The 57671-nt window shown below is 61.8% G+C and carries 38 protein-coding genes (2 of these 38 running past the window's edge); 26 read left to right on the top strand and 12 right to left on the bottom strand.

What is annotated here, in order from left to right; genetic code table 11:
* The 6 genes from dibA to J3P89_RS27420 all read left to right on the top strand — a co-directional run.
* Positions 1-674, top strand: partial view of a phosphodiesterase DibA gene (gene dibA / locus J3P89_RS27445; RefSeq protein WP_434696245.1) — the final stretch only. The gene continues 1234 nt to the left of window position 1, outside the view; 674 of the gene's 1908 nt are visible here — the last part of the coding sequence; the start codon falls outside the window, past its left edge; it ends in the stop codon at positions 672-674.
* 133 nt (positions 675-807) lie between these two features.
* Positions 808-990, top strand: a complete 183-nt coding sequence (oscA, locus tag J3P89_RS27440) for a sulfur starvation response protein OscA (protein WP_003186967.1) — start codon at positions 808-810, stop codon at positions 988-990.
* A gap of 126 nt (positions 991-1116) precedes the next feature.
* Complete coding sequence (locus tag J3P89_RS27435; RefSeq protein ID WP_434602450.1) at positions 1117-2130, top strand: sulfate ABC transporter substrate-binding protein; 1014 nt, start codon at positions 1117-1119, stop codon at positions 2128-2130.
* 131 nt (positions 2131-2261) lie between these two features.
* Positions 2262-3080 carry a sulfate ABC transporter permease subunit CysT gene (gene cysT / locus J3P89_RS27430; protein WP_434696244.1) on the top strand — a complete coding sequence of 273 codons (819 nt, stop codon included), beginning with the start codon at positions 2262-2264 and terminating at the stop codon, positions 3078-3080.
* Positions 3081-3093: 13 nt separating this feature from the next.
* Positions 3094-3963 (top strand): sulfate ABC transporter permease subunit CysW, encoded by an 870-nt coding sequence (gene cysW, locus J3P89_RS27425; RefSeq protein WP_434602451.1) that lies wholly within the window; start codon positions 3094-3096, stop codon positions 3961-3963.
* A 3-nt stretch (positions 3964-3966) separates the two neighbouring features.
* Complete coding sequence (locus J3P89_RS27420) at positions 3967-4956, top strand: sulfate/molybdate ABC transporter ATP-binding protein (protein WP_434696243.1); 990 nt, start codon at positions 3967-3969, stop codon at positions 4954-4956.
* Positions 4957-5043: 87 nt separating this feature from the next.
* On the opposite strand, the gene J3P89_RS27415 is transcribed toward J3P89_RS27420, so the two are convergent.
* Complete coding sequence (locus tag J3P89_RS27415) at positions 5044-5568, bottom strand: DUF962 domain-containing protein (protein WP_434696242.1); 525 nt, start codon at positions 5566-5568, stop codon at positions 5044-5046.
* A gap of 87 nt (positions 5569-5655) precedes the next feature.
* On the opposite strand from J3P89_RS27415, the gene J3P89_RS27410 reads away from it, so the two are divergent.
* Positions 5656-6342 (top strand): Crp/Fnr family transcriptional regulator, encoded by a 687-nt coding sequence (locus J3P89_RS27410; protein ID WP_434696240.1) that lies wholly within the window; start codon positions 5656-5658, stop codon positions 6340-6342.
* Between the two features lie 272 nt (positions 6343-6614).
* Here the strand turns inward: J3P89_RS27410 and J3P89_RS27405 are convergent, their stop codons facing one another.
* Complete coding sequence (locus J3P89_RS27405) at positions 6615-7619, bottom strand: AraC family transcriptional regulator (protein ID WP_434696239.1); 1005 nt, start codon at positions 7617-7619, stop codon at positions 6615-6617.
* Between the two features lie 99 nt (positions 7620-7718).
* On the opposite strand from J3P89_RS27405, the gene J3P89_RS27400 reads away from it, so the two are divergent.
* The gene (locus J3P89_RS27400; protein WP_434696238.1) at positions 7719-8792 is read left to right on the top strand and encodes a fatty acid desaturase; all 1074 of its coding nucleotides are present in this window, start codon (positions 7719-7721) and stop codon (positions 8790-8792) included.
* Between the two features lie 152 nt (positions 8793-8944).
* On the opposite strand, the gene J3P89_RS27395 is transcribed toward J3P89_RS27400, so the two are convergent.
* The 3 genes from J3P89_RS27395 to J3P89_RS27385 form a co-directional block, all read right to left on the bottom strand.
* Positions 8945-11449 carry a TonB-dependent siderophore receptor gene (locus J3P89_RS27395; protein WP_434696237.1) on the bottom strand — a complete coding sequence of 835 codons (2505 nt, stop codon included), beginning with the start codon at positions 11447-11449 and terminating at the stop codon, positions 8945-8947.
* A gap of 86 nt (positions 11450-11535) precedes the next feature.
* A complete protein-coding gene (locus J3P89_RS27390) occupies positions 11536-12516 on the bottom strand; it encodes a FecR domain-containing protein (RefSeq protein ID WP_434698064.1) in 981 nt (326 codons plus the stop codon).
* Between the two features lie 4 nt (positions 12517-12520).
* Positions 12521-13021, bottom strand: a complete 501-nt coding sequence (locus tag J3P89_RS27385; protein ID WP_434626625.1) for a sigma-70 family RNA polymerase sigma factor — start codon at positions 13019-13021, stop codon at positions 12521-12523.
* A 261-nt stretch (positions 13022-13282) separates the two neighbouring features.
* Between J3P89_RS27385 and J3P89_RS27380 the strand changes: the two genes are divergently transcribed.
* Complete coding sequence (locus J3P89_RS27380) at positions 13283-15163, top strand: methyl-accepting chemotaxis protein (RefSeq protein ID WP_434570461.1); 1881 nt, start codon at positions 13283-13285, stop codon at positions 15161-15163.
* Positions 15164-15914: 751 nt separating this feature from the next.
* Here the strand turns inward: J3P89_RS27380 and J3P89_RS27375 are convergent.
* From J3P89_RS27375 to J3P89_RS27355, 5 genes are all read right to left on the bottom strand, one after another.
* Complete coding sequence (locus J3P89_RS27375) at positions 15915-16379, bottom strand: SRPBCC family protein (RefSeq protein ID WP_434696236.1); 465 nt, start codon at positions 16377-16379, stop codon at positions 15915-15917.
* 31 nt (positions 16380-16410) lie between these two features.
* The gene (locus J3P89_RS27370; protein WP_434696234.1) at positions 16411-19836 is read right to left on the bottom strand and encodes an amino acid adenylation domain-containing protein; all 3426 of its coding nucleotides are present in this window, start codon (positions 19834-19836) and stop codon (positions 16411-16413) included.
* Positions 19837-19846: 10 nt separating this feature from the next.
* Positions 19847-20779 (bottom strand): diiron oxygenase, encoded by a 933-nt coding sequence (locus tag J3P89_RS27365; RefSeq protein WP_434696233.1) that lies wholly within the window; start codon positions 20777-20779, stop codon positions 19847-19849.
* On the bottom strand, positions 20776-21552 hold the full coding sequence (locus tag J3P89_RS27360; RefSeq protein WP_434602463.1) for a DUF3050 domain-containing protein: 777 nt from the start codon (positions 21550-21552) through the stop codon (positions 20776-20778). The genes J3P89_RS27365 and J3P89_RS27360 overlap by 4 nt, the downstream gene beginning before the upstream one ends.
* Positions 21553-22241: 689 nt before the next feature.
* Complete coding sequence (locus tag J3P89_RS27355; protein ID WP_434626617.1) at positions 22242-22922, bottom strand: GntR family transcriptional regulator; 681 nt, start codon at positions 22920-22922, stop codon at positions 22242-22244.
* Positions 22923-23154: 232 nt separating this feature from the next.
* On the opposite strand from J3P89_RS27355, the gene lapG reads away from it, so the two are divergent.
* Positions 23155-23817, top strand: coding sequence for a cysteine protease LapG (lapG, locus tag J3P89_RS27350; protein WP_434570450.1), 663 nt, complete (start codon positions 23155-23157; stop codon positions 23815-23817).
* 14 nt (positions 23818-23831) lie between these two features.
* On the top strand, positions 23832-25778 hold the full coding sequence (gene lapD, locus J3P89_RS27345; RefSeq protein WP_434570448.1) for a cyclic di-GMP receptor LapD: 1947 nt from the start codon (positions 23832-23834) through the stop codon (positions 25776-25778).
* A 186-nt stretch (positions 25779-25964) separates the two neighbouring features.
* On the opposite strand, the gene J3P89_RS27340 is transcribed toward lapD, so the two are convergent.
* Both J3P89_RS27340 and J3P89_RS27335 read right to left on the bottom strand, forming a co-directional pair.
* A complete protein-coding gene (locus tag J3P89_RS27340; RefSeq protein ID WP_305497599.1) occupies positions 25965-26303 on the bottom strand; it encodes a tryptophan synthase subunit beta in 339 nt (112 codons plus the stop codon).
* 120 nt (positions 26304-26423) lie between these two features.
* On the bottom strand, positions 26424-39050 hold the full coding sequence (locus tag J3P89_RS27335; RefSeq protein WP_434696232.1) for a retention module-containing protein: 12627 nt from the start codon (positions 39048-39050) through the stop codon (positions 26424-26426).
* A 360-nt stretch (positions 39051-39410) separates the two neighbouring features.
* On the opposite strand from J3P89_RS27335, the gene J3P89_RS27330 reads away from it, so the two are divergent.
* From J3P89_RS27330 to J3P89_RS27260, 15 genes are all read left to right on the top strand, one after another.
* Complete coding sequence (locus J3P89_RS27330; RefSeq protein ID WP_434654233.1) at positions 39411-40760, top strand: TolC family outer membrane protein; 1350 nt, start codon at positions 39411-39413, stop codon at positions 40758-40760.
* Positions 40761-40796: 36 nt separating this feature from the next.
* Entirely contained in the window at positions 40797-42953 is a 2157-nt protein-coding gene (locus J3P89_RS27325) for a type I secretion system permease/ATPase (RefSeq protein WP_434696231.1), read from the top strand.
* Positions 42943-44310 (top strand): HlyD family type I secretion periplasmic adaptor subunit, encoded by a 1368-nt coding sequence (locus tag J3P89_RS27320; RefSeq protein WP_434602468.1) that lies wholly within the window; start codon positions 42943-42945, stop codon positions 44308-44310. The genes J3P89_RS27325 and J3P89_RS27320 overlap by 11 nt, the downstream gene beginning before the upstream one ends.
* Positions 44311-44658: 348 nt before the next feature.
* Positions 44659-45561 (top strand): TauD/TfdA dioxygenase family protein, encoded by a 903-nt coding sequence (locus tag J3P89_RS27315; protein ID WP_434696230.1) that lies wholly within the window; start codon positions 44659-44661, stop codon positions 45559-45561.
* Between the two features lie 37 nt (positions 45562-45598).
* Positions 45599-46624 (top strand): ABC transporter substrate-binding protein, encoded by a 1026-nt coding sequence (locus tag J3P89_RS27310; RefSeq protein WP_434696229.1) that lies wholly within the window; start codon positions 45599-45601, stop codon positions 46622-46624.
* Positions 46625-46629: 5 nt separating this feature from the next.
* On the top strand, positions 46630-47490 hold the full coding sequence (locus J3P89_RS27305; protein ID WP_434696228.1) for an ABC transporter ATP-binding protein: 861 nt from the start codon (positions 46630-46632) through the stop codon (positions 47488-47490).
* Positions 47491-47502: 12 nt separating this feature from the next.
* A complete protein-coding gene (locus J3P89_RS27300) occupies positions 47503-48369 on the top strand; it encodes an ABC transporter permease (protein WP_434570435.1) in 867 nt (288 codons plus the stop codon).
* A gap of 657 nt (positions 48370-49026) precedes the next feature.
* Entirely contained in the window at positions 49027-49515 is a 489-nt protein-coding gene (locus J3P89_RS27295; protein ID WP_434673267.1) for a cell division protein, read from the top strand.
* Positions 49508-50950, top strand: coding sequence for a TIGR01777 family oxidoreductase (locus J3P89_RS27290; protein WP_434696227.1), 1443 nt, complete (start codon positions 49508-49510; stop codon positions 50948-50950). The genes J3P89_RS27295 and J3P89_RS27290 overlap by 8 nt, the downstream gene beginning before the upstream one ends.
* 9 nt (positions 50951-50959) lie before the next feature.
* Entirely contained in the window at positions 50960-53395 is a 2436-nt protein-coding gene (locus J3P89_RS27285) for an alpha/beta hydrolase (protein ID WP_434696226.1), read from the top strand.
* 271 nt (positions 53396-53666) lie between these two features.
* The gene (locus tag J3P89_RS27280) at positions 53667-54248 is read left to right on the top strand and encodes an alpha/beta hydrolase (RefSeq protein WP_434570425.1); all 582 of its coding nucleotides are present in this window, start codon (positions 53667-53669) and stop codon (positions 54246-54248) included.
* A gap of 47 nt (positions 54249-54295) precedes the next feature.
* Positions 54296-55231, top strand: coding sequence for a sigma 54-interacting transcriptional regulator (locus tag J3P89_RS27275; RefSeq protein WP_434696225.1), 936 nt, complete (start codon positions 54296-54298; stop codon positions 55229-55231).
* A 277-nt stretch (positions 55232-55508) separates the two neighbouring features.
* Positions 55509-56291: a MetQ/NlpA family ABC transporter substrate-binding protein gene (locus tag J3P89_RS27270; RefSeq protein ID WP_434696224.1), complete on the top strand. Its 783-nt coding sequence runs from the start codon at positions 55509-55511 to the stop codon at positions 56289-56291.
* Positions 56292-56690: 399 nt separating this feature from the next.
* Positions 56691-57356 (top strand): amino acid ABC transporter permease, encoded by a 666-nt coding sequence (locus J3P89_RS27265; RefSeq protein ID WP_434696223.1) that lies wholly within the window; start codon positions 56691-56693, stop codon positions 57354-57356.
* On the top strand, positions 57337-57671 hold the 5' portion of the coding sequence (locus J3P89_RS27260; RefSeq protein ID WP_434696222.1) for an amino acid ABC transporter permease. It continues 325 nt past the right edge of the window; 335 of the gene's 660 nt are visible here — the first part of the coding sequence; the start codon lies at positions 57337-57339; its stop codon lies beyond the right edge, outside the window. Before J3P89_RS27265 ends, J3P89_RS27260 begins: the two co-directional genes overlap by 20 nt.

Genomic DNA, 57671 nt, shown 5'->3' with positions numbered 1-57671 from the left:
TCGGCATCGAGGCGCTGGTGCGCTGGGAACATCCCGTGCGTGGTCTGGTTTCGCCGGCCGAGTTCATTCCTATCGCCGAGCGCACGGGGTTGATCGCCCAGATCGATGCCTGGGTCATGGACCAGGCGTGTCGGCAAATGTGTCTTTGGCAGCAGGCCGGTGTGGTTTTGTCATTCGTTGCGGTCAACGTCTCCAGCCGTTTGTTTGCTCGCCGCGAATTGTATGAGCAGGTCGCCCGCGTACTTCACGACACGGGCCTCGATCCGGCCTTCCTGGAGCTTGAGGTGACCGAAAGTGCGGTCATGGATGATCCGGAGGTGGCGCTGGAACAAATGCACCGTCTGCGGGAGTTGGGCGTGCGGTTGGCCATTGATGATTTCGGCACAGGTTATTCGTCGCTGCTGCGGCTTAAACGTCTACCGGTGCAGAAACTCAAGATCGACCAGGGTTTTGTCGCCGGGCTGCCCTGGGATGAAGACGACGCGGCGATCGTCCGGGTAATCATCGCCCTGGCCCGCAGCATGGGCATGCAGGTGCACGCAGAAGGTATCGAGCAGCGAGAGCAAGCGGCATTTCTGCTTGAACAGGCGTGTGAGCTCGGGCAGGGCTACTGGTTTGGTCGACCGGTTGTGGCGCAACAGTTGGATTGGAATCGTGCACCGGTGATTGGCTGAAAGCGGAATTGCAATTTGGTTATATAAAAATTCTTAAATAGTCTTTTTAAGAATATCTGCACTTATCTAATATTGCTCCTACGCCGCAAGCAGTGCCGCCCACTGCCAGGCATTCAATCAAAGGAGCAGCAGCATGAGCGCATCCCTACGTAGCGTTGACGGCCAGGACGAAGCAACCATCTTGCGCGAGATCCAGAGTGCATTGCGTGACCTGCGCTTTGGCGCGGTGGAGATTACCGTGCACAACGCCCAGGTGGTCCAGATCGAGCGCAAGGAAAAATTCCGCTTGCAGCAACCGAGTCATAAACCGAGCTGAAGGATCACAGCCTGCGCCAGCCCCTGCCGGGGGGCTTGATGCAGGAGCTGCCGCAGGCTGCGATTCCGGTTACCGGACAAACGATTTCCAGAAGCCATAAAAACCAGAATTCCAGGAGCTTTCACCATGTCGTCGATTCGCCGTTATGCCTTGGCCGCCCTGGCCAGCGCTGTTTTTGCAGGTTCCGCGGTTGCCAAGGACTACGAGTTGCTCAACGTGTCCTACGACCCGACCCGCGAGCTGTATCAGGATTACAACGCCGAATTCGCCAGCTTCTGGAAAAAAGCCCATCCGGACGACACCGTGAAAATCCAGCAGTCCCATGGTGGTTCGGGCAAGCAAGGCCGAGCAGTAATTGACGGCCTGCGTGCCGATGTCGTGACCCTGGCGCTGGCCGGCGACATCGACGAAATCGCCAAATTGGGCAAGTCGCTGCCGGCGGACTGGCAAAAACGCCTGCCGGATGCCAGCACGCCTTACACCTCGACCATTGTGTTCCTAGTGCGCAAGGGCAACCCGAAGGGCATCAAGGACTGGGGCGACCTGATCAAGGATGACGTCTCGGTCATCACGCCAAACCCGAAGACCTCCGGCGGTGCCCGCTGGAATTTCCTCGCCGCCTGGGCCTACGGCCTGAAAGCCAACGGTGGCGACGAAGCCAAGGCCAAGGAATACGTGCAGGCGCTGTTCAAGCACGTGCCGATTCTCGACACTGGTGCCCGTGGCTCGACCATCACGTTCGTCAACAACGGTCAGGGAGACGTGTTGCTGGCCTGGGAAAACGAAGCGTTCCTGGCGCTGAAAGAGGACGGTGGTGCAGACAAGTTCGACATCGTCGTGCCGTCGCTGTCGATCCTCGCCGAACCGCCGGTGGCGGTGGTGGACAAGAATGCCGAGAAAAAGGGTAATGCCGAGATCGCCGAAGCGTACCTCAAGCACCTGTACAGCCCGGCCGGCCAGGAAATCGCGGCGAAAAACTTCTATCGTCCGCGTGACAAGGACGTGGCCGCCAAATACGCCCGGCAGTTCCCGAAACTTGAGCTGGTGACCATCGACAAGGACTTCGGCGGCTGGAAAACGGCACAGCCTAAATTCTTCAATGATGGCGGTGTGTTCGACCAGATCTATCAGGCGCAGTAAGCTGAATAGACCCCGGATTCATTGTGGCGAGGGAGCTTGCTCCCGCTTGAGTGCGAAGCGCTCATAAAAAAAGGGGGCTGCTGCGCACCCCAGCGGGAGCAAGCTCCCTCGCCACACAACCAAGGACCTTTATGTCGCGTCGCATATCCCCCGTCATACCCGGCTTCGGGCTGACGCTGGGCTACACCCTGGTGTACCTCAGTCTGATTGTGCTCATACCCCTGGCGGCGATGTTCGTGCATGCCGCCCAGCTCACCTGGGAACAGTTCTGGACGATCATTTCGGCGCCGCGGGTGCTGGCAGCCTTGAAGCTCAGCTTCGGCACCGCGCTGTACGCTGCGATCATCAATGGCGTGATTGGCACGCTGCTGGCCTGGGTGCTGGTGCGCTACACCTTCCCGGGGCGCAAGATCATCGACGCGATGATCGATTTGCCGTTCGCCTTGCCCACCGCCGTGGCCGGTATCGCCCTGACCGCGTTGTACGCGCCGACCGGTCTGGTCGGCCAGTTCGCCACCGACCTGGGTTTCAAGATTGCCTACACCCCGCTGGGCATCACCCTCGCGCTGACCTTCGTGACGCTGCCGTTCGTGGTGCGCACGGTGCAGCCGGTGCTCGCCGACATTCCCCGTGAAGTCGAAGAAGCCGCCGCGTGCCTCGGTGCCAAGCCATGGCAGGTGTTCCGCCACATCCTCGTGCCGGCGTTGTTGCCGGCCTGGTTGACCGGCTTCGCCCTGGCGTTTGCCCGGGGCGTGGGCGAGTACGGTTCGGTGATTTTCATCGCCGGCAACATGCCGATGAAAACCGAGATACTGCCGCTGCTGATCATGGTCAAGCTCGACCAATACGACTACACCGGCGCCACCTCCATCGGGGTGCTGATGCTGGTGGTTTCCTTCGTCCTGCTGCTGCTGATCAACTTGTTGCAGCGGCGCATCGAAACCCCATAAGGAGGCGCGAACCATGTCCCAATCGTCTATTTCCGCCGCCTCCACCAACGCTGCCCGCCGCGGCAGCGCGGTTTCGCGGCGCATCCTGATCGGTCTCGGCTGGCTGGTTTTTGCACTGTTTCTGCTGTTGCCGCTGTTCATCGTGGTGTCCCAGGGCCTGAAGTCGGGCCTGGGTACTTTCTTCGCGGCGATCTTCGAGCCCGATGCGTTGTCGGCGCTCAAGCTCACGGTGATTGCGGTACTGATTTCGGTACCGTTGAACCTGGTGTTCGGCGTCAGCGCCGCATGGTGCGTGAGCAAGTATTCATTCCGTGGCAAAAGCATGCTGGTGACGCTGATCGACCTGCCGTTCTCGGTGTCGCCGGTAATCGCTGGCCTGGTCTACGTGTTGATGTTTGGCGCCCAGGGCCTGTTCGGGCCGTGGCTGTCGGATCACGACATCCAGATCGTGTTCGCGCTGCCGGGCATCGTCCTGGCGACGATCTTTGTCACCGTGCCGTTCGTGGCCCGTGAATTGATCCCGCTGATGCAGGAGCAGGGCACCCAGGAAGAAGAAGCCGCGCGCCTGCTGGGCGCCAACGGCTGGCAGATGTTCTGGCATGTGACTGTGCCGAACATCAAGTGGGGTCTGATCTATGGCGTGGTGCTGTGTACCGCCCGGGCCATGGGCGAGTTCGGCGCGGTGTCGGTGGTATCCGGGCACATTCGCGGGGTGACCAACACCCTGCCGCTGCACGTCGAGATCCTCTACAACGAATACAACCATGTGGCCGCGTTCGCCGTGGCGAGCCTGTTGCTGATCCTGGCGCTCTTCATCCTGCTGCTCAAGCAGTGGAGCGAAAACCGAATCAACCGCCTGCGCGCCAGCGCCGCGGAGGAATAAGTCATGTCGATCGAAGTCCGTAACGTCAGCAAGAATTTCAACGCCTTCAAGGCCCTCGACGATATCAGCCTGGACATCCAGAGCGGCGAGCTGGTGGCGCTGCTCGGCCCGTCGGGCTGTGGCAAGACGACCCTGCTGCGGATCATCGCCGGCCTCGAGACGCCGGACCAGGGCAACATCGTGTTCCATGGTGAAGACGTATCCGGCCACGACGTGCGTGATCGCAACGTCGGTTTTGTGTTCCAGCACTACGCCCTGTTCCGCCACATGACAGTGTTCGACAACGTCGCTTTCGGCTTGCGCATGAAGCCCAAGAACCAGCGCCCGAACGAAAGCCAGATCGCGACCAAGGTTCATGAGCTGCTGAACATGGTGCAGCTGGACTGGCTCGCCGACCGTTATCCGGAGCAGTTGTCCGGCGGCCAGCGCCAGCGTATTGCCCTGGCCCGCGCCTTGGCGGTGGAACCCAAGGTGTTGCTGCTGGACGAACCGTTCGGCGCCCTCGACGCCAAGGTCCGCAAGGAATTGCGCCGCTGGCTGGCGCGGCTGCACGAGGACATCAACCTGACCTCGGTATTCGTGACCCACGACCAGGAAGAGGCCATGGAAGTCGCCGACCGGATCGTGGTGATGAACAAGGGCGTTATCGAGCAGATCGGCTCACCGGGCGATGTGTACGAGAACCCGGCCAGCGATTTTGTCTATCACTTCCTGGGCGACTCGAACCGTCTGCATCTCGGGGAGGACCGGCATGTGCTGTTCCGTCCGCATGAAGTGTCGCTGTCGCGCTCGGAACTGGAAGACCACCACCCCGCCGAAGTGCGCGACATTCGCCCGCTTGGCGCGACCACGCGGGTGACGTTGAAGGTCGAAGGCCAGAGCGAACTGATCGAGGCCGAAGTGGTGAAGGACCATGACAGCCTGGTTGGGTTGGCGAAGGGCGAGACGCTGTTCTTCAAGCCGAAGGTCTGGCAGAAGGTTTCAAACCTTTAAAAGCTTCGCGAGCAGGGCTCGCTCCCACAAGGGATTTGTGTACGACGCCAATCCAATGTGGGAGCGAGTCTGCTCGCGAAGGCGGCCTCAGGCTGCGGCCCGCTTCTGATTGACCCTTACCGGCCCGGCCTGCGCCTCGATCTGTTGTTTGAGGTCATGGCGCATACCCAGCAGGAATCCCGCCTCGACCACGACGAACAACGGCCCGACAATCAACCCGGTCAGATCATCGACGAACGCCGGTTTGCGCCCTTCGTAATAGTGGCCGACGAACTGGATCACCCAGCCCACCACAAACATGCCCAGGCCGCTGGCCAGCCATGTCGCGGTGCTTTGCGCGGCGAGCACCTGGCCCAGCCAGACGGCAAGCCCCAGCAGCACGGTCATCAGCACACCCAGGCGTAATTCCAGGCGCAGGTAGAACCAGGCACTGGCCACTGCCACCAGCAGCGCGGGCGAAATCAAAATCGCGCCAACCGGCCATCCCGGCCGTGACAAGAGCACGGCGACGGCAACGAAAATCAGCGGAATACCGATGAAGTGGCTGGCGATGTTGCGTGGGTCGCGGTGATAGGCCGCGTATTGACTGAGATGATCGACGAGGCTTTTCATTGTTGTTCCTCCTGAGGTGATGCCCGCATGATGCCCAGGTTCCACCAGGCGCTCTGTCAGCTAGCCGACACTTGTCCCGGAGTTTCCATGATTACTCATCCCTGGCATGCGCACTTGATGACCGGCCACTGGTACAGCCATCTGCCCGCCGAGTTACAGAATAGTCTGCTGGAGATGTCGCGGCTGCGTCGCCTGTCGCCCGGTCAGCGGTTGTTCAAGCGCGGCGATCCGCCGTGTGGCGTGTACGCTGTGCTCGAAGGGGCGGTGCGGATCGGCGCCGTCAGTGAGCAGGGCAAGGAAGCGCTGCTGAGCGTCGTGGAGCCGCCCTATTGGTTCGGCGAAATCAGCCTGTTCGATGGCCAGCCACGTACCCATGACGCACAGGGGGTCGGGCAATGCACGTTATTGCATGTACCTCAGGCCAGGCTGTTGGCTTTTCTCGAAGAACAACCGGGTTATTGGCGGCAGCTGGCCTTGTTGATGAGCCACAAGTTGCGCCTGACCTTCGTCAACCTCGAACACCTGAGCCTGATGCCTGCTCCGGCCCGCGTGGTCCATCGCTTGCTGATGATTGCCGAAGGCTACGGTGAAATCGAACCGGCACGCCGGGTTCTGCAACTGCCCCAGGACCAACTGGCATTGATGCTTTCCCTGTCGCGCCAAACCACCAACCAGATTCTCAAGGATCTGCAGGGACAGGGCATTCTTCAGCTTGGTTATGGCGAGATCGAAATCCTTGATATCGAAGGGTTGCGGGCATTGGCCACGAGCTGAGCAGGGGTGGAGTCGAATATAAAACCCGTGGCGAGGGAGCTTGCTCCCGCTGGCGTGTGCAGCAGGCCCCAGCCTATCTAGCGGCGGATCGCATTGGCCGGTTTACGACTGCTGCGCAGTCGAGCGGGAGCAAGCTCCCTCGCCACGGGGGCTTGGGCTGTCTGGGCGAAGCCATCGCGAGCAGGCTCGCTCCCGCAGGTTCCATGGACGCCGCAGATCAAATGTGGGAGCGAGCTTGCTCGCGATGAGGCCAGCCCAGGTACTGTAGATCCCTAACGCAAGCCATCCCGAAACTGCCCCGGCGTCATCCCGGTCCAGCGCTTGAACGCGCGGCTGAAGCTGCTGGTATCAGCAAAGCCCAGCAGATAACTGACCTCGCTCAATGAGCATTGCGGATCGCGAAGGTGTAGCAGCGCCAGGTTTTCCCGGCATTCATTGAGCAGCGCGTCGAAGCGGCAACCTTCGTCGGCCAGATGCCGCTGCAGACTGCGCAGACTCAGGTGCATGGTCTGGGCGATGCGTTCGGCGCTGGGTTCGCCTTCGGGCAGTTGTGCTTCGATGGCGGTGCGGACCTTGCGCTCCCAGGTCAACGGCTGGAGCTGGGCGAGGGTGCGCTTGAGCACGGTTTCGTTGTGTTCGGCCAGCTCCGGGTTGGCGTCGTCCAGGTGACTGTCGAAATCGGCGAGGCTGAACTCCAGGCAATCATGTCCGGCATCGAAGTGCACCGGTGAACGGAACACTTTGTGCCAAGGGGCGGGGTCTGCCGGCTCCGGTCGCCGCAGATAAACCGCCAGCGGGGCGTAATCGCGGCCGAGGCGGTTACGGCAGGTGCGCACGTAAATCGCGGCGAACGCGTCGATGGCTTCCAGGGCCGGCGCCGGACGTCCCGCCGGTACGTCGAGACTGAAGCGGTAGCGATCCTCGCCGCGGCTCAGTTGCAGCGTCAGCGCATCGCTGACCACCGGGTGATAGCGCACGATCCGCTCGAAAACTTCCCGCAGGCTGCCGCTGGCTACCAGGGCATAACCCAGCGCATGAAAGGTGGTGGGGCTGACAAAGCGCGACACCCGCAGGCCGATCGCCGGATCACCGCTGGCCTGCACCGCGAGCGCCCACAGGCGCGTGGTGGCCGAGAGCGGATAACGGGCGTTCGGGTCGTCCATCCATTGTGGGTCCAGGCCCGCCTCCAGGCACAAGGCATAGCTGTCCAGGCCCAGTGCATCGAGCTGTTTGCGCAGGGCGCGGGTCCAGCTGGCGAGGGAGGTTGGTTCCGTCATGGCAATTGGCGCTTGCGGTCAACAGGTTGGCGTCTGCGGCTATCACCCCGTGAGGCAAGGCCCGGCAGGATTAGCTCATCGATAACAGAGGATTAAGCCATGCACGGCACTTGCGCAAGCCCCGAGCGATTGAATGCACAGCAGCGCTCCGCCCATATTCGCCAGGTGGTCCTGGCCCGGGGCGAAGAATTGCGCGAGCGCTATCCGATCCTGCGGCATCAGGATGCGCTGGGCGCGGGCATCCTGGCGTTCGCCCTGGCGGGGATGACCGGCTCGGCGCTGCTCTACATCAACGGCTATCTGGCCGGCTGGGCGTGCCTGCTGCTCAACGCCTTTTTTGCGTCCCTGACCCACGAGCTGGAACACGACCTGATCCACAGCATGTATTTTCGCAAGCAGCGCGTGCCGCACAACCTGATGATGGGCCTGGTCTGGCTGGCGCGGCCGAGCACCATCAATCCGTGGATTCGCCGCCACCTGCACCTCAATCATCACAAGGTTTCCGGCAGCGAGGCGGACCTGGAGGAGCGCGCGATTACCAGCGGCGAGCCGTGGGGATTGGCGCGCTTGCTGATGGTTGGCGACAACGTGATGTCGGCGTTCATTCGCCTGCTGCGAGCCAGGACCTGGGCGCACAAGCGCAGCATCCTCAAGCGCACGCTGAAGGTGTATTTCCCGTTGGCGCTGTTGCATTGGGGCGCGTGGTACGTGTTCCTCGGTTTCCATGGCGCCAACGCGGTTGCCGGGCTGCTCGGCACTTCGATCGACTGGTCGACCAGCACTCTGGCGACCCTGCACGTCATCGACATCGCGGCGGTGGTGATCATCGGCCCGAATGTGCTGCGCACCTTTTGCCTGCACTTCATCAGCTCGAACATGCATTACTACGGCGACATCGAGCCAGGCAACGTCATCCAGCAGACCCAGGTGTTGAACCCTTGGTGGCTGTGGCCGTTGCAGGCGTTCTGCTTCAATTTCGGCAGCAGCCACGGCATCCATCATTTCGTGGTGAAGGAGCCGTTCTACATTCGCCAGATGACGGTGCCGGTGGCGCACAAGGTGATGCGGGAGATGGGCGTGCGCTTCAATGATTTCGGCACGTTTGGGCGGGCGAATCGGTTTGCAGCCGAGGAAGAGGTAGCTAGGGAAGAAGCGAAGGCGATCCAGGCTTAAGAACAAGAACATGCCTTTGTGGCGAGGGAGCTTGCTCCCGCTGGGCTGCGCAGCAGCCCCAAGATCTTGCGGTCGCTACGCACTGGAGCGCCAGCCCGGCCGAGCGGGAGCAAGCTCACTCGCCACAGAAGTGAATCAAAGCAGAAAACGGATCAGAACTGATAACTCACCGTAGCCGCCACGTTGCGCTCCTCGCCCATGTAGCAATAGCTCAGGCTGGCGCATGACGCGATGTAGGTCTCGTTGGTCAGGTTGTTCGCGTTCAGGCGCACATCCACGCCCTTCAAGCCGACCTTGCCCAGGTCATACCCCACCGAGGCATCGAACAGCGTGTACGACGGCACCTTCATGGTGTTTTCCGCGTCGGCCCAGCTGTAGCCGACATACCGCACGCCGCCGCCCAGCCGCAGGCCATCGAGCGTGCCGCTGTCGAATTTATAGTCAGCCCACACCGATGCCATGTGGCGCGGGGCCTGGGTCGGAGAGTTGCCTTTGTTTTCGATGATGTCGGTGGGCGTGCTCAGGGTGCTGACCATCGATTTCGAGTATTCGATGTCGGTGAAGGTGTAGCTGCCCAGCACCTTGAACTGCTCGGTCAACTGCATGTGCGCTTCCAGCTCCAGGCCCTGGGAACCAACAGCGCCAACGGCGCGGTAGAAGTTTTCCTGGGGCAGCTTGGTCGCCAGGTTCTCCTGGTCGATGCGGAACAGCGAGGCAGTGTACAAGTCGTCGGTGCCCGGCGGCTGGTACTTCAGGCCCAGTTCCCATTGCTTGCCGTCGGTGGGCGGCAGCGGGTTGCCGGCGCTGTCGGCGTAGGAGTTGGGGTTGAACGACTCGGAGTAGCTGATGTACGGCGCCAGGCCGTTGTCGAACAGGTACAGCGCCCCGACGCGACCGGTGAGTTTGGTGCGCTTGTCGTTGATCTCGATGCCTTCCGGGCGCCCGAATTCGGCGATGCGGTTCTCGTCCGAGGTCTCGACCCAATCCTGGCGCAGGCCCAGAGAGAAGCGCCACTTGTCCATTTCGATCAGGTCTTGCAGATAGACGCCGGTCTGCTCCAGGCGCCGCAGGTAGCTGGTGGGGCTGAAGTAGCTGATCGCCGAGTTGCCGTAGACCGGGTCGAAGGCGTTGATCGGCGCGAGGCTGCCGCTGGTCCAATCGACCACGGTCTTGCGCCGCTGGTAGTCGGCGCCCATCAGCACGGTGTGTTTCGTGGCGCCAGTGAAGAATTCCGCCTGGAGCATGTTATCGACGATGAAGGCGTGGAGCTTTTCTTCAGCACCGGTGTAATAGCGGTTCAGCTCGTTGCTGGTCGGCGTGGTCCAGTCATAGGCATAGACCTGGTCATTGCTGACGTCCGAATCCAGGTAGCGGAAGTTCTGTCGGGCGGTGAAGACGTCGTTGAAGCGGTGTTCGAACTGATAGCCGAACGACTGCTGGTCACGTTCGTAGCCGTCGACGCCAGGCTCGCCTTCGAAGAAGTTCTCCGAAATCCTCCGGCCGTTGCGCTTGTGCAAGGTGCCGTTCGCCGGCATGCCGCCGTGGTAACCGCCGTCGGGGTCATGCTGCAGGTAGGCTTGCAACGTCAGCGAGGTGTCTTCGCTAAAGTCGATGCTCACCGTGGGCGCGAGGGCGAAGCGCTTTTCCTTGTTGTGGTCAAATTGCGTGTCGGACGTATCGGCCAGGCCGACCAGGCGGTAGGCGATGCGCTTGTCGTCATCCACCGGGCCGCTGAAGTCGAAACCCATGCCGCGTTGGCCTTGGGTACCGACCGTGGCCTGGATCTGGTGATAGGCCTCGTACAGCGGTTTCTTGCTGGTGAGCGCCACCAGGCCACCCGGCGAGCTGCGGCCATAGAGCACGGAGGACGGGCCCTTGAGGATGTCGACCCGCTCGAGGAAATACGGATCGACCTGAATCGAGCTGTAGGTGCCGCTGTCACCCATCGACTTCAAACCGTCCAGGTAGATGTTGTCCACCGAGCCATCGTTGAAGCCGCGCATCGCCACGTAGTCGTAGCGGTGGGTCGCGCCATAGGGGTTGGTCAGCACGCCAGGGGTGTAGCGCATTGCCTGGGACACGGTTTGCGCGCCCTGGTCGTCCATTTGCTCGCGCGTGACCACCGATACGCTTTGCGACGTTTCCCGCAGGGCGGTACTGGTCTTGGTCGCCACCTGGCTGTGGGTGGCGTTGTAGCCTTCCATGCTGCCGAGAGCGTTACCCAGGGCGAAGCCTTTGACGTCGGTGGTCGGCAACGCCAACGTGCTTTCGGGGGCCACGGTTTGCAGCACATAGCTGCCGCTATCCTGGCTGACGGCAACCAGCCCTGAGCCGCTGAGCAACTGCTGCAGGGCCTGGTCCGCCGAATATTCGCCTTTCAGGCCGGGGGACTGGACGCCGCCGGTTTGTCCAGGGGTACTTGCCAAGGTGATACCGGCCTGGCGGGCGAACTGGTTGAGCACCTCGCTCAACGGGCCGGCGGCTATGTTGTAGTTCTGGCGGCCGGCGATCGCGCCATCCTGCGCCGCGACAGCGGACATCGGTAGGGCGCCGACACCGAGCGCCGTGCTCAACAGCGCGGCGCGGATGGCCTGGCGCAGCAGGCCGGTGGGCGAGGAACAGCCGAGGGAAGTCTTGAGAGTCACGCGCTCAGTCATTGTAGGTTTCCGTTGGAGTCGCTGGAGGCAGGTAAGCGTTGCTTACTGTCCTAGCCGGACGCCCGCGCAAAACCCGCCAAAAAAAATCAGGCCGTACGCTCCACCGTGATCCACCAGCGGGTTCGGTAGTGTATTTGCACGGGGAGCGTGCGCGGCAGGACGGCCAGCAGCTTGTCGGTGTCAGCCAGACGGAAGACGCCTGACAAGCGCAAATCGGCGATCGAGGCGGCGCATTTCAGGTAGCCCCGACGGTAACGTCCCACTTCGTTGAGGAAGTCTTCCAGGCGCATGTTGCGCGTGACGATCAAGCCGTCCGCCCAGGCGCCGGCGTCCATGTCCAGGGGGGGCGCGAGCGTCGCGGTGGATGCGCTGACCAGGTAGCTTTGTCCAGCTTCCACCTGGATCGGGGCGCCGTCGCTGCCGACATGCGAGCGGATGGCGACGTGTCCGCTGGCGACACTCAGGCGCGTGCAGTCGTTGTCCTGGCGCACGACGAAGCGGCCCTCCAGCCCCTCGAACAAGCCGTGTCGGCTTTTTACCAGTAATGGGCGTCCGGGATCGCGGCCGCAGGTGAGCATGATTTCGCCGCGCGTCAACGTGATCAGGCGTCGCGAAGCCGTGTAATCGAGGTCGGCCGCGCTGTTGGTATTGAGCTCCAGTCGCGTGCCGTCTGGCAGTTGGAAGCCACGTCGTTCGCCGGTGGCGGTCGCAAAATCGGCGCTCCACGGCTGCCAGCCCAGGTCCTTGCCCAGCCAGGCGGCGCAGCCCATCACCGCCACGCCTGACAACAGCTTCAGGGCTTGGCGCCGGCCGAGGCGCTGGGCGCTGGTCTCCAGGGTATCGAGGGCAGTCCGGGCGCCAGGTACCGCCCGCAGGCTGGAAGTCAGTTCGCTGTGCAGCGATTGCACCCGTTGCCAAGCCAGTTCGTGGTCATGGTGAGCGATGCGCCAGGCCTCGCACTGTTGGCGCAGCGCTGGGTTGGCGGCATGGTTGCGCAGGCGCAGCAACCAATGGATCGCTTGCTTGACCACCTGCTGTGATGGGCCCCGGCCCGAAGGCTGGTCCATCGGTTCAATCTTCATAGCGCAGCACATAGCAGTGGTACAACGCGTCGGCAACGTAGCGTTCCACCGAGCGCAGGGAAATGCCCATCTGTTCGGCAATCTGCTTGTAGGTCAGGCCTTCGCACTGGGCCAGCAGGAACGCCTTGCGCACTTTGGGCTTGAGGCCTTCGAGCATCCGGGCGATGGCCTCCAGCAGCTCCAGGATCAATGCCTGGGCTTCGGCGCCGGGCGTTTGCGCTTCCGGCAGGTGCGCGATGGTCTCAAGGTAGGCGCGTTCGATTTCCGCTCGGCGCCAATGGTCAATCACCAAGCCCTGGGCGATGGTGCGCAGGAAGGCGCGTGGCGCCTTGAGTTCCAGGCGTTCGGTGCGTTGCAGCAGGCGCACGAAGGTGTCCTGGGCCAGGTCCGCTGCATCGGCGGCATTGCCCAATCGGTTGCGCAGCCATGTGTGGAGCCAGCCGTGATGGCTGCTGTAGAGCGCCTGTACTGCAAACTGGGGGGATGACATGAACGCGACGGCCTGGAGTCACAAATGATAATAGGTCGCATTGTCATCAGCGCGGGTCAATTTTGCAACCACCATTCATTCGCCTGCGGGCGTCACGGCACGCCGGTCAAGCCGTTCCGTCGGACAATCGAACAGCGGCCTAATTTTTTGTAGGCATTGGCCGACAGAGTGATATAGGTGCACCAAAATGGAGCGGATCCAATATCGCGCCCACCGGTTACATGGCAGTTGCACTCCACTTCCTGCATAAGAAGCCCACCCATGAATCTCAAGTTCAGTCACAAAATCCTCCTGGCCGCCTCTGGTGTGGTGGTCCTGGCTTTTGCCCTGTTCACGCTCTACAACGATTACTTGCAGCGCAACACCATCGGTAGAAGCCTGGAGTCGTCCATCGAGCAATCCGGCGACCTGACAGCCAGCAGCGTCCAGAACTGGATGAGTGGCCGTGTGCTGGTGTTGGAGAACCTGGCGCAGAACATTGCGCACCAGGGCGCCGGGGCCGATTTGCCGGGGCTCGTCGACCAGCCGGCATTGACCTCGAATTTCCAGTTCACCTATGTCGGCCAGAACACCGGCGTTTTCACTCAGCGGCCTGACGCCAAGATGCCCGACGGCTACGACCCGCGTCAGCGCCCTTGGTACAAGCAGGCGGTCGCCGCGGATAAAACCATGTTGACCCCGCCCTACATGGCAGCCGTCGGCGGGCTGGTGGTAACCATTGCCCTGCCGGTCAAGCACAACGGCGAACTGCTCGGTGTGGTGGGTGGCGACCTGAGTCTGGAAACCCTGGTGAAGATCATCAACTCGGTGGATTTCGGCGGCATCGGCCATGCGTTCCTGGTCAGCGGCGACGGTCAGGTGATCGTCAGCCCGGACAAAGACCATGTGATGAAAAACCTCAAGGACATCTACCCAGGCACGCCGGTGCGCATCGGCAAAGGTATCCAGGAAGTCGAGTTGAACGGGGAGGACCGCATCCTTTCGTTTACCCCGGTGGCAGGCTTGCCGAACGCCGAGTGGTATATCGGACTGTCGATCGACAAAGCCAAGGCCTACGCGCCGCTGAGCCATTTCCGTACGTCTGCGTTGATTGCGATGTTCGTCGCGGTGGCGGCGATTGCGTTGCTGCTGAGCCTGCTGATCCAGGTCTTGATGCGTCCGTTGACCACCATGGGCCGCGCCATGCAGGACATTGCCCAGGGCGAAGGCGACCTGACCCGACGTCTCGTCGTGCAGGGCAAGGATGAGTTCGCTGTGCTGGGTGGTTCGTTCAACCAGTTCGTGGAGCGCATCCATGCATCGATTGCTGAAGTGTCTTCGGCCACGCGGCAGGTACATGATCTGTCGCAGCGGGTGATGACGTCGTCCAACGCCTCGCTTGTCGGCTCGGATGAGCAGAGCGCCCGCACCAACAGCGTGGCCGCTGCGATCAATCAGTTGGGCGCCGCGACCCAGGAAATCGCCCGCAATGCCGCCGATGCTTCGCAACAGGCCAGCGGCGCCAGCGAGCAGGCCGACGACGGGCGCCAGGTGGTGGAAAAAACCATCCAGGCGATGACCGCGCTGTCGCAGAAGATCAGCCTGTCGTGCACCCAGATCGAAACCCTGAACGCCAGCACCGACAACATCGGGCACATCCTAGATGTGATCAAGGGCATCTCTCAGCAAACCAACCTGCTGGCGTTGAACGCCGCCATCGAAGCGGCCCGTGCCGGTGAGGCCGGGCGTGGCTTTGCGGTGGTGGCCGATGAGGTGCGCAACCTGGCGCACCGCACGCAGGAGTCGGCTGAAGAGATCCACAAGATGATCACTTCGTTGCAGGTCGGTTCTCGTGAAGCGGTGACCACCATGAACGCCAGCCAGGCTTCCAGCGAAGAAAGCGTGGAAGTGGCCAACCAGGCCGGCCTGCGCCTGGTCAGCGTGACCCAGCGTATCGGTGAGATCGATGGCATGAACCAGTCGGTGGCCGCCGCGACCGAAGAACAGACCGCCGTGGTGGAAACCCTCAACATGGATGTCAGCCACATCAACCTGCTGAACCAGCAGAGCGTCGCCAACCTCAACGAAACGCTGAAGGATTGCGATGCCTTGTCCCAACAGGCCAATCGGTTGAAGCAACTGGTGGACAGCTTCAAGATCTGATCCAGCCGGACCAGCGCCTTCGCGAGCAGGCTCGCTCCCACATTGGTCTTGGGTGTACGTGAAACCCAGGACCACCGCCGGTCTCCTGTGGGAGCGAGCTTGCTCGCGATGGCGATGCATGGTTCTCCATGGGTTTCCCTGTGGCGAGGGAGCTTGCTCCCGCTGGCCTGCGAAGCGGGCCCTGGCATTTCTCCAGGCGGACCGCATCAGCCGGTTTGGCGACTGCTGCGCAGCCGAGCGGGAGCAAGCTCCCTCGCCACGGGTTTTGGGTTGTCCATGAGGAGGCGGTGTCCGGGCTGACGCTTTCGCGAGCAGGCTATGCACGGTTCTCCATGGCTTTCCTCGTGGCGAGGGAGCTTGCTCCCGCTGGCCTGCGAAGCGGGCCCCGGCATTCTCCAGGCGGACCGCATCAGCCGGTTTGGCGACTGCTGCGCAGCCGAGCGGGAGCAAGCTCCCTCGCCACGGGGTTTGGGTTGTCCGTGAGGGTTTGGGGTGTATGGGTTGACGCCATCGCGAGCAGGCTATGCACGGCTCTTCACGGGTTTCCCTGTGGCGAGGGAGCTTGCTCCCGCTGGCCTGCGAAGCGGGCCCTGGCATTTCTCCAGGCGGACCGCATCAGCCGGTTTGGCGACTGCTGCGCAGCCGAGCGGGAGCAAGCTCCCTCGCCACGGGGTTTGGGTTGTCCGTGAGGGTTTGAGGTGTATGGGTTGACGCCTTCGCGAGCAGGCTCGCTCCCACAACGGAGTAGTGGTCAGGTGAACATCTTCACCACGTTCTCCATCGCTTCATCGGCGAACCCTTGCAGGAAATCCCTGAAGCCCGACGGGGTGTGGGCGTCGGTGTGGTCGGCAATGATGGTCCAGGTGGCGCGGCAGCGGTTGTCCGCCAGGGGCTCCACGCGCATGGCCGCCCAGAGGTTGTCGATGCCCAGGGTGTTGTAGATCAGCGTCCAGGTCATGTGCATGGCCTGGTCGTCACGGCTGTTGAGCTGTTCCACCACCAGGTTCTGTCCGTCGACGAAGAATTTCTTGCGCAGGGATCTCACCCCTTCGCCGGTCATTTCGATGCGCTCAAGCGCGGGGATAAAGCGGTTGAACCCGCCAAAATCGCCGACCACTTCCCAGACTCGCGCCGCGTCAGCGGACACTTGCACCGAGGTTTCAACGTGGCAGGCTTGAGGATTCTTGATCAGTGTGTCGGGTTGAAATGTCGTCATGGTCTTGCTCCTTGCTTTGGGGTGGGATGGTTCAGATGAAATCAATGGCCTTGAGGTAGTCCGCGCCACGGCGTAGCAGGGCCGGGGATTTTTCCGGGTAGCGCGCACCCATCTGCCGGACGCCGGACCGGGCGTTGTCATGGCGGATCAGCGAGATGTCGCCGATGTCCTCCTCGAAGCCGTTCAGATAGAAACCCAGCACGCCGAACAACGCGTTGTCGGCATCGACCCGCGCCAATTGCCGTTGCCAGTCGGCGACGCTCACCAGGGAAAACGCCCGGCCGCTGTCCCGGAACGACGCCACGTAGGCGTCCCAGCTCAGCGGTTCGGGGTTGTGCAGGTTGAACACGGCCTGGTTCGGTTGGTAGCGGCTGGCGTGGAAGGCGATGAAACGGGCCAGGAAGTCCACCGGCATCAGGTCGAAGTTGAGCGACAGGGCCGGCACCTGGCCGAGCTGGATCGAGCCCTTGAGCATCAGCATCAACCGGTTCTTGTGGGGTTGGCAGACCCCCGTCTGGCTGTTGAAGCTGATGTTACCGGGGCGGAACAGGTTCACCCGCACGCCAAGGTCACGGGCCCGCTGCAGGATTCGCTCGCCGACCCATTTGGACAGGTTGTAGCCGTTCTTGATGTAGATCGGCGGTGTCTGCGCCGCTGGTTGCTCCAGCACCTGGCCATCGGCGTCCAGGGCGCTGGAAGCCGAGAGCGTCGAGACGAAGTTGAAGATCTTCTTGCGCCGGCCTTCGCACAGGCGCAGGCATTCGAAGATCGGCTCGACGTTGTCCCGCGCCAGGGACTCGTAATCGAGCACGTGGTTGACGTGGGCCGCGTTGTGCACCAGCGCGCCGAAGGTGCTGTCGATGCGTTGGTAGATGTCGTCCGGCAAACCCAGTTGCGGTTGGGTGATGTCGGCGGCGTAGACGCTGACGCGACTCAGGTCCAGATGCTCCAGGCGATTGTCCCGCAGGGCCTGGGCGAACCGTTCTGCCGCGCTTTGCCCGCCGGACTCACGCACCAGGCACGCAACCTCGGTGGCGCCCCACGCCAACAACGCCTCGACGATGTGTACGCCGAGAAAGCTGTTGGCACCGGTCACCAACACTTTGTGCACATCACCGCTCTGGCTGATGGGCAGTGGATCAAGGTTGAGCTCCGCCTCGGCGTCGATGAAAGCCTGCGGGCTCAGCGTTGACGTACCGCTCTGTTCGGAGTCGTCGAGCAGCTTCGCCAGGGTGATCAGCGTCGGCGCTTCGATGAAGCGATTGATCGACAGGCTACGGCCGAACGACTGGCGGATGCTCAGCAGCAATTGCGACAACAGAATAGAATGCCCGCCGAGGTTGAAGAAGCTCTCGTCGGTGGCGATGTCCTCGGCCGGCAGTTCCAGCAGCTCGGCCCAAAGCGCTCGCAGCTGGTTTTCCAAGGCGTTCTGCGGCTGGCGTCCCTGGCCTTCGGCCTGGACCGGCCCCGCCGAGGCAAGCAACGCCCGGCGATCAACCTTGCCATTGCTGGTGTAAGGCAGGCTGGGCAACTCGATGTAGGCCGTCGGGTGCATGTAGCTGGGCAACCTGTCCTGCACATGCTCGCGCAATGCCTGAAGAGCCGCGCCGGGAAGTTCTTGCACAGGGTTCACCAGGAACGCCAGGATCCGCCGGCGTTCATCCACCCCCACCGCCACCTGACGAAACAACTGGCTGTCGCGCAGGCAATGTTCGATCTCCTCGGGCTCGACCCGAAAGCCACGGATCTTCACCTGGTTATCGCGACGTCCACACAGCTCGATCCCAGCGTCCGTCCACTGGCCGATATCCCCGGTGCGATAGGCCCGCAGCGTCTGCCCGGTGGGCAACGTCAGGTTGAGGTAGCGCTCGGCGGTCAGCCCCGGGGCGTTCAGGTACCCCAGGCCGACACCCGGCCCGGCAATGTAAAGCTCACCGGGCGTGCCGTCGGGCACCGGTTGCCGTTGCTCGTCCAGAATCAGCAACCGGGCATTGGCAATGGGTCTGCCAAGGTTGCGATTGTTGTCGCCGCTGCCGAACTGCCGCGTGGTCGCCAGCACCGTGGTTTCGGTCGGGCCATAGATATTGTGGAAGCGGCACTGTGGCGCCAGTTGCTCGATCACATACGGCTCGCAGACATCCCCTCCGGTGACCAGGTGATCCAGCCCCAGCGGCGCGTCCAGCGGCAGTACGCTCAGCAGTGCCGGTGGCAGGAAGGCGTGGCTGACGCGCTGTGCGCGAAGCAACGCGATCAGTTGCTGCGGGTCGCGGCGCTGGTCTTCGCTGGGCACGATCAACAGTCCGCCCTGGATGAACGTCGGCAGGATGTCCAGCAGCGACGCGTCGAAGTTGATGGTGGAAAACTGCAGTGCGCGACTGTCGCGCTTCAACTCGACATGGTCGCAGTACCACGCGCAAAAATGGCTGAGGTTGCGCTGGCTGAGCAACACGCCTTTGGGCTGGCCGGTGGTACCGGAGGTGTAGATCGCCACGGCCGGCTCGTCGATGCCCGCCACGCGCCGGATTATCGAGAGCGGGATGGCCGGTTTCGAAGAGGGCAGTCGATGGACGTTCAGCCTGGGTATTGCGCAGTCGTCCAGGTCGCTTTGTACGTCATGCAGCAGCAGATCGGCCTGGGCATTTTCCAGGATGAAGCGCCGCCGCTGCGCCGGGTGTTGCGGGTCCAGCGGCAGGTACACCGCTCCGCATCCCAAAACCGCCAGGATCGCTGCATACAGCGGCGCGGATTTGGGCAGGCACACGCCGATTATCCTCGGACGGTCAGTCGCGCCCGGCAGGATTTCCAGCATCGATTGTTGCAACCTGAGCGTCAGGTCGCGCAAGGATCGGTAGTCGATGAGCTGACCGTCGACCCACAGGGCCGGTTGCGTCGGCTGATCAAGCATGCGTTGTTCGATGCTGTTCATCACCGGCACTTGGGCGGCGGCCAGGAGCCAGGGCACCGGGGCGCGGTTGAGGTGATGTTCGAAAGCCAGCGGCTCCAGCGCATCGAGCCCGTGCAGGAGCTCGTCTGCAACGGCGGTTTCCAGCGTCGGCCAGGTGTCGAAGCGGGTCTCGTCCCGCGAGAGTTGGCTGACCAGCCGGGCGCCGTGCTCGACCACCGCCGCCATTGCGCAGAGGCGCAATGACTGGCCGTTGCCCCGGTTTGGCGGGGCAACCACAGCCTCGGATAACAGGCGCTGTGCAGCGTCGCGGAAAACCACCACCGGTTGCGGTAATGCCTGGCCTGGCAGGGCCTGGAGCGCCACGCGCACATGAAGTCGAAAGCGCGCCTGCGTGGCACACGGCAGCGTACCGTCATCGATCGACAGGTCGACCGCGCCGTGGGCGGTTGGCGATCGAAAATCCCTGACCGAATGACCGTGAAGTTCAAGTTCCCGGGCCAGTTCGGCCATGGCCTGGCTGGTGCCGGATAGCGCAATTTCGAGGCGTTTCATCGAAAGCTCCTCATGGGGTCAGGTAGTCGGCCAGGGCATCGCGCACGCACGGTGATGCGAGCATCGAGCTGGTGCGAAAAAAGCGTGTGATGTTGCCCACCAGCGGGTGAAAACGATTGATCGGGTACGCCAACGCGCTGGCCTCATCCCGCAGCGACTGACGTACCGATTCATCGACGGGCAGATGGGCGATCAGCTCGAAATCGAACTGTTGTTGCAGGTCGCTCGCCAGGTACTCGGCAATGAAGCCGGGCATCAGTTGCGCGATGGCTTGGCGGTCTTCTTCCGGTGCGGTGCGCCAGTAAATCTGCACCAGCCGTGTCCAGAAACCGGAGTGCCGGCCCTCATCCTGCAAGTGGTCCGCCATCAGACCTTTGATCGAGGCCTTGACCGAATCATCCCGGGCAAAGGCCGCCACTTCGTTGGTCACCGTGTTCTCGGCAATGGCGATACAGATCAGCTCCACGGCACTGAGCAAATGCTCCGGTGCGCGCGCCAGCGTGGCTGGGACCGCGCGGCTGAGTTCGATCTGGTCGGGCAGCGGGATCGGCTCGATGCCGGTCATGTCGATGGTCTGTTGCATGAAGTCCATGGCCACCAGCGCGTGATAGTCCTCATCCACCACCACAGTCATCGCGTCGTAGCGACAGGCGAACGGAAACTCGATGCCGAAGCGGTTCTTGGCGATGCGCCGCGCGGTGTGGTCCACCAGCTCAGTCTCGAAAATCACCACGTCATTGATGAATTTGTAGAGGCTCTGCACCAGGACAAAATCGCGCAACTGCGGGCAGTGGCTGAGAAAGGTCTGGCTGTGCACAAGGGGCTGACGGCTCATGGGGAAGATCAGCTTGTCGTCATCCTCGACCCGGCGCCGTGGTCGGGTACGGATGGTGGCACGACTTTCCCAGGTGTCGGCGAAGGACTGGTATGAAATGGCGTTCATGGCGTCACCTGCGCAACGGGCAGGGCCATGCTCTGACGCAAACCATCCCACAACGCCGCGCGGCTGTGGACGGCGGCGAGGGCGGCGGCAAGGACTTCGCGCTCGCGCTGCGGGTCGCCATCGATCAGCCGTGCCAGGAGTTTTTCCGCAGCCGGGCCGTGGTCTTCGGAGTCCACTTCGATATGCCGTTGCAGGTAATAACGAAACGTCGGTGCCTGGTCCAGGCCGATGCCCCAGGCATCCAGCATGCGCTGGAACATCTGCGGGATGACGCTTTCGCGACCGTGCACGAACGCGGCGGCCACGCTGTGGGCCGGGGCGTGCAAGGCAGTGTGCAAGGTCTGGCGTACGAAGCGCGCCGCGGCCGGGTCTACCTCGACGCTGTCCAGCGCGGTTTCGGGGCTGACGCCTTCCTGTTGCAGGGCAATGAATTGCTCAATGGCCCGGGTATCCGCGCCGACCTCGCGCATGGCGTCCAGGTACAGCTCGAAATGGCTGCAATAGCCCGCTCCGGGACGGTCGTCGGATTCTTCCCCCAAGACGATTTCATTGATCAGCCGTGCTGCGTGCGGGTCGGCCGGAGGTAGCCACGGCAACTGGATACAGGTCAGCTCGCGTTGCAGGCGCTTGGTCAGGGACATGAAATCCCACACGGCAAAAACATGACTTTCCATAAAACGACGCAACAGGTCGATTGATGTTATTTCAGAAAAAACCGGGTGTTCACCAAGTTCGAGTTTCTTCAGGAATAGTTGTTCTTTGGTTGGCTGCATTGGAACGTCCTCATCAATGATTTTTGTCCGGAAGTTGCTTCGCCAGTTTTTTCGGTGCGAGCGAGCGCGTGAACCGGAGTCCATGTTTTCTTGATACAGATGTTTTATTTTTGCTCAGGGTTGAAAAGGCCTGGTGGAGGCCTTTCTGTCATGAGTTTTTGGGGTCGAAGGCAACTCGACGTAGAAAAAGTTAGTGCATGTAACAAAGGCTCTGCAAGTTATTTTTTATATATTTAAGTTGGCGTATTTCTTGGGCGTGAAGAGGGTTGTTAAAACTTTTCATATAAGTTTTATTGGGTCGAAGTTGCTCCTTCCGATTTATAACTATCAGAATCGAATGGTACGAGTGAATGCCTCACCCGGAGCACTTCAGAGAACGGGAATTAAGTAAGTGATGTTTTGTGGGCGGGAGACCGACCAGACTTGCGGGTCATCTCGCCGTTCGGACGACGCTCCTTGCGTGATGGCTTCGATTCGCCTGGGCCACAGCCAGGCGCTGACTTCTTCAGGTCTTTTTTGAATCGATAAACGCAAGAGTGAGCCCAAATGGATAGCAGTTCCATCGGACTGACGTCGCGATGGAACGCGGGCGCAGTCAGACCGCGCCGGGCAGGGCCATGGGGGTGTAGGAAGGATGTGTAAGAAAGTGCTACGCCGGCCGCGTCGCCGGCGCAGAGATGGGGTTGCGCTTATTGGTTGAGGTATCGGCGCATGGTGACGGAGGCTTTTTCCAAGTGCTGCTCAAGCAAGGCGACCGCTGTGTCGACATCCTTCGCCACCGCGGCTGCGAGCATCGCGCGGTGGTCGTCCTGGGTCAGCGTGCCCAGGCCCATCGATGACATGTGAAAACGCAGGAAACGCTCTTCCTCATTGAGCTCGTGCTCGACCAGGTCAAGCAGCTTGGCGTTGGGTGCCCTGTGGTAAAGCGACATATGAAACAGCCGATTGAGCCTGGCGATCTCGGCGTAGTCGGTTTGCGCCTCGAGTTGCTCGATGTACTGGGCGGCCATCGTCAGGTCGTTGTCGTTGAGCAGCGGAACGGACAGGCGCAGGGCGAAGCTTTCCAGGACCGAACGCAAGGCATAGGTTTCGATCGCATTGCTGGTGATCAGCGGAGCCACCACGGCGCCCTTGTGCTGTACCACGTTTAGCAATGACTGCGCCTCGAGCTGGCGTAATGCCTCGCGTACCGGCATGCGGCTGACGCCGAACAGGTCGGCCAGTTCCTGTTGGCGTAGCGCCGTGCCACTGGGCAGGCGCCCATCGAGAATGGCTTCACGCAGGGAGCTCTCGATGATGGCGCGGGCCTGGGAGGCGGGAATGGGGCCGTTGACCTGGATAGTGCTTAACGGGTTGGGCTTCTTTGTCACGACAACACCCTGACTGGTAGTAACGAAATTGGATCCAAGCCAACATTAGTTACAGATTGCCAAGCCGTCAAAGTCTCGCGGCGCCGGTTCCTGAACTAAAGTTTAGACTGCTTGCGGTGATTGCATCCTGCCATTGTCTTTTGCCCGGCCAGGCTTCACCATCCAACGAATTTTCCAACGGCCCTTTTCGGACGTATTCCCCTTGGCTGCACCTTTTCCTGTCCTCAGGTCCATGCGTTGGCTGTGTTCGGCATTGTTGCTGGCCGGCCTGCTGCTGGGCGGCCTGCGGGCCGATTGGGACTTTGCGCAGATCAGCCGCCGGGCGCAAGCGTTATATGGGCCTTTGGGCGAAGGGCAGCAACGGATCGACGCGTGGCAGCAACTGTTGGCGACCCAGAAGCAGATTCCGGAACTGGAACAACTCAAGGTAGTGAATCTGTTTTTCAACAAGCAGGTGCGCTACGTCGAAGACATCGACCTGTGGCGTGAGGTTGATTACTGGGAAACCCCTATCCAGGCCTTATGGAAGGGCGCAGGTGATTGCGAGGACTACGCCATCGCCAAGTATTTCAGCCTGCGCCGGCTCGGGGTGTCCAGTGACAAGCTGCGCATCACCTACGTCAAGGCCTTGCGGCAGAACCGGGCGCACATGGTGCTGACCTACTACGCCACGCCCGATGCCATGCCCTTGGTACTCGACAGCCTGATCGACGGTATCCAGCCGGCCAGCCAGCGAACCGACCTGCTGCCGGTCTACTCTTTCAATGCCGAAGGGCTGTGGCTGCCGGGCGCCAAGGGCAACAAAAAAGTGGGTGACACCAAGCGCCTGTCCCGCTGGCAGGATGTGTTGAAAAAAATGCAGGCCGAAGGTTTTCCGGTCGAGACGACTAACTAGGAGCGCGCGCTCAGATGTCCTTGTTCAAACAGCTGTTGATCGCTATCTGTCTGTTCCTGGTGGTTGCCTTCAGCGGCAGCTTCATGGTCAGCCTGGAAAGCTCGCGGACCCAGTACGTCAATCAATTGCGCTCGCACGCGCAGGATGCGGCCACGGCGCTGGCCTTGTCGCTGACGCCGAATATCGACGACCCGGCAATGGTCGAGCTGATGGTCAGCTCGATCTTCGACAGCGGCTACTACGCAAGCATCCGCGTGGTCGACGTGAAGAACGACAGCACCATCGTCGAACGCACCGGCATTCCGGACGCCGGCAACGTACCGCAGTGGTTCATCAAGCTCATTGGCCTGGAGCCGGCCGGTGGCGATGCGCTCGTCAGTCGGGGCTGGGAGCAGGCGGCACGGGTCGAAGTGGTCAGCCACCCTATGTTCGCCCTCGCCAAGCTGTGGCAGAGCGCGCTGGGCAGCCTGGGTTGGCTGTTGCTGTGCGGCGCTGTGAGCGCGGTGTTGGGGGCCTTGCTGCTGCGCCGTCAGCTCAAGCCGCTGGATTACATGGTGCACCAGTCCCATGCCATCGCCCGTCGGGAGTTCCTCAGCTTGCCGGAGCTGCCGCGTACCCCTGAGCTGCGCCGGGTGGTGCAGGCGATGAACCAGATGGTCGAAAAGCTCAAGGCGCTGTTCCAGGAGCAGGCCGAGCGCAGCGAGAAGCTGCGGGTCGAGTCCTATCAGGACAACCTCACGGGCCTGGCCAACCGACGTTACTTCGAAATGCAGCTGCATGCCCGGGTGAGCAATCCCGAGCAGGCCAGTTCCGGTTATCTGCTGTTGTTGCGGGTCAGGGACCTGGCCGGGTTGAACCAGCGGCTGGGCGGGCAGCGCACCGATCAGTTGCTCAAGGCCGTGGGCGAGCAATTGCTGCGTGAATGCGCGCGTTATCCGGAAACCCATAACCTGGTGACGCGCATCCGCGGCGGAGAGTTCGCCGTGTTGGCGCCCGGGCTGGTGCGCGAGGAAGCCTTGCAACTGGCGCAGAATCTCGAAGGCGCGTTGGCGAGCCTGCACGCCACCGGCGCGACGGACGTCGCATCGGTGGCCTCCATCGGGCTGGCGCCGTTCGTCCACGGCGACTCGCCGCAAGCGGTGCTCCAGCTCGGCGACCAGGCGCTGGCCCAGGCCGAAACCCAGGGTGAACCGGGCTGGGCCTGCCTGGATCACAGCGCGTCGGCAAGCGTTGGCGATGATCACCATGCCTGGCACAACCTGCTTGACCAGGCGCTGAGCAACCAGCGCTTCGAGCTGTATTTCCAGCCGGTGGTGGCCGCCCAGGACACCCAGGTGGTGCTGCATTACAAAGTGCTTTCGCGGCTGCTCGACGATCAGGGCCAGAGCATCCCCGCCGGGCGTTTCCTGCCATGGCTGGAGCGCTTCGGCTGGACTGCGCGCCTGGACCGCCTGATGCTCGAACAGGTGCTCAAGCAAATGGCCGGGCACGAGCAATCCCTGGCGCTCAACCTGTCCTCTGCCACGCTGGCCGACCCGCAGGCTTTGAACAAGGTCTTTGAAATCCTGCGGGCTCACGGCAATCTCGGGGCGCGCCTGACCCTGGAGATCGGTGAGGAGCAATTACCTGAGCAAGCGGTGCTGGAGCAGTTGACCCGGCAGTTGCGCGAGCTCGGTTTCTCCCTGAGCCTGCAGCGTTTCGGCGGACGGTTCAGCATGATCGGCAACTTGTCGCGGCTGGGGCTGGCGTATCTGAAAATCGACGGCAGTTATATTCGCGCCATCGACCAGGAGAGCGACAAGCGCCTGTTCATCGAAGCCATCCAGCGCGCCGCCCACAGCATCGACCTGCCGCTGATTGCCGAGCGGGTTGAGACGGAAGGCGAACTGGCGGTGATTCGCGAGATGGGGTTGTTTGGGGTGCAAGGGCAGTTGGTGGGCGAGCCTAAGCGTTGGGGATGAGTGCTGCGTTGTCTGTCAGTGAGCCTTCGCGAGCAGGCTCGCTCCCACATGGTTTTTTGTTGGGCTGAAGTTTGAAATTTACCCCCCATCCACTGTGGGAGCGAGCCTGCTCGCGATGGCGCCAGCTCAGACACCGTATAACCCCGTGGCTAGGGAGCTTGCTCCCTAGCCACGGTCAGCGGTGAATCAGATCAACCCCTTCTCATCGTCATCAATCAACCGACTCAACCCGCCCAGCGCTTCCCGTGCCTGGTTGCGGTCCATCAGCTTGGCCTGGGCCGCTGGCGGCAGGTCGGTGACGCGGATGACGCCTTTGCTGGTGAGTACCTGGATCAGGTCGTCGAGTACCCGGATCATCTCCAGGTCGCTCTGCTTGAGTTGCTTGAGGCTGTTCTCTACCGCCTGGTTGGCGAACCAGTCCTGGATCTCATGGTTGTCGGCCGGCAAGGTCTCGGTGGCCTCGGCATAAGCGGCGGCTTCGACGCGCACCAGCAGGCCTTGCGCATCGCGTTGCACATAAAACATCGGGCATCCCTCATGTATGAAGCGGCGTCATGCTGGGCAGCATAGGCCAACTGTGGGGATTATGAACACTTATCCTGTGGCGAGGGAGCAAGCGCCCTCGCCACAGAGTCTGTGTCAGGTTCAGCTGTTGTTGTGATCGATCTTGATGGTCGGGTCACTGCCAGCGATGAGCGAGTTCAGGTTGATGTTCGACCAATTGTTGCCTTCCAGCTTGATCGTCACGTCCGGCGTCGCCGCAGTGTTGGCCGCGTTGAATTGACCGGTGGTGCTGACTTGCAGGGAAGACACGCCATCGACCGTGCTGATCTTCAGGAAGTGGTCGATGGTGCTGCCGGTTTCGCCCTGCAACAGGTCTCGCAGGTCGATCCGGTCACCTTCGGCGGCCTTGAAGTCCTTGATCACGTCAGTGCCGGTGTCGCCGGATTTCCAGACGAAGGTATCGCCGCCCAGGCCACCGATGAGCGTGTCGTTGCCCTTGCCGCCGATCAGGATGTCGCTGCCGCTGCCACCGAGCAGGATGTCATTGCCCTTGCCGCCGTCGAGCAAATCGTTGCCGCCCTGGCCGAAGAGGATGTCGTTGCCGGCGCCGCCCAGCAGAGTGTCATTGCCATCATGGGCACCGGACACATCGAACGCGGTGTAGTGCTCGGTGATGTACTGGTGCACGTTCGAAGTGCTGACCTTGCTGACGTCCACGCCGCTTTGTTGGGCCACGAACGACTGGATGGCCTGGTAACCCTCGCCGGCGATGCCGTTGAAGCTCACCAGGTCGCCGAACAGGATGTCGTTGCCGTCGCCGCCATTGACCGTGTCGGCACCTGGCAACGTCGCTTCGGTGTGGCCGATGATCGAGTTGGCCAGGTCCTTGGGGTCGATGTTGGTTTGCGGCTTGCCATCGGAGTCGTACGGCTTGAGGTCGTCCAGGGTGACGCCGTTGTTCAGGCCGATGGCTTCAACGTTGCTCAAGCCTTTGAGCAGGGTGAAGCTGGCCGCTGAGCCGGCTGCTGCCGAGGCGTCGCCCCACCCGCCGCCGTCCAGGTTGGAGAACTCGAACGTGCCGTTGCCCTCGGCACGCACCGTGCCGACGTAACTGTCATTCCAGTTCTTGCCGCTCTTGGTCGACAGGTACATGTCGCCATTTTCTTCGATGGTGAATTTGTGTGTGCTGTCGATCGTCTGGGTGTAGTACTTGCCAACGGTATAGTTGGACGCACTCAGCACGTCGTCGAGCTTGACGGTGCCGTACAGCGTCGGGTTCGTCTGTTCGCCGGACTGGTAGCGCGTTGGCTCACCGTCGGTGATGAAGTACGTCAGGTTCTTCGCGCCGGTATTGCTCAGGGCCTGGGTGCTGTTGAAGAAGTTCGCGGTGGTCTTGAACACGTCTTCATAGTTGGTATTGCCGCCGGACACCATCGAGTCGAGCACGCTCTTGAGCAGTGTCAGCGCGTTCGGATCGTTGAGGTTGACCGCAACGTTCTTGTTTACCTGGTTATCGAAGTCCGCCAGGAAGATGTTCACCGTCCCGGAGTTGCTGCCCAGGCTCTGCTTGAGCGTGTTGAACACCTGGGTCAGCGAGTTCTTGGCGGCTGTGACGGACGACGAACTCATGCTGCCGGAGCTGTCGACCATGAACGCGATATTGTAGTTGACGCCCGGTACCACGGTCAGGCCGCCGATGTCGGCGACCACGATGTCGTTGCCGTCGGTACCGGTGACATTGTCGCTGCCGGAGGTGGCGGTGACAGCGTTATAGGTCGCCGGGTAAACGGTGACCGGGATCTGCGCGGTCGTCACTGCCGACCCGCCGAGGGATTCGGTGGAGGTCGACGTTACGGTCAGGTTGATCTGGCCGCTGAAGTAGGTCGGTGGCGTCAGGTTGAGGCTAGCCAGGTTCCAGCCGGTGAGCGAAGCTTCGCCGTTGGCGCCCACGGTTGCGGTATGTCCCGCGCCATCGCTCAGCACACTGCCTTCCGGCATGCCGCCGATTTTCACGCTCAGGCTTTCGGAGCCATCGGTGTCGGTCAGTGCGGTGGTGATCTTCGACAGCTTCACGCTGCCGCCTTCGGCGCCTTCGTTGAGCTTGTAGCCGTCGTAGTAGCCTTCGCCATTGGTGCCGTGCAGGTCGGAAACGGAAACCCCGGCATTCACCAGGTCAGCCACGCCGGTATACAGCGGTACGCCTGCGCTGCTCAGGTCCACCGGCGTGCTGCCGTTGACCGACAGGTTCACGTCATAACTGCCTGGGCCGGTCTGGTTGTGGTGGTAGATATCCAGGGTGTAATAGCCGCTGGTGGTCGGCGTGAACGAACCGTTCAACTGGCCGCCCGCACCCCAAGTGATGGCCGCGGCGGTCTTGCCGCCGATGGTCACCAGCAAACTGTCGTCGCCGGTGCCGCTGAAGGTGTAGGTCTTGCCGGCTTCCAGGAAGATCAGGCCCGAGGTCTTCGACGCGGTGCCCGGATTGACGTTGCCGTCGTTCTGAACGTTGCTCACATTGGTGCTGCTGTTCGGCGTGCCGGCGGCGTCGATCACCGACTTGAGCGTGCCGGACGGCGCGCCATTGCCATCGGTGCCCAGGCCCGACAGGCCGGTCCAGACTTCCTTGATCAGGCCGGTAGAGGTCACGTTGTTGCCGGCGACGTTGAGGGTCGGCGCATCGGCGGTTGGCGTGATGTCGATCTTCACGGTACCGGTGTTGCCCAGAGTCTGGCCGTCGGTTGGCTGGAACTTGATCTGCGCGTAGTCAGCCTGCTTGTTGCCCACGCCGCTGCCGCCGTAGCCATCGGCCCCGGATTCGTTGGCATCGGGTGTGAAGCGCAGCTTGCCGGCGTCGATGTCGGCCTTGGTGAAGGTCTGGTTGTTGGCGACGTCCTTCCACGTCGCCCCGTCCAGGTACTGCAGCTTGCCATCGCCTGGCAGCCCGGTGATTTTCACACCCTGGCTGGTGGCGGCGCTGTCCACGTCGCTGATGCCGAACGTCGACCAGCCGAGGACCAGTGAAGTGTCTTCGGTACCGGTCACCGCGCCACCGGTGGCTACGGGTGCGTCGTTGACTCCGACCACGTTCACGGTGGTGGTGGCGGTGTTGGAGTAGCTCGTGCCGTCGGTCACTGTCACGGTGATGACGCGCGGTACGGTGCTCGGATCTTCGCTGTTGTTGATGAAGCTGATGTTCTTGATCTGCTGCATGTAGTCGGCCAACGTCGCATTGCCCGTCAGCGTCAGGACGATTTTGCCGTCGGTGCTATTGGCGTTGATGCTGATGCCGTTGACGCTATTGCCCAGGTTCAGATGATCGCCAGGCTGACGGTTGGTCAGCACGATGGTGGCGCCGGTCAGCAGGGTGCTGTCCGGGTCGGTGATTTTCAGGTCGGTGTCGCCAATCGACACGCCCGGGCCGGTGGTGCCTTCGGTAAAGGTCACCTGGTAATCGGCGCCGGTCTTGCCGCTGGAATTGTTGGCGTCCAGGTCGAGTACCGGCGGTGCATCGTTGTCGATGATCGAAGTGCTGACGCTGCCATTGGTGCCGCTGACCGCCAGGTTCTCGAAGTTGCCACCGGTGGCCGAGTCGATCTTGACCACGAAGTTTTCAGTGCCTTCGGTGATCTTGTCGTCCAGGGTCGCCACGTTGAAGCTGGCGCTGGTGGCGTTGGCCGGGATCTTCACGGTGTAGACACCGGTGAAGTCCGAGCCATCGGCGGCGGTACCGCTGTAGACGATCTTGACCGTTACCTCGGTTTGCGCCGGGTTCGTCAGGTTGACCGTATACGTGGCGGTCTGGCCTTCGGTGACCGAAGTGCTGCCGGTGATGCTGACGGTGGTGTTGTCAGGCGTGTCGGTCACGGCGGTCACGGCTGGCGTGGTGCTCGGCACCAGGTTTTCGAAGTTACCACCGACAGCCTTGTCGATGCTGACTTCAACCTTGCCGGCGTCCTTGTAGACGTCGTCTTTCGGTGCATCGACGGTCACGGTGCCGGTCTTGGCGCCGGCGGCGATGTTGATCACCGCGCCGTTGCTCAGGGTCACGGTCACCGGCGAACCGGCGGCGTTGGTCAGGGTCGCGGTGTAAACAATCGAGCCGCCTTCAGCGACAGTATCAGTCGCGGACAGGGTCAGACCGGTAGTGTCTTGAACGTCCGTAACGGTCGTATCCGCAGGCTTACCGTCGATTTCCAGGTTTTCGTAGTTGCCACCTTTCGCGTCGTCGATCTTGACGCTCAGGTTGCTACCACCCGCCAACGCATCGTTAGGCGCGGTGAAGTTCGCCGAGCCGGAGCTTGCGCCGACTGGGATGGTGATGGACTGGCCGTTGCTCAAGGTCACTACGAGCGGAGCGCCGGTGACTGGAGCGTTCACCGAAGCGGTGTAAACCACAGTGCCGCCTTCGCCCACGGAAGGGGAAGCCGTCAGGCTGACAGTCGAGGTGTCGAGCGTGTCGGTGACGTCAGTCACGGCTGGCGTGGTGCTCGGGACCAGGTTTTCGAAGTTGCCGCCAGTCGCTTTATCGATGCTGACTTCAACCTTGCCGGCGTCCTTGTAGACATCGTCTTTCGGCGCGTCGACAGTGACGGTGCCAGTGGTAGCGCCGGCGGCGATATTGATCACGGCACCGTTGCTCAGGGTGATGGTCACCGGCGAGCCGGCAGCGTTGCTCAAGGTCGCGGTGTAAACAATCGAACCGCCCTCGGCGATGGTGTCGGTCGCGGACAGAGTCAGACCGGTAGTGTCCTGGGTATCAGTGACTGCGGTGTCCGCAGGCTTGCCGTCGATTTCCAGGTTTTCGTAGTTGCCGCCTTTGGCGTCGTCGATCTTGACGCTGAGGTTGCTGCCACCCGCCAACGCATCATTAGGCGCGGTGAAGTTCACCGAGCCGGAGCTTGCGCCGACTGGGATGGTGATGGACTGGCCGTTGCTCAAGTTCACCACGAGCGGGACGCCGGTGACTGGAGCGTTCACCGAAGCGGTGTAAACCACGGTGCCGCCTTCGCCAACCGTCGAAGTCGCGGTGAGCGAAACGGTGCTGGTGTCGAGGGTATCGGTCACGTCGGTGACGACTGGTGCAGTGTTAGGCACCAGGTTTTCGAAGTTGCCACCGGTAGCTTTATCGATGCTGACTTCAACTTTGCCAGCGTCTTTGTAGACATCATCTTTCGGTGCGTCGACGGTCACGGTCCCGGTCTTGGCGCCGGCGGCGATGTTGATCACGGCACCGTTGCTCAGGGTGATGGTCACCGGCGAGCCGGCAGCGTTGCTCAAGGTCGCGGTGTAAACAATCGAACCGCCCTCGGCGATGGTGTCGGTCGCGGACAGAGTCAGGCCGGTAGTGTCCTGGGTATCAGTTACTGCGGTGTCCGCAGGCTTGCCGTCGATTTCCAGGTTTTCGTAGTTGCCGCCTTTGGCGTCGTCGATCTTGACGCTCAGGTTGCTGCCGCCCGCCAACGCATCGTTGGGCGCGGTGAAGTTCACCGAGCCGGAGCTGGAACCAACTGGAATGGTGATGCTTTGACCATTCGACAGCGTGACGACCAGCGGAGCACCGGTGACTGGTGCGTTTACGGATGCTGTGTAAACCACAGTGCCGCCTTCGCCCACGGAAGGGGAAGCGGTCAAGCTGACAGTCGAGGTGTCGAGCGTGTCGGTGACGTCGGTCACGGCTGGCGTGGTGCTCGGCACCAGGTTTTCGAAGTTGCCACCGACAGCCTTGTCGATGCTGACTTCAACCTTGCCGGCGTCCTTGTAGACGTCGTCTTTCGGTGCGTCGACGGTCACGGTCCCGGTCTTGGCGCCGGCGGCGATGTTGATCACGGCACCGTTGCTCAGGGTGATGGTCACCGGCGAGCCGGCAGCGTTGCTCAAGGTCGCGGTGTAAACAATCGAACCGCCCTCGGCGATGGTGTCGGTCGCGGACAGAGTCAGGCCGGTAGTGTCCTGGGTATCAGTTACTGCGGTGTCCGCAGGCTTGCCGTCGATTTCCAGGTTTTCGTAGTTGCCGCCTTTGGCGTCGTCGATCTTGACGCTCAGGTTGCTGCCGCCCGCCAACGCATCGTTGGGCGCGGTGAAGTTCACCGAGCCGGAGCTGGAACCAACTGGAATGGTGATGCTTTGACCATTCGACAGCGTGACGACCAGCGGAGCACCGGTGACTGGTGCGTTTACGGATGCTGTGTAAACCACAGTGCCGCCTTCGCCCACGGAAGGGGAAGCGGTCAAGCTGACAGTCGAGGTGTCGAGCGTGTCGGTGACGTCGGTCACGGCTGGCGTGGTGCTCGGCACCAGGTTTTCGAAGTTGCCACCGACAGCCTTGTCGATGCTGACTTCAACCTTGCCGGCGTCCTTGTAGACGTCGTCTTTCGGTGCATCGACAGTCACGGTGCCGGTCTTGGCGCCGGCGGCGATGTTGATCACCGCGCCGTTGCTCAGGGTCACGGTCACCGGCGAACCGGCGGCGTTGGTCAGGGTCGCGGTGTAAACAATCGAGCCGCCTTCAGCGACAGTATCAGTCGCGGATAGAGTCAGACCGGTAGTGTCTTGAACGTCCGTAACGGTCGTATCCGCAGGCTTACCGTCGATTTCCAGGTTTTCGAAGTTGCCGCCTTTCGCGTCGTCGATCTTGACGCTGAGGTTGCTGCCACCCGCCAACGCATCATTAGGCGCGGTGAAGTTCACAGAGCCGGAGCTGGAACCAACTGGGATAGTGATGCTTTGACCATTCGACAGCGTGACGACCAGCGGAGCACCGGTGACTGGAGCGTCCACCGAAGCGGTGTAAACCACAACGCCGCCTTCGCCAACAGTCGAAGTCGCGGTGAGCGAAACGGTGCTGGTGTCGAGGGTGTCGGTCACGTCGGTGACGACTGGTGCAGTGTTAGGCACCAGGTTTTCAAAGTTGCCACCGGTAGCTTTATCGATGCTGACTTCGACCTTACCGGCGTCCTTGTAGACGTCGTCTTTTGGCGCGTCGACAGTGACGGTGCCAGTGGTAGCGCCGGCGGCGATATTGATCACGGCACCGTTGCTCAGGGTGATGGTCACCGGCGAGCCGGCAGCGTTAGTCAGGGTCGCGGTGTAAACAATCGAACCACCTTCGGCTACGGTGTCGGTTGCAGACAGCGTCAGACCGGTAGTGTCTTGGGTATCAGTTACTGCGGTATCTGCAGGCTTGCCGTCGATTTCCAGGTTTTCGTAGTTGCCACCTTTCGCGTCGTCGATCTTGACGCTCAGGTTGCTACCGCCAGCCAATGCATCATTAGGTGCGGTGAAGTTCACCGAGCCAGAGCTTGCGCCGACTGGAATGGTGATGGACTGGCCGTTGCTCAAGTTCACCACGAGCGGGACGCCGGTGACTGGAGCGTTCACCGAAGCGGTGTAAACCACAGTGCCGCCTTCGCCCACGGAAGGGGAAGCCGTCAGGCTGACAGTCGAGGTGTCGAGCGTGTCGGTGACGTCAGTCACGGCTGGCGTGGTGCTCGGGACCAGGTTTTCGAAGTTGCCACCAGTCGCTTTATCGATGCTGACTTCAACCTTGCCGGCGTCCTTGTAGACGTCGTCTTTCGGTGCATCGACGGTCACGGTGCCGGTCTTGGCACCGGCGGCGATGTTGATCACCGCGCCGTTGCTCAGGGTCACGGTCACTGGCGAGCCAGCGGCGTTGGTGAGGGTCGCGGTATAGGTGATCTGGCCGCCCTCGGCGACCGAGTTGGCGGCGCTCAGGCTCAGGCCGGTGGTGTCCTGGACATCGGTGACGGTGGTGCCGGCAGGCTTGCCGTCGATTTCCAGGTTTTCGTAATTGCCGCCCTTGGCGTCGTCGATCTTGACGCTGAGGTTGCTGCCGCCCGCCAACGCATCGTTAGGCGCGGTGAAGTTCACCGAGCCGGAGCTTGCGCCGACTGGGATGGTGATGGACTGGCCGTTGCTCAAGGTCACTACGAGCGGAGCGCCGGTGACTGGAGCGTTCACCGAAGCGGTGTAAACCACAGTGCCGCCTTCGCCCACGGAAGGGGAAGCCGTCAGGCTGACAGTCGAGGTGTCGAGCGTGTCGGTGACGTCAGTCACGGCTGGCGTGATGCTCGGGACCAGGTTTTCGAAGTTGCCGCCAGTCGCTTTATCGATGCTGACTTCAACCTTGCCGGCGTCCTTGTAGACGTCGTCTTTCGGTGCATCGACGGTCACGGTGCCGGTCTTGGCACCGGCGGCGATGTTGATCACCGCGCCGTTGCTCAGGGTCACGGTCACCGGCGAACCGGCGGCGTTGGTCAGGGTCGCGGTGTAAACAATCGAGCCGCCTTCAGCGACAGTATCAGTCGCGGACAGAGTCAGACCGGTAGTGTCTTGAACGTCCGTAACGGTCGTATCCGCAGGCTTACCGTCGATTTCCAGGTTTTCGAAGTTGCCGCCTTTCGCGTCGTCGATCTTGACGCTGAGGTTGCTGCCACCCGCCAACGCATCATTAGGCGCGGTGAAGTTCACAGAGCCGGAGCTGGAACCAACTGGGATAGTGATGCTTTGACCATTCGACAGCGTGACGACCAGCGGAGCACCGGTGACTGGAGCGTCCACCGAAGCGGTGTAAACCACAACGCCGCCTTCGCCAACAGTCGAAGTCGCGGTGAGCGAAACGGTGCTGGTGTCGAGGGTGTCGGTCACGTCGGTGACGACTGGTGCAGTGTTCGGCACCAAATTTTCGAAGTTGCCACCGGTAGCTTTATCGATGCTGACTTCGACCTTACCGGCGTCCTTGTAGACGTCGTCTTTTGGCGCGTCGACGGTCACGGTGCCAGTGGTGGCGCCGGCAGCGATGTTGATCACTGTGCCGTTGCTCAGGGTGATGGTGACAGGCGAACCGGCAGCATTGGTCAGGGTCGCGGTGTAAACAATCGAACCACCCTCGGCGACGGTGTCAGTCGCGGACAGGGTCAGGCCCGTGGCATCAGTCGAATCGGTGACCGCGGTATCCGCAGGCTTGCCGTCGATTTCCAGGTTTTCGTAGTTGCCGCCTTTGGCGTCGTCAATCTTGACGCTGAGGTTGCTGCCGCCCGCCAGCGCATCGTTAGGTGCGGTGAAGTTCACTGAGCCGGAGCTTGCGCCGACCGGGATGGTGATGCTTTGGCCATTCGACAGGGTGACGACCAGCGGAGCGCCGGTGACCGGAGCATTCACCGAAGCGGTGTAAACCACAACGCCGCCTTCGCCAACCGTCGAAGTCGCGGTGAGCGAAACGGTGCTGGTATCGAGGGTATCGGTCACGTCCGTCACGACTGGTGCAGTGTTAGGCACCAGGTTTTCAAAGTTGCCACCGGTAGCTTTATCGATGCTGACTTCGACCTTACCGGCGTCCTTGTAGACGTCGTCTTTTGGCGCGTCGACGGTCACGGTGCCAGTGGTGGCGCCGGCAGCGATATTAATCACGGCGCCGTTGCTCAGGGTGATGGTCACCGGCGAGCCGGCAGCGTTGGTCAAAGTGGCGGTATAAACGATGGAGCCGCCCTCAGCCACGGTGTCGGTTGCGGACAAGGTCAGGCCGGTAGTGTCTTGAACGTCCGTAACGGTCGTGTCCGCAGGCTTGCCGTCAATTTCCAGGTTTTCGTAGTTGCCGCCTTTCGCGTCGTCGATCTTGACGCTCAGGTTGCTGCCACCCGCCAACGCATCGTTGGGCGCGGTGAAGTTCACTGAGCCGGAGCTGGAACCCACGGGGATAGTAATGGATTGGCCGTTGCTCAAGTTCACTACGAGCGGAGCGCCGGTGACTGGAGCATTCACCGAAGCGGTGTAAACCACAGTGCCGCCTTCGCCAACCGTCGAAGTCGCGGTGAGCGAAACGGTGCTGGTATCGAGGGTATCGGTCACGTCGGTGACGACTGGTGCAGTGTTAGGCACCAGATTCTCAAAGTTACCGCCAACTGCCGTGTCGATGCTGACTTCAACCTTGCCGGCATCCTTGTAGACATCGTCTTTCGGCGCGTCGACAGTGACGGTGCCAGTGGTAGCGCCGGCGGCGATATTGATCACGGCGCCGTTGCTCAAGGTAATGGTGACAGGCGAGCCCGCTGCGTTAGTCAGGGTAGCGGTGTAAACAATCGAACCGCCCTCGGCTACGGTGTCGGTTGCAGACAGCGTCAGACCGGTAGTGTCTTGGGTATCAGTTACTGCGGTATCCGCAGGCTTGCCGTCGATTTCGAGGTTTTCGTAGTTGCCGCCTTTCGCGTCGTCGATCTTGACGCTGAGGTTGCTGCCACCCGCCAACGCATCGTTAGGCGCGGTGAAGTTCACTGAGCCGGAGCTGGAACCAACTGGGATGGTGATGCTTTGACCATTCGACAGCGTGACGACCAGCGGAGCACCGGTGACTGGAGCGTTCACCGAAGCGGTGTAAACCACAACGCCGCCTTCGCCAACCGTCGAAGTCGCGGTGAGCGAAACGGTGCTGGTATCGAGGGTATCGTTCACGTCCGTCACGACTGGTGCAGTGTTAGGCACCAGGTTCTCAAAGTTACCGCCAACTGCCGTGTCGATGCTGACTTCAACCTTGCCGGCGTCTTTGTAGACGTCATCTTTCGGTGCGTCGACAGTTACGGTGCCAGTGGTGGCGCCAGCGGCGATGTTGATGACCGCGCCGTTGCTCAGGGTGATGGTGACAGGCGAGCCGGCAGCGTTAGTCAGGGTCGCGGTGTAAACGATGGACCCGCCTTCGGCGACGGTGTCGGTTGCGGACAAGGTCAGGCCGGTAGTATCAGCCGAATCAGTAATCGTAGTAACCGCAGGCGTAGTGCTCGGCACCAGATTCTCGAAGTTGCCGCCGGTTGCGCCGGTAATCGTAGTGCTGACGGTGCTGCCATTGTTGTAGACGTCGTTGGCTGGGGTATCGACAGCCACGGTGCCGGTGGTCTGGCCGGCGGCGATAGTGATCACCGAGCCATTGCTCAACGTCACGGTCACCGGCGTCTGAGCAGGATTGGTCAGTGTCGCGGTGTAAGTGATCTGACCGCCTTCGGTGATGGTTTCGCTGGCGCTGAGCGTCAGGCCAGTCGTATCAGCCGAATCAGTGATCGTAGTAACGGCAGGCGTCGTGCTCGGCACCAGGTTTTCGAAGTTGCCGCCGGTTGCGCCGGTGATCGTAGTGCTGACAGTGCTGCCGTTGTTGTAGACGTCGTTGGCTGGGGTATCCACGGCAACGGTGCCGGTGGTCTGGCCAGCGGCGATAGTGATCACCGAGCCATTGCTCAACGTCACGGTCACCGGCGTCTGGGCCGGATTGGTCAACGTGGCGGTGTAGGTGATCTGGCCACCTTCGGTGATGGTTTCGCTGGCGCTGAGCGTCAGGCCAGTCGTATCAGCCGAGTCAGAGATCGTAGTGAGCGCAGGCGTAGTGCTCGGTACCAGGTTCTCGAAGTTACCGCCGGTTGCGCCAGTAATCGTAGTACTGACAGTGCTGCCATTGTTGTAGACGTCGTTAGCCGGGGTATTGACCGCCACGGTACCGGTGGTCTGGCCGGCGGCGATAGTGATCACCGAGCCATTGCTCAGCGTCACGGTCACCGGCGTCTGGGCCGGATTGGTCAACGTGGCGGTGTAAGTGATCTGGCCGCCTTCGGTGATGGTTTCGCTGGCGGTCAAAGTCAGGCCAGTGGCATCAGCCGAATCAGTGATCGTAGTAACCGCAGGCGTAGCGCTCGGCACCAGATTTTCGAAGTTACCGCCAGTAGCGCCGGTAATCGTAGTGCTGACGGTGCTGCCGTTGTTATAGGCGTCGTTAGCCGGAGTATCGACAGCCACGGTACCGGTGGTCTGGCCAGCGGCAATCGTGATGACCGAGCCATTGCTCAATGTCACGGTCACCGGCGTCTGGGCCGGGTTGGTCAGCGTCGCGGTGTAGGTGATCTGGCCGCCTTCGGTGACAGTATTGCCGGCGCTCAGGGTGACGGTGGTGGTGTCGACGGTGTCGGTGATCTGCGTCACGGCTGGCGTGGTCGGCAGGGTCACGGCGATGCCGGTGCCGCCAGTGGTGCCGGTGACGGTCACGCTGACTTGGCTGGGGTCGTTGTAGACCGTGTCGTTCGGTGCCAGGGGCACGTTGACGCTACCGGTCAGTTGCCCGGCCGGGATCACGATCACCGCGCCGTTGGACAGGGTTACGGTCAGGTTGGTCTGCGGCGCCTGGGTCACGGTCGCGGTGTAGACCAGCACGCCCCCGGCCTCGGTCAGGGTAGGGGTGGCGCTCAAAGTCATCGTCGCATTGAGCACTGCGTTGGCGGTGGTATCGGCGTTGTCGTCGCCACCCAGGATGTTGTCATCGGTTGCCGCGGCCGCAGCGAGGCCTTCGGTCGGGAAGCCGATGGTGGGGTCGACGCTGCCGGCCGTGGCATCCAGCACGACGAAGCTATGACCGCCGCCCACGGCTCCGCCTGTACCGGCAGCGGTGGCGCCGGCCGCGGTGGCTTCCAGGGCGGTGGTCGGGTCGACACCGGCGGCGATGGCTTGCTGCAGCTCTTCTACTGAAGGCGCGGCTTGGGCAGTGGCCTGTTCGAGGTCGGTGGAAGAGTCCGGCGCGCTGGCGCTCCACTGGGTATCGCGGCCCAGGTCGAGCGTGCGGCCGTCAGCCAGTTCCAACGTGACGGCGCCGGCAGGTCCGGTGTCCAGCTGGTCGCCTACGTTAAGGCGATCGCCTTCAATGAGTACGCGCCGAATGCCCTCGGGGGAAACGACGAAAACCTGACCAACAATGCTTTTGACAACGGCAATAACACTGCTCATTGAAGACTCTCCGGGTACCACGTTCAGTAGACTTCCATGGACCCGACAGCCTCGTTGGCCATAGCGGTCTGGACGTTCATGCGCACAAAGGGATAATGTTTTGACGCTGGCAATATGACGATATTTTGACAGCTAGTTCGGCTTATTTTGTTTCTGCCAAACTATTGACCTTATGCTGGCCATCCTAAACAATCGCCCCTGTAATGTCACATTGATATTTAAGCGGCGACCTGTTCTTTCGGTGCGTGTTCCTGCCCCTGTTCTGAACTTTCCGACATACGGTCATTCCGGTTGCCATCATCCGATGCAGCGACACGTTTCGCTGTGATTCAAGACAAGAGTTTCGGGAATTTTCCAACCATGCGTTCGCACCTGTTCAAGGCTTTACCCTTCGCCCTGGCCGCCAGTTTCGTACAAGCACAAACCTTGCCGCAGGCCATGCAACAAGCATTGGATGTTCATCCGGAAATTCAGGCAGGCGTGAACAGCCGCCTGGCGGCGGACTATCAGTTGAAGGCGGCCAAGGGCGGCTACCTGCCTAGAGTGGACCTCGCAGCCGGTTACGGCCGTGAAGGCACCGACAGCGTGACGACCCGTTCGGGCAGTAATAATCATTGGGAAACCCTGAACCGCAGCGAATCGAGCCTACGCTTGTCGCAAATGGTTTTTGACGGTTTTGCGACGTCCAGCGAAGTCGGGCGTCAACAAGCCAACGTCAGTGCCCGCGCCTATTCCTTGCTTGATGCCTCCGAGCGTACCGGGCTGACCGTCGCCCAGGTGTACCTGGACGTACTGACCCGCCGTGAGTTCGTGCGCCTGGCCGAGGAAAACCTCAAGAGTCACGAGCGCATCTTCGATCAAATCAAGTTGCGCACGTCCCGGGGGGTAGGCAGCGGCGCCGACCTGGACCAGGCCGAGGCGCGCATGGCCCAGGCCCGCAACAACCTGATCACCGAGCAGACCAACCTGGCCGATGCCGAGACCAACTACCTCAGCGCCGTCGGACAATTGCCTGACCAACTGGAGCGCCCCGCCGACTTTCTGGCGTTGCTACCGGCCAACCTGACCGAAGCCCGTGCCCAGATGCTGGAAAACAGCCCGGTGCTGCGTTCGGCCGAAGCCGACATCGCCGCCGCCGAGAAGCAATACGAGGCCGCCAAGTCGAGCTTCTACCCTCGCTTCGACGCGGAACTGGGCCGCACCGCCGACAACGACCTGGACGGCCAGAACGGCCACAACAACGAATGGCAGGCCATGTTGCGCATGCGCTTCAACCTGTACGCCGGTGGTAGCAACAAGGCCGACCTGGAATCCAAGTCCTACCTGTCCAACCAGGCGCTGGATATCCGCAACAACGCGCTGCGCCAGTTGAATGAAGAGCTGGGCCTGGCCTGGAACGCCCTGAACAACGCCAACGCCCAGGTGCCCATCGCCCAGCAATACGTGGATCGCAGTGCCAACGTGCGCACCGCCTACCAGAAGCAATTCAGTCTCGGCGAGCGGACCCTGCTCGACTTGCTCGACAGCGAAAACGAGCTGTTCAGCGCCTCCCGCCGTCTGGCGGAAATCAAGAACGTGCAGCTGTTCAGCCAGTACCGGATCAAGGCGACCATGGGCCAGTTGCTGAAAAGCCAAGGCGTGGTCGCGCCGTTGGCATCCGTTGTGCAGAACGACGTGAAACCCAAGGTCCAGTTGCCTGGGATGAATTAAGCCATCCATCCGTTTTTCAGCGAAAGAGTGCCGAGCGTGGAATCAGAAGTCAGTCCAGTCGAACTAGTTCACGACCCGCGCACGCTGCACGATGACCCGCTGCTGGATGGTTTGCTGGCGCTCTGCATGCTGCACCAGAAACCTGCCAGCGCGGCGATGCTGACCACCGGCCTGCCGCTGCCCAAGCAACGGTTGAGCGTCGACTTATTGTCGCGCGCGGCGGCCCGTGCCGGTCTGCAAGGCCGGGTGTTGCAACGCAAGCTCGAACAGATCCCGGCCATTGCCATGCCGGCTCTGCTGCTGCTCAAAGAAGGCCGCAGCGCCGTGCTGCTGGGCTGGGCCGGTGACGACCAGGCGCGCTTGCTGCTTAGCGAAAGCGATGGCGGAGAGGTCACCGTCAGCCGCGAGTTGCTGGCCGATGACTACAGCGGCAAGGTTTTCTTCGCCCAGCCGCAGCATAAATTTGACGTCAACCACGGCACGCTGATCCCTCGGGCGCGTTCCTGGTTTCGCGACACTCTCAAACGCTCCCGCTGGTTGTACGCCGATGCCATCGCGGCCAGCCTGCTGATCAATATCATCGCCATGGCCGCGCCGCTGTTCGTGATGAATGTCTACGACCGCGTGGTGCCGAACCAGGCCGAATCAACCCTGTGGGTACTGGCGGTCGGCATTACCGGCGCCTACGTCTTCGACCTGATCCTGAAGATGTTGCGCAGCCTGTGCCTGGACCTGGCGGGCAAGAAAACCGACCTGATCATTTCGGCGACGCTGTTCGAGCGCATCGTCGGCATGGCGATGAAATATCGCCCGGCGCGGGTCGGCAGCTTTGCCCAGAATATCCACGAGTTCCAGAGCCTGCGGGACTTCCTCGCCTCGCTGACCCTGACCAGCCTGATCGACTTGCCGTTCACGCTGCTGATCTTCATGGTCATCGCGATCCTGGGCGGGCATCTGGTGTGGATCCCGGTGCTGGCGTTCCCGATCGCCTTGCTGATTGGCTATGCCTTGCAGAAGCCGTTGGTAGCGACCATGGAACGAACCATGGCCCTGGGCGCCGAGCGCCAGTCCAGCCTGATCGAAACCCTGGCCGGCCTGGATGCGGTGAAGGTCAACAACGCCGAAAGTGAACGGCAGTACCAATGGGAACAGACCATCGGCACCCTCAGTCGCCTCGAGCTGCGCGTGAAGATGCTGTCCGGCCTGGCGATGAACATCACCTTGCTGATCCAGCAACTGGCCGGGGTGATCATGATCGTCTTCGGTGTCTACCAGATCATCGCCGGCAACCTGAGCATGGGTGGGCTGATCGCCTGCTACATGCTCAGCGGCCGCGCACTGAGCCCATTGGCCTCGTTGTCGGGCCTGCTGACCCGCTATCAGCAAGCGCGGGTGACGATGACTTCCGTCGACCAGATGATGGAGCTGCCCCAGGAACGCAATTTCGACGAGCGCCCGCTCAGCCGCAAAGTCCTGCAGGGCGCCATTGAATGCCGCCAGTTGAACTTCACCTATCCGAACCAGCAGAACGCCGCGCTGAAGAACATCAACCTGGTGATCAAGCCGGGCGAAAAAATCGGCATCATCGGCCGCAGCGGCTCGGGCAAAAGCTCTCTGGCAAAATTGCTGGTGGGGCTTTACCAGCCGGATGACGGCGCGTTGCTGGTGGATGGCGTGGACATCCGCCAGATCGACGTCAGCGAGCTGCGCTACAACATCGGCTACGTGCCCCAGGACATCCAGCTGCTGTCCGGAACCCTGCGCGACAACCTCACTTCAGGTGCCCGCTACGTCGAGGATGAATTGGTGCTTCAGGCCGCGGAGCTGGCAGGCGTACACGAATTCGCCCGCCTGCATCCGCAAGGCTATGAACTGCAAGTCGGTGAGCGCGGGCAGAACCTGTCCGGCGGCCAGCGCCAGAACGTCGCCCTGGCTCGCGCGTTGCTGCTCAACCCGCCGATCCTGCTCCTGGACGAACCTACCAGCGCGATGGACAACACCGGTGAAGAGCGCTTGAAACAGCGCCTGGCCGCCGTGGTGGAAAACAAGACCGTGCTGCTGGTGACGCACCGGGCATCCTTGCTGTCGCTGGTGGACCGCCTGCTGGTGATCGACCGCGGGCAGATTCTCGCCGACGGCCCGAAAGCCGCCGTCATGGAAGCGTTGAAGAAGGGGCAGATCAGTGTTGCTTAAATCCGGTTTCAAGGGCGCTGTGGGCCGTTACTTCAAAGGTTCCGACTCGCTGCATGGCCAACCGCTGCCCGAAGTCAACAAGGCGCTGATCGAGGACGCCCCCCGCGTGGTGCGCCTGACGATCTGGGGCATCATCGGTTTTTTCGTGTTCCTTGGGCTGTGGGCCAACTTCGCCGAGATCGACGAAGTGACCAAGGGCGACGGCAAGGCGATTCCTTCGTCCAAGATTCAGAAAATCCAGAACCTGGAAGGCGGTATCGTCGCCGAACTGTTTGTAAAAGAAGGGCAGATCGTCGACGCCGGTGCGTCGTTGATTCGCCTGGACGACACGCGCTTTGTCTCCAACGTCGGCGAAACCGAGGCGGATCGCCTGTCCATGCTGTTGCGGGTCGAGCGCCTGAGTGCCGAGGTCGATGACCGACCGCTGAATTTCCCGGCTGATGTACTCAAGGCCGTACCGGGTCAGGCTGCCAGCGAAGAATCGCTGTACATCAGCCGCCGCCAGCAGTTACACGATGAAATCGGCGGCTTGCAGGAGCAGTTGATCCAGCGGCAGCAGGAATTGCGCGAGTTCGTCTCCAAGCAGTCCCAATACCGCTCCGGCCTGGCGCTGCAACGCCAGGAAATCAACATGTCCGAGCCGCTGGTGGCCCAGGGCGCGGTATCGCCGGTGGAAGTGCTGCGGCTCAAGCGCGCCGAGGTCGAGACCCGTGGGCAACTGGACGCGACGACGCTGGCGATTCCTCGCGCCGAGTCGGCGATCAAGGAAGTGCAGCGCAAGATCGACGAGACTCGCGGCAAGTTCCGCAGCGAGGCACTGACCCAGCTCAATGAGGCGCGCACCGACCTGAACAAGGCTCAAGCCACCGGCAAGGCCCTGGAGGACCGGGTGAGCCGTACCCTGGTGACATCGCCGGTGCGCGGCATCGTCAACAAACTGCTGGTCAACACCATCGGCGGGGTAATCCAGCCCGGTAGCGACCTGGTGGAAATCGTGCCGCTGGACGACACCATTCTGGTGGAGGCGAAGATCCGTCCCCAGGACATCGCCTTCCTGCACCCCGGCCAGGACGCCACGGTGAAATTCACCGCCTACGACTACACCATCTACGGCGGGATGAAAGCCAAGCTGGAACAGATCGGCGCCGACACCATCACTGATGAAGACAAGAAAACCACCTACTACATCATCAAGTTGCGCACCGAACGCAGCCACCTGGGCACGCCTGAAAAGCCCTTGCTGATCATCCCCGGGATGGTGGCGTCGGTGGATATCATCACCGGCAAGAAGACCGTGCTGAGCTACCTGCTCAAGCCCATCATCAAGGCCCGGGCCGAGGCGTTGCATGAGCGGTAAGCCCTGGACTCAGTGCTCGTAGCGTTTGTGGCGAGGGAGCTTGCTCCCGCTCGGCTGCGAAGCAGTCGCAAAACCAGGCAAGATGGTCAGCCTGAAAGAATGCCGGGGCCTGCTTCGCAGGCCAGCGGGAGCAAGCTCCCTCGCCACACGGCCGTGTTGCTCCCACAGCTTCTGCCATATGGTTATGCATTTTAAGTATTTAAATTAGCCTTCTTATACCCTTAAAGTCATCCCCCTGCGTACCTGCCGACCAATCGGCGCGCCGCACGACACAAACCGACACGGTGACCCCGTGAGTTTTTGATCGACTGCGCGCCCATTCAAGCGCGCCGTGCGTGGGAGTGATGTATGCCAGCCGTCTCTTTTTCTCCAGATTCAAATGCCGCGAACATCGCGCCGCAATCATTCGAAGTACGCCCATTCAGCGGTGCCGTAGGTGCCGAGATCGTAGGGCTGGATCTGTCGCGGCCGATCAACGATCAGGATTTCGCGCGCATCCACCGCGCGCACCTGGACTATCACGTCGTGGTGTTCCGCGATCAGCGCATCACACCCGAGCAGCACATCGCTTTCAGCCGCCGTTTTGGTGTGCTGCAAATCCATGTGCTCAAGCAATTCCTGCTGACCGGGCATCCGGAAATTCTCATCGTCTCCAACATCATCGAGAACGGCCAGTCCATCGGTCTGGGGGACGCCGGCAAGTTCTGGCATTCGGACCTTTCCTATAAGGAACTGCCGAGCCTCGGCTCGATGCTCCACGCCCAGGAGCTGCCGAGCGAGGGCGGCGACACGCTGTTCGCCGACATGCACAAGGCCTGGGACGGTTTGCCCGAAACACTGCGTAAAGCGATCGAGGGTCGTTCGGCGGCGCATTCCTACACGGCGCGTTACAGCGAGACCAAATTCGAAGGTAACTGGCGCCCGACGCTAACGCCTGAACAGTTGGCCCAGGTCGCCGAAGTCGTGCATCCGATCGTCCGCACCCACCCGGAAACCGGGCGCCAGGCGTTGTTCGTCAGCGAAGGCTTCACCACCCGCATCGTCGGCCTGCCGGAGGATGAAAGCAAAGCCATCCTGGCCGAGCTGTATGCCCACAGCGTGCTGCCCCAGAACATCTATCGCCATCAATGGCAGCCCCACGACCTGGTGTTCTGGGACAACCGCTCGCTGATCCACCTCGCCGCCGGTTGCCCTGGCCATCTGCGCCGCAAGCTTTATCGCACCACTATCCAGGGCGACGCCCCTTTCTGATCGGCTGCGCAGCGCGCAAAGAGCCCGGAGAAACACCATGTCCAAACGCATCGCTTTTGCACCGCTGGCTGCGGCTATCGGCCTGGGGTTCAGCTTGCTGGCCGGCAGCCTGGTTGCGCCGGCCAGCGCCCAGGCCGAGGGCGAGATTCGCATCGCCGAGCAGTTCGGCATCGTCTACCTGCTGCTGAACGTGGTCCGTGACCAGCAATTGATCGAGAAGCACGGCAAGGAGGAGGGCATCGACATCAAGGTCGACTGGACCCAGCTGTCCGGCGGCGCGGCGGTCAACGATGCGTTGCTGTCGGGCTCCATCGACATTGCCGGGGCGGGTGTCGGGCCGTTGCTGACGGTCTGGGACCGCACCCGTGGCAAGCAGAACGTCAAGGCCGTGGCCTCCCTCGGCAACTTTCCCTATTACCTGTTAAGCAACAACCCGAACGTCAAGACCATCGCCGACTTCACCGAGAAGGACCGCATCGCGGTGCCGGCGGTAGGCGTGTCGGTGCAGTCGCGTTTCCTGCAGTACGCCGCTGCGAAGCAGTGGGGCGACAAGGAGTTCAATCGCCTCGACAAGTACACCCTGGCCGTCCCGCACCCGGACGCCACGGCCGCGTTGATTGCCGGCGGCACCGAGTTGACCGGGCACTTTTCCAACCCGCCGTTCCAGGATCAGGCCCTGCAAAATCCCAATGTTCACGTGGTGCTCAATTCCTATGACGTGCTCGGGCCAAATTCGCCCACGGTGCTGTTCGCCACCGAGAAATTCCGCGATGAAAACCCGAAGACCTACAAGGCCTTCGTCGAAGCGCTGACCGAAGCGGCCGAGTTTGCTCAGAAAGACAAAGGCGCGGCGGCGGACACCTACCTGCGCGTGACCAAGGCCAAGATCGACCGGGCGACTCTGCTGAAGATCATCGAAAACCCGCAGATCGAATTTACCGTCACGCCAAAAAACACCTACCCGCTCGCCGAATTCCTCTACCGCGTCGGCGCCATCAAGAACAAACCGGCCTCCTGGGAAGACTACTTCTTCCAGGACGCCAAACCGCTGCAGGGGAGCTGATTGTCATGAACGCGCCATTGCCAGGCCACGCGGCCAGCAACGCCACCCGCACCGACACCGCGCTGTTGTCGGTGGATAACGTCAGCCTGGAATACCGCACCCCGCAGCGTGTAGTCCGCGCCACCCATCAAGTGAGTTTCGAGGTCGATCCGGCAGACCGCTTTGTACTGCTCGGCCCGTCCGGGTGTGGCAAGTCCACATTGCTCAAGGCCATTGGTGGTTTCATCACTCCGTGTGAAGGCGAGATCCGCCTGCAAGGCCAAATCGTCAGCGCGCCAGGGCCGGACCGGATCGTGGTGTTCCAGGAGTTCGATCAGCTGCCGCCGTGGAAAACCGTCAAGCAGAACGTGATGTTCGCGCTGCTGGCGTCGGGCACGCTCAAACGTCGCGAGGCCGAGGAGCGGGCGCTGCACTACCTCGATAAAGTCGGGTTGGCAGCGTTTGCCGATGCTTATCCGCATACCTTGTCTGGTGGGATGAAGGCACGCGTCGCGATTGCCCGGGCGCTGGCGATGCAACCGAAGATCCTGCTGATGGACGAGCCCTTTGCGGCGCTGGATGCGCTGACCCGCCGCAAGATGCAGGAGGAATTGCTGCTGCTCTGGGAAGAGGTGCGCTTCACGCTGCTGTTCGTTACCCATTCCATCGAAGAAGCGCTGGTGGTGGGCAATCGCATCCTGCTGCTGTCACCGCATCCGGGGCGGGTCCGGGCGGAAATCCACAGCCACCAATATGATCTGCACAGCCTTGGCGGCGTCGGGTTCCAGCACACGGCGCGGCGGATTCATTCGCTGCTGTTCGAACAAGGCCAGTCGCCGGATGCTGAACGCGAGCTGGGTTTTGCCGACATTCGTATCGCGTACTGAGGGGAGCCTTTCATGAGCCAGTTATCGCCTGCGCGCGAAGAATACGAAGTCGATCTGCAACCGCTGACCCACGTACCACTGGAGCGGGAATTGCCCCTGGGCCAGCGCCTTTGGCAGCAGGGTTGGTTGCGTAAATGTTTGATCCTGTTGGTGCTGGCGCTGGTGTGGGAGGGCGTGGCGCGTTACCAGAACAACGACCTGTTGCTGCCGAGCTTTTTGCAGACTGCCAGTGCGTTACATGACGGTTTGCTCAGTGGCGAGTTGCTGGGCAAGGTGTGGATTTCCCTGGTGGTGCTGCTCAAGGGTTATTTGCTCGGCATCGTCCTGGCGTTTGGCTTGACCACCCTGGCGGTGTCGACGCAGTTGGGGCGTGACCTGCTCAGCACCCTGACGTCGATGTTCAACCCGTTGCCGGCCATCGCGCTGTTGCCGTTGGCGCTGTTGTGGTTCGGCTTGGGGCAGAACAGCCTGATCTTCGTGCTGGTGCATTCGGTGCTGTGGGCGCTGGCGTTGAATATGTATGCGGGGTTTCTCGGCGTATCGGAAACGCTGCGCATGGCCGGGCGCAACTACGGGCTCAAGGGCCTGCGCTTTGTGCTGTTCATCCTGATTCCGGCGGCGCTGCCGTCGATCCTCGCCGGGCTGAAAATCGGCTGGGCCTTCGCCTGGCGCACCCTGATCGCCGCCGAACTGGTATTCGGCGCCACCAGCGGCAAGGGCGGCCTGGGCTGGTACATCTTCCAGAACCGCAACGAGCTGTACACCGACAAAGTCTTTGCCGGGCTGGCGGTGGTAATCCTCATCGGGCTGCTGGTAGAGAACCTGGTATTCGACAGCCTGGAGCGGGTGACGGTGAAGCGTTGGGGGATGCAAAGGTAAGCTATTCATGAGCATCCGTGGCGAGGGGGGGTGTCTGGGCTGACGCCATCGCGAGCAAGCTCGCTCCCACAGGTGGACGGTGTTGATCCATATATTTGGATTCGACACAAAACCCTGTGGGAGCGAGCCTGCTCGCGATGGCGGTCTTCAATTCACCACAGGCCTTTCAACCTGACGCTTGAATTCCAGCCGATCCATCTCCCCGCCAACCGATGAAGAGTGGACCTCAGCCGACTTCTGTGGCGAGGGAGCTTGCTCCCGCTCGGCTGCGCAGCAGTCGCAAAACCAGGCAATGCGGTGTGCCTGAAAGAATGCTGGGGGCCTGCTGCGCAGGCCAGCGGGAGCAAGCTCCCTCGCCACGGGTTTTGGGTGTCTGGGAGGGCGCCATCGCGAGCAGGCTCGCTCCCACAGGTGGTTGGGGTTGTTGCAGACATCTCAGCCAGCACAGGTCCATGTGGGAGCGAGCTTGCTCGCGATGGCGGTCTTCGATTCACCACAGGCCTTTCAACCTGACGCTTGAATTCCAGCCGATCCATTTCCCCGCCAACTGACTCCAGGCAGTGGATTTTATTTATCGCTGCCCGGCTTGTTAGCCAAGTAAAGCCCCTTCCTTTTCCATTAGACTTGCCGCCTCCAAGCAAGCCTTCAGGACACGGAATGCCAGTCCCTCCCAGCCCCCTTCGCAAAGCTCTGGTCGTTTGGCTGTACGCTGCGGCCCTGATGCATCTGCTCGCCGGTCTTACGCTGACCTGGGCCGGTCACTCCGGCTTGCTCGATGATTACCTGAACACCATCGAGCAGGCGTTCTGGGGTGCGGACATCGTGCCGGTTACCGTCCGCACGCAACAGGTCTGGTGGCTGGCGCTGTTCGGCGCCACGTTGCAAAGCTATGCGTTATACATGCTCGCGCTGGTCCATCTCGGCGATCGCCTGAAAAGTGCCATGCCCTGGGGCTGGCTGATCGTCGGCATTCTCCTCTGGGCGCCTCAGGACATGCTGGTTTCCGCCCAGGCGCGGGTCTGGTCGCACCTGTGGTTCGACAGCTTTGCATTACTTGTTTTACTGCCGCCGCTGTTCTGGCTTTATCGCCATGATCGCCGCACCGCCCTGACCGACAACACATCGAGTGAGTCGAACCATGCCTGATTTTTCGCCGCTGGACTGGGCCATTGCCCTGCTGATTGCCCAGGCCATCCTCGGTGCGCTGGATACCCTGTATCACCATGAACTCACAGTTGCCTTGCCCTATCGCCACAGTGCGCGGCTGGAACTCTCCATTCACTCCCTGCGCTCGTGTTTCTACGGGATCCTGTTCCTGGGTATCGCGCATCTGGCCTTCGAAGGGACATGGGCGATCGTCATCGCGCTGCTGTTCGCCCTGGAGATCGGCCTGACGCTGTGGGATTTCGTGGTCGAGGACCGTAGCCGAAAACTGCCGCCCATCGAGCGCATCATGCACACCGTGCTGGCGGTCAACGGTGGGGCCTTCTTCGCGCTGTACGGCGTGCAACTGGCGCAGTGGGCGAGCCTGCCGACCGGCCTGAGCACGATCGACCTGGGCTGGCGCGGCTGGCTGCTGACGTTGTTTGCCATCGGCGTCACCGCCTCGGGCATTCGCGACGGCTTGGCCGCCTTGCGCATGCAGCGCCAGGGCAAGCCGGGCAACCCGTTTGCCGGTGGTGCCTACAAGCGCGTGCTGGTCACGGGAGGCACCGGGTTTATCGGCGAGACCCTGGTCAATCAGTTGCTCGATGCCGGGCACACGGTCAGCGTGTTGGCCCGCGATCCATTGAGGGCGGCCTATCTGTTTGACGGCCGCGCCCGCTGCGTGCGTTCGCTGGGCAAGCTGGGCCATGACGAAACCTTCGATGTACTGATCAACCTGGCGGGCGCGCCGGTGGCCGGGCCGCGCTGGAGCCCGAGGCGCCAGGCGCAACTCATCGCCAGCCGGGTCGATACCACCGAAGCCTTGATGACATGGTTGAAGAACGCTCGGCACAAACCGGCATTGTGGATTCAAGCGTCGGCCATCGGTTTTTATGGCGTGCGCGACGCCAGCGAAAGCCTCGATGAAAGCGCCAGCCAGGGCGATGGTTTCATGGCCGAACTCTGTTCGCGTTGGGAAGCCTCTGCGCGGCCCGCAACCGAGTTGGGCGTGCGACAGGTGGTGATGCGCCTGGGCGTGGTGTTCGGTCCGGGCGGTGCGTTGCTGCCGTTGCTGATTCCGTTTCGCCTGGGGTTCGGTGGGCGGATGGGCGATGGTCGGCAAATCATGAGTTGGGTGCACCGCGACGACGTGATCCAGGTGATCGCCCGTGCCTTCGAGGACGAAAGTCTGAGCGGCACCTACAACCTGGTAGCGCCGGAAACGGTCAGTCAGGCTTTGTTCGCCGAACGCGTTGGCCAGGCGCTCAAGCGCCCGGTGTGGTTCCACATCCCGGCCGCGCCGGTGCGCGCCCTGGCTGGCGAGATGGCCCAGCTGTTTTTCGACGGCCAGCGCGTGGTGCCCAATCGTCTCGTTCAGGCCGGTTATACGTTCCGTTACCCGACACTCGACGCTGCCCTGCGCGACCTGGCCTGAGGACTGTCCATGAGCAAGCCGAGGATGTACCTGCTGGCCGGCAACGGTAGTGCTGCCGATTGGTGGGACGACGTGTTGCCGCACTTCAAACGCTACGACGTGGTGCCGCTGGAGCTGCCCGGTTTCGGCGACAACCCTCAGGCTCCTTGTGAAGACCTGGCGGCCTACGCACAGGCGTTGCTCGCGGCAACGGTAAAGGGCAGCGCGATCATGGCGGTCGGGGTGAACGCCTTGCTGGTGCTGCACGCCTTGCAACGCCGGCCCGGACACTTTTGCCGCAGCGTTTTGCTGGCGCCGGTGGGTGCGTTCTTGTGGCAGCGACGATTGCCGGCGCTGATGTCGCCGCTGCCGATTCGCAAGACCATCCACTGGCTGCTGGCGAACAAGCCAAGGCTGTTCGCCCACAAGTTCTCCCGCCAGCAATGGACGCCCGCGCAGTACGAGCGCATGGGCGCCGGCTATGCCCGCTGCCGGGCCTTTGTCCCGCATTGGGATCTGGTGCGCGCCGACACCGCGTTGCCGTTGCTGGAGTGGATCAGCGACCCGGTCGAACTGGTATGGGGCGATCAGGACAAGATGCTCGGCATCGCCCAGGCAGCGGCATGGTCAGCCATTCTTGCCCGCGCCGACTTGACCATCAGCTTGAAGCCCGGTTGGGGCCACTACCCGTGGATCGACTCACCGGCTGAATTCGCCGCCTGGCTGGAGTCCGGCGAGCGCGGGTTCGTCGCGCACACCAAAGGCGGCCGCTTGCGCCTGGCGGAGCTGGCCGGGCAGCCGGTGCCAGCGGCACTGTCACTCAACGATTGTCATGATCCACGCTTGCCAGGATTTTTGAGCAGCCAGCCGGATGCTGCCTGGGCCGTGCGTTCCTCCAGTTACGGGGAGGATCAGGCCGATGCGGCCAATGCGGGCTTGAGCACCACCTACTTGCGCGAGCCGACACACAATGTGCCGACACGCATTGCCGAGCTGAGCGCGGCGGGTGTCGAGGAAGTGGTGGTGCAGCGTTTCATCACCCCACGGCTGTCCGGGATCGCCTTTGTGCGTCACCTTTCGGTTGAGCTGGAATGGGTCGAAGGCCATCTGGAGTCGTTGGCCGATGGCAAGGTGAGCCCTGATCGAGCGATCATTTCCCGTCTCGGCGAGTCTTGGAACAGTGGTACATTCACGCCGGCCCATGGCCTGACCGCCGAAGCGCTGTGGCAGTTTCTCCAGGGCGTGCTGCGGGTCTTCCACTACGTGCCCGGTGATGTCGAATGGGCCTGGGACGGCACGCAACTCTGGTTGCTGCAATACCGGCCGATCAGCGACTACGGCTGGCGCCGCCACCTGACCGCCGCCAACATCGCCGAGATCCTGCCGCCACAGCCCAGCGTCCTGGTGGAGTACGCCCAGCGTCGTGCGGCGGCAAGCATTCCGGCGATCATGGCGCGTTGGGATTCACGGATTTTGCAGGACAACGAGCCTTTCACCGCAGTGTTTGGTGGCGCCTCGTATATCAACAACGACCTGTTTCTCGCCCGGCTGACCGACTGGGGCGTCAGCGCCAGCAGCTATGCCGGCGAGGTCGGTGGGGCAACGCCGCACTTGCCTTGGCGGCCGCTGCGCCTGCTGCGGTCGCTGCCGTTGTTTTTGCGCATGCAGCGTATCGCTCGCGGGCATCTGCTTACCTTGGAAAACGGTTTGCGCCGTTTCGACCGAGAGCTGCACGAACTGACCGGACAAGGCGCTGACGGCCAGCACCTTGCCGATTGGTTTACTCGCTTCTACGTGTTCGTGGTGCAGGGCAACCTGTGCATCGCCAGCGCCTTGGCCAGCAGTGGCGGCGACTGGCTGGGGCGACCGCCGACCGCCTATGACAATCTCGAACACAGCCCTCATCGCTTGCCTTGGGAAACCGATCCGGCAACGCCGCGCCCGGCGCCGACCGAGCTGCCATTGCAACCCTTCCCGCAATGGCCGTTAACGATTCGCCTGGCCCATGGCGCCGGCCTGCCAGGGCTGCGCGGCTACTACTTGCAGGTGCGCGAATGGTATCGCGACAACCTGATGCGGATCTTTTTCCGCCTGCACCACGCCATGCCGAGCGCCGACCGCGAGCATTGGTTCGCGCCGCACCGGGACATCCGCAGCCGCGACGGCAGCTTCTGGCAGGACGGTCGTGAAGGCACCGAGCAGGCGAGCGGATTCCTGATCTACCCGGGCCAGGCCCAGGGCATCCTCGGCGAGGACATCCTGCTGGAAGACACCCTGGACCCTGGCCGCCACGCTCACTATCAAGGCGCCCGCGCCGTGATCGCGCGCATGGGCGGCCGCCTGTCCCATGGCTCGACGTTGCTGCGTGAACTGCGCAAACCTTCGGCGGTACTGCCTCAAGTAGACGTGGGATGGTTGGGGCGTGAGGTGGTGTATTGCGATGGGGAGTTGAGGCTGGTGGAGTAGGCGCTGCAATGTCTGCCAACCACCGTGGCGAGGGAGCTTGCTCCCGCTGGGCTGCGCAGCGGCCCTAGGATTTTGCGGTCGCTGCGCAACCGAGCGGGAGCAAGCTCCCTCGCCACGGGGTTTCGGGTTGTCTGGGCTGAGGCTTTCGCGAGCCGGCTCGCTCCCACAATTTGTTATTCCTGTATAGAATTAATAAATAGCTTCTTATTCCTTAAATAATATAACTCTCCTCCTTATACTCGTCCGGGAACAGACACGCAGGAGAGCACCCATGCGCAACGAATCGATTCGCTACCTGATTGTGCCGGGCTGGCAAGGATCGCCGGAAAATCATTGGCAAACCCACTGGCAGAACAGCCTGCCCAACAGTGCCCGGGTCGAGCAGGCTGACTGGCTGACGCCACGGCGTGAAGATTGGGTCGCCGCGCTGGCCGAAGCCATCGCCAGCGACAGCACGCCAGTGATCCTGATCGCCCATAGCCTGGGTTGCATCACCGTGGCCCATTGGGCCGCCACCGCGCCGGTGCCATTCCTGCGGCAGGTGCGTGGCGCGTTGCTGGTGGCGCCGGCGGATGTCGAGCGGCCCGCTTGTGCCCCGGCGCTACGCAACTTCGCGCCGATTCCCACGGACCTGTTGCCGTTTCCCAGCCAAGTGGTCAGTTCCGACAACGACGCGGCGGTCAGTGCCGCGCGCGCCATGGAGCTGGCGCGGAGTTGGGGGGCCGAGGCCGGAATCCTGGCCGGGGCGGGGCACATCAATGTGAAGTCCGGCCACCAGCGCTGGGAGCAGGGTTTCGCTTATCTCTATCGTTTGCAAAACCGCATGGAGCATCACGCCCTGCGTCGCGCCTGAATTTTAATGCCCTCCGTCTCGCCGGCGGTTTGGGGCGGGAGCCTGCCATGAGCCTGCATGAAACCTTCGGTCAGCCCTTGCTGACCTTTCCCGACTCGGAAAAAAGCCCCCTGAGCATTCGTGCCAAGGCACTGGTGTTCGTCGACCCGCGTTCGCGGCAGTTGCGCCAGGAGCTGGAACAACTGGCGCCACGGGCGATTTCGGTGCTGATTCGCGGCGAAACCGGCACCGGCAAGGAGCTGCTGGCCCGGCATATCCATCGCGAGAGCAATCGCGGTGGGCTGTTTGTTTCGGTCAATTGCGGCGCTATCAGCCCGACCTATGCCGACGCCGAATTGTTCGGTTATTCCGCCGGCAGTTATAGCGGTTCGGCCAGCAGTCGGGCCGGGTGGTTCGGCTCGGCCAACGGCGGCACGCTCTACCTGGATGAGATCGGAGACCTGCCGCTGCCGATCCAGATCAAGTTGCTGGCGGCGCTGGAAAACCATGAGGTCACGCGTGTTGGCGCCCAACAACCGAGCCCGGTGGACGTGCGCCTGGTAGCGGCCACCAGCATCGATCTGGCGCAAGCGGTGGCCGCCGGAAAATTTCATGACCGGCTTTATCACTATCTGAGCGAGGGGCAGCTCGAGTTACCCGCCTTGCGCGAGAGAGTGGGCGATGTCCTGTCCCTGGCCGAATACTTCCTGGGCATCTACAGCCAGCGCCTTGGCCTGGCCGTGCCGCTGATCAGTGAAGCGGCGCAACGGGCGCTGGAACGCCACAGCTGGCCGGGCAACACCCGCGAGTTGGAGAACGTTATTCATTTTGCATTGCTGGTGAGTGCCGGCGATGAGATCTTGCCGGAGCATCTGAATTTGCCGTCCCAGCTTTCGGCCCTGGAACTGGTCGAACGGCAGGTGGAGCAGGTTATTGCACAGGGCTCGCAAGCTGAGCGCACCGCCCTCAAGGCGCTGCTCAATCGACTGGACCAAACGCTGTAGACCAGGACGCCCACTTGTGGCGAGGGAGCTTGCTCCCGCTGGGCCGCGCAGCGGACCCAAGATTTTGCGATTGCTGCGCAACCGAGCGGGAGCAAGCTCCCTCACCACAAGAGCGGGTTCCTTATATGAGCAAAATGAATATGAACTTGAATAAAAGATATTGTTAAGGCATAAAAAATATCGGTATCTTCCGCATCACGCCAGCGATAGCACTTCGCTGGCACACCCACATTTTGCCGTCGTCCATGACGACAGTGATATTGAATAAGGACACTGCATGAAAAAGGTTCTGTTGTTCACCGCATTGGCGGCAGCCCTGACCTCGGGCCTGGCCCAGGCGGCGGAAAAACTGGTCGTGGCTGCCACACCGGTACCCCACGCTGAAATCCTCGAGCTGATCAAGCCGGCCCTGGCCAAAGAAGGCGTGGATCTGGAAATCAAGGTGTTCACCGACTACGTACAACCGAACGTACAGGTTGACCAGAAGCGCCTTGACGCCAACTACTTCCAGACCCTGCCTTACCTCAAGAGCTTCAACGAAGGCAAAGGCACCAACCTGGTGACGGTGATCGGCGTCCACGTCGAACCGTTTGGCGGCTACTCGAAAAAAGTAAAAAGCCTGGCTGAGCTGAAAGACGGCGCAACCATCGCCATCCCTAACGAAGGCAGCAACAGCGGTCGTGCCCTGATCCTGTTGCAGAAGGCTGGCCTGATCAAACTCAAGGACCCGAAAAACGCCTTGGCAACGCCGAAAGACATCGCCGAGAACCCGAAGAACTTCAAGTTCAAGGAACTGGAATCGGCCATGCTGCCGCGTGTGCTGGATCAGGTCGACCTGGACATGATCAACACCAACTACGCCCTGGAAGCAGGTCTCAACCCGGCCAAGGATGCCTTGGTGATCGAGGGTTCGGATTCGCCTTACGTGAACTTCCTGGTGGCCCGTCCGGACAACAAGGACAGCCCGGCCATCCAGAAACTGGCCAAGGCGCTGACCAGCCCGGAAGTGAAGGCGTTCATCGAGAAGAAATACAGCGGGGCGGTACTGCCGGCGTTCTGATCGGCGCGGTAGACCTTAACGCAGTTACAAACGCCGACGGCTGATACAGCGTCGGCGTTTTTTTGTGCTCCACATATCGTGTAGCGGCACGGCTTACCCGTGGCGAGGGAGCTTGCTCCCGCTCGGCTGCGCAGCAGTCGCAAACCGGCAGATGCGGTCTACCTCAAGAACAAAGGGGCCTGCTTCGCAGGCCAGCGGGAGCAAGCTCCCTCGCCACAAGATCAAAGGCGGTTTCACACCGCCTGATCGACAAGAGATAGTTTTTCGGGTGATATCCATATGCTTTAACGGTATTTAAATTTCAATTCTTATACCTTTAAAGTCAGCGCTTGCCGAGCAGCTACCCGCTGCCCAAGGACCGCGCTACCGCCGCTTATCGAGCGGCGTCCAGGATGTTCAATGAACTTCGATTACGCTTTTATCCTCAGCACCCTGCCGGCGTTTCTCAAGGCCGTGGGCGTGACGCTGCAGGTCGGCCTTGTCGCCATCGTCACCTCTCTGCTAGTGGCGCTGTTGAACGCGACGATCCTTGTGTCGCGCACGCCTTACCTGCAACGCCTGGTCGGCCTGTATGTGGAGTTGGCGCGCAATACGCCGCTGCTGATCCAGTTGTTCTTCGTCTATTTCGCGTTGCCGGCGCTGGGTATCAAGGTTTCGGGGTTTGCCGCAGCGATCATCACCATGACGTTCCTGGGCGGTGCCTACCTCACGGAAGTGCTGCGTGCGGGCGTGGACGCGGTGCCGCAGGCGCAATTGGAATCCGGTCGTTCCATCGGCCTATCCCACGGGCAATTGCTGCGCTACGTGATTCTGCCGCAGGCCGGGATTCTCAGCCTGCCGTCGCTGTTCGCCAACTTCATTTTCCTGCTGAAGGAGACCACCGTGGTCTCGGCCGTGGCGGTGCCGGAGATTCTCTACACCACCAAAAGCTACATCGCGCTCTACTACAAGACTTACGAAATGCTCGCCGTGCTGACGCTGATTTGCGTGCTGTTGTTCTTGCCGCTGTCGCTAATGCTCAGCCGTCTGGAAAGGAGGCTCCAGCATGGCCAGTTCGGGTCTTGAGTTGTTGTGGGTGTCGTTGCCGCAACTGGGCAAAGGCGCCGCGCAGACCTTGTCGATTTCTTTCCTGGGCATCGCCTTCAGCACCGTCGGCGGCGTGCTTTACGGCGTGTTGCGTACGCTGGGGGTGAAGTGGCTGGACGCTGTTCTGCGGATCTACCTGGAGCTGTTCCGGGCGATCCCGGTGCTGGTCTGGTTGTACCTGCTGTTTTTCGGGCTGCCGATTTTTTTCGGCCTGAGTATTCCGAGCTTCTGGTGCGCGGTCCTGGTGTTGTCGCTGTGGGGTTCAAGCGAGGTCGGCGAGGTGGTGCGCGGCGC

The sequence above is a fragment of the Pseudomonas sp. Z1-14 genome, assembly GCF_051132005.1.
Classification (GTDB): Bacteria; Pseudomonadota; Gammaproteobacteria; order Pseudomonadales; family Pseudomonadaceae; genus Aquipseudomonas.
This window is presented reverse-complemented; position numbering and strand designations above follow the sequence as displayed.

Excerpts from the sequence above, each read along its gene's own strand:
- J3P89_RS27420 (WP_434696243.1), top strand. The coding sequence starts at position 3,967 with ATGTCGATCGAAGTCCGTAACGTCAGCAAGAATTTCAACGCCTTCAAG.
- J3P89_RS27410 (WP_434696240.1), top strand. The coding sequence starts at position 5,656 with ATGATTACTCATCCCTGGCATGCGCACTTGATGACCGGCCACTGGTAC.
- J3P89_RS27290 (WP_434696227.1), top strand. The coding sequence starts at position 49,508 with ATGCCTGATTTTTCGCCGCTGGACTGGGCCATTGCCCTGCTGATTGCC.
- J3P89_RS27285 (WP_434696226.1), top strand. The coding sequence starts at position 50,960 with ATGAGCAAGCCGAGGATGTACCTGCTGGCCGGCAACGGTAGTGCTGCC.
- J3P89_RS27375 (WP_434696236.1), bottom strand. The coding sequence starts at position 16,379 with ATGACGACATTTCAACCCGACACACTGATCAAGAATCCTCAAGCCTGC.
- J3P89_RS27400 (WP_434696238.1), top strand. The coding sequence starts at position 7,719 with ATGCACGGCACTTGCGCAAGCCCCGAGCGATTGAATGCACAGCAGCGC.
- J3P89_RS27270 (WP_434696224.1), top strand. The coding sequence starts at position 55,509 with ATGAAAAAGGTTCTGTTGTTCACCGCATTGGCGGCAGCCCTGACCTCG.
- J3P89_RS27310 (WP_434696229.1), top strand. The coding sequence starts at position 45,599 with ATGTCCAAACGCATCGCTTTTGCACCGCTGGCTGCGGCTATCGGCCTG.
- J3P89_RS27380 (WP_434570461.1), top strand. The coding sequence starts at position 13,283 with ATGAATCTCAAGTTCAGTCACAAAATCCTCCTGGCCGCCTCTGGTGTG.
- cysW (WP_434602451.1), top strand. The coding sequence starts at position 3,094 with ATGTCCCAATCGTCTATTTCCGCCGCCTCCACCAACGCTGCCCGCCGC.
- J3P89_RS27300 (WP_434570435.1), top strand. The coding sequence starts at position 47,503 with ATGAGCCAGTTATCGCCTGCGCGCGAAGAATACGAAGTCGATCTGCAA.
- J3P89_RS27390 (WP_434698064.1), bottom strand. The coding sequence starts at position 12,516 with ATGGACCAGCCTTCGGGCCGGGGCCCATCACAGCAGGTGGTCAAGCAA.
- J3P89_RS27360 (WP_434602463.1), bottom strand. The coding sequence starts at position 21,552 with ATGCAGCCAACCAAAGAACAACTATTCCTGAAGAAACTCGAACTTGGT.
- J3P89_RS27370 (WP_434696234.1), bottom strand. The coding sequence starts at position 19,836 with ATGAAACGCCTCGAAATTGCGCTATCCGGCACCAGCCAGGCCATGGCC.
- oscA (WP_003186967.1), top strand. The coding sequence starts at position 808 with ATGAGCGCATCCCTACGTAGCGTTGACGGCCAGGACGAAGCAACCATC.
- lapD (WP_434570448.1), top strand. The coding sequence starts at position 23,832 with ATGTCCTTGTTCAAACAGCTGTTGATCGCTATCTGTCTGTTCCTGGTG.
- J3P89_RS27340 (WP_305497599.1), bottom strand. The coding sequence starts at position 26,303 with ATGTTTTATGTGCAACGCGATGCGCAAGGCCTGCTGGTGCGCGTCGAA.
- J3P89_RS27305 (WP_434696228.1), top strand. The coding sequence starts at position 46,630 with ATGAACGCGCCATTGCCAGGCCACGCGGCCAGCAACGCCACCCGCACC.
- J3P89_RS27265 (WP_434696223.1), top strand. The coding sequence starts at position 56,691 with ATGAACTTCGATTACGCTTTTATCCTCAGCACCCTGCCGGCGTTTCTC.
- J3P89_RS27335 (WP_434696232.1), bottom strand. The coding sequence starts at position 39,050 with ATGAGCAGTGTTATTGCCGTTGTCAAAAGCATTGTTGGTCAGGTTTTC.
- J3P89_RS27365 (WP_434696233.1), bottom strand. The coding sequence starts at position 20,779 with ATGAACGCCATTTCATACCAGTCCTTCGCCGACACCTGGGAAAGTCGT.
- J3P89_RS27315 (WP_434696230.1), top strand. The coding sequence starts at position 44,659 with ATGCCAGCCGTCTCTTTTTCTCCAGATTCAAATGCCGCGAACATCGCG.
- J3P89_RS27330 (WP_434654233.1), top strand. The coding sequence starts at position 39,411 with ATGCGTTCGCACCTGTTCAAGGCTTTACCCTTCGCCCTGGCCGCCAGT.
- J3P89_RS27415 (WP_434696242.1), bottom strand. The coding sequence starts at position 5,568 with ATGAAAAGCCTCGTCGATCATCTCAGTCAATACGCGGCCTATCACCGC.
- cysT (WP_434696244.1), top strand. The coding sequence starts at position 2,262 with ATGTCGCGTCGCATATCCCCCGTCATACCCGGCTTCGGGCTGACGCTG.
- J3P89_RS27395 (WP_434696237.1), bottom strand. The coding sequence starts at position 11,449 with ATGACTGAGCGCGTGACTCTCAAGACTTCCCTCGGCTGTTCCTCGCCC.
- J3P89_RS27280 (WP_434570425.1), top strand. The coding sequence starts at position 53,667 with ATGCGCAACGAATCGATTCGCTACCTGATTGTGCCGGGCTGGCAAGGA.
- J3P89_RS27275 (WP_434696225.1), top strand. The coding sequence starts at position 54,296 with ATGAGCCTGCATGAAACCTTCGGTCAGCCCTTGCTGACCTTTCCCGAC.
- J3P89_RS27405 (WP_434696239.1), bottom strand. The coding sequence starts at position 7,619 with ATGACGGAACCAACCTCCCTCGCCAGCTGGACCCGCGCCCTGCGCAAA.
- J3P89_RS27435 (WP_434602450.1), top strand. The coding sequence starts at position 1,117 with ATGTCGTCGATTCGCCGTTATGCCTTGGCCGCCCTGGCCAGCGCTGTT.
- lapG (WP_434570450.1), top strand. The coding sequence starts at position 23,155 with ATGCGTTGGCTGTGTTCGGCATTGTTGCTGGCCGGCCTGCTGCTGGGC.
- J3P89_RS27295 (WP_434673267.1), top strand. The coding sequence starts at position 49,027 with ATGCCAGTCCCTCCCAGCCCCCTTCGCAAAGCTCTGGTCGTTTGGCTG.
- J3P89_RS27385 (WP_434626625.1), bottom strand. The coding sequence starts at position 13,021 with ATGTCATCCCCCCAGTTTGCAGTACAGGCGCTCTACAGCAGCCATCAC.